Origin of the sequence: Rhodoferax ferrireducens (genome assembly GCF_049302455.1) — a bacterium.
In the GTDB taxonomy this organism is placed as follows: Bacteria; Pseudomonadota; Gammaproteobacteria; order Burkholderiales; family Burkholderiaceae_C; genus Rhodoferax; species Rhodoferax ferrireducens_B.
Genome location: NZ_JBAQMD010000059.1, coordinates 1 through 50,609 on the forward strand (window position 1 = coordinate 1; position 50,609 = coordinate 50,609).

The 50,609-nt window shown below is 61.1% G+C and carries 58 protein-coding genes; 17 read left to right on the plus strand and 41 right to left on the minus strand.

Annotated features, from left to right (window positions below):
• Nucleotides 1–37: 37 nt before the first annotated feature.
• From WA157_RS10385 to argS, 3 genes are all read right to left on the minus strand, one after another.
• A complete protein-coding gene (locus WA157_RS10385; RefSeq protein WP_422620878.1) occupies nucleotides 38–712 on the minus strand; it encodes a thiol:disulfide interchange protein DsbA/DsbL in 675 nt (224 codons plus the stop codon).
• Between the two features lie 73 nt (nucleotides 713–785).
• On the minus strand, nucleotides 786–1,427 hold the full coding sequence (locus tag WA157_RS10390; protein ID WP_422620879.1) for an SPOR domain-containing protein: 642 nt from the start codon (nucleotides 1,425–1,427) through the stop codon (nucleotides 786–788).
• A gap of 67 nt (nucleotides 1,428–1,494) precedes the next feature.
• Nucleotides 1,495–3,192, minus strand: a complete 1,698-nt coding sequence (gene argS, locus WA157_RS10395) for an arginine--tRNA ligase (protein ID WP_422620880.1) — start codon at nucleotides 3,190–3,192, stop codon at nucleotides 1,495–1,497.
• A gap of 134 nt (nucleotides 3,193–3,326) precedes the next feature.
• Here argS and WA157_RS10400 point away from each other — a divergent pair, with 134 nt between their 5' ends.
• Both WA157_RS10400 and WA157_RS10405 read left to right on the plus strand, forming a co-directional pair.
• On the plus strand, nucleotides 3,327–4,343 hold the full coding sequence (locus WA157_RS10400; protein WP_422620881.1) for a glycosyltransferase family 2 protein: 1,017 nt from the start codon (nucleotides 3,327–3,329) through the stop codon (nucleotides 4,341–4,343).
• Nucleotides 4,340–4,708, plus strand: coding sequence for a GtrA family protein (locus WA157_RS10405; RefSeq protein ID WP_422620882.1), 369 nt, complete (start codon nucleotides 4,340–4,342; stop codon nucleotides 4,706–4,708). The genes WA157_RS10400 and WA157_RS10405 overlap by 4 nt, the downstream gene beginning before the upstream one ends.
• Here WA157_RS10405 and WA157_RS10410 read toward each other — a convergent pair.
• Genes WA157_RS10410 through WA157_RS10425 form a run of 4 tightly spaced genes read right to left on the minus strand, consistent with a single transcriptional unit; the run spans nucleotide 4,649 to nucleotide 9,092 of the window.
• Entirely contained in the window at nucleotides 4,649–4,960 is a 312-nt protein-coding gene (locus tag WA157_RS10410) for a hypothetical protein (RefSeq protein ID WP_422620883.1), read from the minus strand. The two genes, WA157_RS10405 and WA157_RS10410, sit on opposite strands and share 60 nt — an antisense overlap.
• On the minus strand, nucleotides 4,947–6,215 hold the full coding sequence (locus WA157_RS10415; protein WP_422620884.1) for an ArnT family glycosyltransferase: 1,269 nt from the start codon (nucleotides 6,213–6,215) through the stop codon (nucleotides 4,947–4,949). Before WA157_RS10415 ends, WA157_RS10410 begins: the two co-directional genes overlap by 14 nt.
• Before the next feature lie 28 nt (nucleotides 6,216–6,243).
• Nucleotides 6,244–7,143: a ChbG/HpnK family deacetylase gene (locus WA157_RS10420; RefSeq protein WP_422620885.1), complete on the minus strand. Its 900-nt coding sequence runs from the start codon at nucleotides 7,141–7,143 to the stop codon at nucleotides 6,244–6,246.
• Nucleotides 7,140–9,092, minus strand: a complete 1,953-nt coding sequence (locus WA157_RS10425; RefSeq protein ID WP_422620886.1) for an acyl CoA:acetate/3-ketoacid CoA transferase — start codon at nucleotides 9,090–9,092, stop codon at nucleotides 7,140–7,142. The genes WA157_RS10420 and WA157_RS10425 overlap by 4 nt, the downstream gene beginning before the upstream one ends.
• Nucleotides 9,093–9,155: 63 nt before the next feature.
• On the opposite strand from WA157_RS10425, the gene WA157_RS10430 reads away from it, so the two are divergent.
• Nucleotides 9,156–10,043 (plus strand): class II glutamine amidotransferase, encoded by an 888-nt coding sequence (locus WA157_RS10430; RefSeq protein ID WP_422620887.1) that lies wholly within the window; start codon nucleotides 9,156–9,158, stop codon nucleotides 10,041–10,043.
• Here WA157_RS10430 and gshB read toward each other — a convergent pair.
• The 14 genes from gshB to WA157_RS10500 all read right to left on the minus strand — a co-directional run bounded on the left by gshB (nucleotide 9,965) and on the right by WA157_RS10500 (nucleotide 23,564).
• On the minus strand, nucleotides 9,965–10,912 hold the full coding sequence (gene gshB, locus WA157_RS10435; RefSeq protein WP_422620888.1) for a glutathione synthase: 948 nt from the start codon (nucleotides 10,910–10,912) through the stop codon (nucleotides 9,965–9,967). The genes WA157_RS10430 and gshB overlap by 79 nt on opposite strands.
• A gap of 107 nt (nucleotides 10,913–11,019) precedes the next feature.
• Entirely contained in the window at nucleotides 11,020–12,888 is a 1,869-nt protein-coding gene (locus WA157_RS10440) for a potassium transporter Kup (protein WP_422620889.1), read from the minus strand.
• Between the two features lie 9 nt (nucleotides 12,889–12,897).
• Complete coding sequence (gene gshA / locus WA157_RS10445) at nucleotides 12,898–14,193, minus strand: glutamate--cysteine ligase (protein ID WP_422620890.1); 1,296 nt, start codon at nucleotides 14,191–14,193, stop codon at nucleotides 12,898–12,900.
• Between the two features lie 50 nt (nucleotides 14,194–14,243).
• Nucleotides 14,244–14,570 (minus strand): c-type cytochrome, encoded by a 327-nt coding sequence (locus WA157_RS10450; protein WP_422620891.1) that lies wholly within the window; start codon nucleotides 14,568–14,570, stop codon nucleotides 14,244–14,246.
• Nucleotides 14,571–14,632: 62 nt separating this feature from the next.
• Nucleotides 14,633–15,967, minus strand: coding sequence for a glutamate-5-semialdehyde dehydrogenase (locus WA157_RS10455; RefSeq protein WP_422620892.1), 1,335 nt, complete (start codon nucleotides 15,965–15,967; stop codon nucleotides 14,633–14,635).
• A gap of 192 nt (nucleotides 15,968–16,159) precedes the next feature.
• Nucleotides 16,160–16,375, minus strand: a complete 216-nt coding sequence (locus tag WA157_RS10460) for a hypothetical protein (RefSeq protein WP_422620893.1) — start codon at nucleotides 16,373–16,375, stop codon at nucleotides 16,160–16,162.
• Nucleotides 16,376–16,386: 11 nt separating this feature from the next.
• Complete coding sequence (locus tag WA157_RS10465) at nucleotides 16,387–16,569, minus strand: DUF3563 family protein (RefSeq protein ID WP_422620894.1); 183 nt, start codon at nucleotides 16,567–16,569, stop codon at nucleotides 16,387–16,389.
• Between the two features lie 93 nt (nucleotides 16,570–16,662).
• Nucleotides 16,663–17,727: a DNA polymerase III subunit delta gene (gene holA, locus WA157_RS10470; RefSeq protein WP_422620895.1), complete on the minus strand. Its 1,065-nt coding sequence runs from the start codon at nucleotides 17,725–17,727 to the stop codon at nucleotides 16,663–16,665.
• Between the two features lie 113 nt (nucleotides 17,728–17,840).
• On the minus strand, nucleotides 17,841–18,332 hold the full coding sequence (lptE, locus tag WA157_RS10475; RefSeq protein WP_422620896.1) for an LPS assembly lipoprotein LptE: 492 nt from the start codon (nucleotides 18,330–18,332) through the stop codon (nucleotides 17,841–17,843).
• A 10-nt stretch (nucleotides 18,333–18,342) separates the two neighbouring features.
• A complete protein-coding gene (leuS, locus tag WA157_RS10480; RefSeq protein ID WP_422620897.1) occupies nucleotides 18,343–21,021 on the minus strand; it encodes a leucine--tRNA ligase in 2,679 nt (892 codons plus the stop codon).
• Nucleotides 21,022–21,063: 42 nt separating this feature from the next.
• A complete protein-coding gene (locus WA157_RS10485) occupies nucleotides 21,064–21,492 on the minus strand; it encodes an ExbD/TolR family protein (RefSeq protein ID WP_422620898.1) in 429 nt (142 codons plus the stop codon).
• Between the two features lie 20 nt (nucleotides 21,493–21,512).
• Nucleotides 21,513–22,166: a MotA/TolQ/ExbB proton channel family protein gene (locus tag WA157_RS10490; RefSeq protein ID WP_422620899.1), complete on the minus strand. Its 654-nt coding sequence runs from the start codon at nucleotides 22,164–22,166 to the stop codon at nucleotides 21,513–21,515.
• A complete protein-coding gene (gene dapB, locus WA157_RS10495; protein WP_422620900.1) occupies nucleotides 22,163–22,978 on the minus strand; it encodes a 4-hydroxy-tetrahydrodipicolinate reductase in 816 nt (271 codons plus the stop codon). The genes WA157_RS10490 and dapB overlap by 4 nt, the downstream gene beginning before the upstream one ends.
• A 43-nt stretch (nucleotides 22,979–23,021) precedes the next feature.
• Nucleotides 23,022–23,564, minus strand: a complete 543-nt coding sequence (locus WA157_RS10500; RefSeq protein WP_422620901.1) for an outer membrane protein assembly factor BamE — start codon at nucleotides 23,562–23,564, stop codon at nucleotides 23,022–23,024.
• Between the two features lie 91 nt (nucleotides 23,565–23,655).
• Here WA157_RS10500 and fur point away from each other — a divergent pair, with 91 nt between their 5' ends.
• On the plus strand, nucleotides 23,656–24,102 hold the full coding sequence (fur, locus tag WA157_RS10505; RefSeq protein WP_422620902.1) for a ferric iron uptake transcriptional regulator: 447 nt from the start codon (nucleotides 23,656–23,658) through the stop codon (nucleotides 24,100–24,102).
• A gap of 42 nt (nucleotides 24,103–24,144) precedes the next feature.
• On the opposite strand, the gene hprK is transcribed toward fur, so the two are convergent.
• The 3 genes from hprK to hpf form a co-directional block, all read right to left on the minus strand.
• Nucleotides 24,145–25,095, minus strand: coding sequence for an HPr(Ser) kinase/phosphatase (gene hprK, locus WA157_RS10510; RefSeq protein WP_422620903.1), 951 nt, complete (start codon nucleotides 25,093–25,095; stop codon nucleotides 24,145–24,147).
• A gap of 40 nt (nucleotides 25,096–25,135) precedes the next feature.
• Nucleotides 25,136–25,603 (minus strand): PTS sugar transporter subunit IIA, encoded by a 468-nt coding sequence (locus WA157_RS10515; RefSeq protein ID WP_422620904.1) that lies wholly within the window; start codon nucleotides 25,601–25,603, stop codon nucleotides 25,136–25,138.
• Between the two features lie 93 nt (nucleotides 25,604–25,696).
• Complete coding sequence (gene hpf, locus WA157_RS10520) at nucleotides 25,697–26,026, minus strand: ribosome hibernation-promoting factor, HPF/YfiA family (RefSeq protein WP_011463073.1); 330 nt, start codon at nucleotides 26,024–26,026, stop codon at nucleotides 25,697–25,699.
• Nucleotides 26,027–26,248: 222 nt separating this feature from the next.
• On the opposite strand from hpf, the gene WA157_RS10525 reads away from it, so the two are divergent.
• From WA157_RS10525 to WA157_RS10555, 7 genes are all read left to right on the plus strand, one after another.
• Nucleotides 26,249–26,593: a DUF167 domain-containing protein gene (locus WA157_RS10525; RefSeq protein WP_422620905.1), complete on the plus strand. Its 345-nt coding sequence runs from the start codon at nucleotides 26,249–26,251 to the stop codon at nucleotides 26,591–26,593.
• A 93-nt stretch (nucleotides 26,594–26,686) separates the two neighbouring features.
• Nucleotides 26,687–28,882: a protein-disulfide reductase DsbD family protein gene (locus tag WA157_RS10530; protein WP_422620906.1), complete on the plus strand. Its 2,196-nt coding sequence runs from the start codon at nucleotides 26,687–26,689 to the stop codon at nucleotides 28,880–28,882.
• A 7-nt stretch (nucleotides 28,883–28,889) separates the two neighbouring features.
• Nucleotides 28,890–29,309: a CoA-binding protein gene (locus WA157_RS10535; protein ID WP_422620907.1), complete on the plus strand. Its 420-nt coding sequence runs from the start codon at nucleotides 28,890–28,892 to the stop codon at nucleotides 29,307–29,309.
• Nucleotides 29,310–29,411: 102 nt separating this feature from the next.
• A complete protein-coding gene (locus WA157_RS10540) occupies nucleotides 29,412–29,816 on the plus strand; it encodes a DUF1924 domain-containing protein (RefSeq protein WP_422620908.1) in 405 nt (134 codons plus the stop codon).
• Nucleotides 29,817–29,826: 10 nt separating this feature from the next.
• Complete coding sequence (locus tag WA157_RS10545) at nucleotides 29,827–30,309, plus strand: diheme cytochrome c (protein ID WP_422620909.1); 483 nt, start codon at nucleotides 29,827–29,829, stop codon at nucleotides 30,307–30,309.
• 75 nt (nucleotides 30,310–30,384) lie between these two features.
• Nucleotides 30,385–31,548 (plus strand): cytochrome b/b6 domain-containing protein, encoded by a 1,164-nt coding sequence (locus tag WA157_RS10550; protein WP_422620910.1) that lies wholly within the window; start codon nucleotides 30,385–30,387, stop codon nucleotides 31,546–31,548.
• Nucleotides 31,549–31,639: 91 nt separating this feature from the next.
• Complete coding sequence (locus tag WA157_RS10555) at nucleotides 31,640–32,110, plus strand: methyltransferase family protein (RefSeq protein ID WP_422620911.1); 471 nt, start codon at nucleotides 31,640–31,642, stop codon at nucleotides 32,108–32,110.
• Nucleotides 32,111–32,123: 13 nt separating this feature from the next.
• Here WA157_RS10555 and WA157_RS10560 read toward each other — a convergent pair whose 3' ends face one another.
• From WA157_RS10560 to ruvA, 4 genes are read right to left on the minus strand one after another with little or no spacing between them, the layout of a single operon-like run.
• On the minus strand, nucleotides 32,124–32,564 hold the full coding sequence (locus tag WA157_RS10560) for a DUF1810 domain-containing protein (RefSeq protein WP_422620912.1): 441 nt from the start codon (nucleotides 32,562–32,564) through the stop codon (nucleotides 32,124–32,126).
• Between the two features lie 58 nt (nucleotides 32,565–32,622).
• The gene (locus WA157_RS10565) at nucleotides 32,623–33,126 is read right to left on the minus strand and encodes a C40 family peptidase (protein WP_422620913.1); all 504 of its coding nucleotides are present in this window, start codon (nucleotides 33,124–33,126) and stop codon (nucleotides 32,623–32,625) included.
• Nucleotides 33,127–33,178: 52 nt separating this feature from the next.
• The gene (locus tag WA157_RS10570) at nucleotides 33,179–33,424 is read right to left on the minus strand and encodes a hypothetical protein (RefSeq protein ID WP_422620914.1); all 246 of its coding nucleotides are present in this window, start codon (nucleotides 33,422–33,424) and stop codon (nucleotides 33,179–33,181) included.
• Between the two features lie 27 nt (nucleotides 33,425–33,451).
• Nucleotides 33,452–34,024: a Holliday junction branch migration protein RuvA gene (ruvA, locus tag WA157_RS10575; RefSeq protein WP_422620915.1), complete on the minus strand. Its 573-nt coding sequence runs from the start codon at nucleotides 34,022–34,024 to the stop codon at nucleotides 33,452–33,454.
• 42 nt (nucleotides 34,025–34,066) lie between these two features.
• Here ruvA and WA157_RS10580 point away from each other — a divergent pair, with 42 nt between their 5' ends.
• The 3 genes from WA157_RS10580 to queC all read left to right on the plus strand — a co-directional run bounded on the left by WA157_RS10580 (nucleotide 34,067) and on the right by queC (nucleotide 36,372).
• Nucleotides 34,067–35,083 (plus strand): PhoH family protein, encoded by a 1,017-nt coding sequence (locus WA157_RS10580; RefSeq protein ID WP_422620916.1) that lies wholly within the window; start codon nucleotides 34,067–34,069, stop codon nucleotides 35,081–35,083.
• A gap of 71 nt (nucleotides 35,084–35,154) precedes the next feature.
• On the plus strand, nucleotides 35,155–35,604 hold the full coding sequence (gene ybeY, locus WA157_RS10585) for an rRNA maturation RNase YbeY (protein ID WP_422620934.1): 450 nt from the start codon (nucleotides 35,155–35,157) through the stop codon (nucleotides 35,602–35,604).
• 36 nt (nucleotides 35,605–35,640) lie between these two features.
• A complete protein-coding gene (gene queC / locus WA157_RS10590; protein ID WP_422620917.1) occupies nucleotides 35,641–36,372 on the plus strand; it encodes a 7-cyano-7-deazaguanine synthase QueC in 732 nt (243 codons plus the stop codon).
• On the opposite strand, the gene WA157_RS10595 is transcribed toward queC, so the two are convergent.
• From WA157_RS10595 to ilvA, 3 genes are read right to left on the minus strand one after another with little or no spacing between them, the layout of a single operon-like run.
• Nucleotides 36,345–38,144, minus strand: a complete 1,800-nt coding sequence (locus tag WA157_RS10595; RefSeq protein ID WP_422620918.1) for an ABC transporter ATP-binding protein/permease — start codon at nucleotides 38,142–38,144, stop codon at nucleotides 36,345–36,347. The two genes, queC and WA157_RS10595, sit on opposite strands and share 28 nt — an antisense overlap.
• Before the next feature lie 34 nt (nucleotides 38,145–38,178).
• On the minus strand, nucleotides 38,179–39,084 hold the full coding sequence (locus tag WA157_RS10600; protein ID WP_422620919.1) for a 5'-nucleotidase: 906 nt from the start codon (nucleotides 39,082–39,084) through the stop codon (nucleotides 38,179–38,181).
• Nucleotides 39,081–40,628, minus strand: a complete 1,548-nt coding sequence (gene ilvA, locus WA157_RS10605; protein WP_422620920.1) for a threonine ammonia-lyase, biosynthetic — start codon at nucleotides 40,626–40,628, stop codon at nucleotides 39,081–39,083. The genes WA157_RS10600 and ilvA overlap by 4 nt, the downstream gene beginning before the upstream one ends.
• Nucleotides 40,629–40,711: 83 nt before the next feature.
• Here ilvA and WA157_RS10610 point away from each other — a divergent pair, with 83 nt between their 5' ends.
• Nucleotides 40,712–41,161 carry an OsmC family protein gene (locus WA157_RS10610; RefSeq protein WP_422620921.1) on the plus strand — a complete coding sequence of 150 codons (450 nt, stop codon included), beginning with the start codon at nucleotides 40,712–40,714 and terminating at the stop codon, nucleotides 41,159–41,161.
• Nucleotide 41,162: 1 nt separating this feature from the next.
• Here WA157_RS10610 and coq7 read toward each other — a convergent pair whose 3' ends face one another.
• From coq7 to tyrS, 4 genes are all read right to left on the minus strand, one after another.
• A complete protein-coding gene (gene coq7, locus WA157_RS10615; RefSeq protein ID WP_422620922.1) occupies nucleotides 41,163–41,795 on the minus strand; it encodes a 2-polyprenyl-3-methyl-6-methoxy-1,4-benzoquinone monooxygenase in 633 nt (210 codons plus the stop codon).
• 81 nt (nucleotides 41,796–41,876) lie between these two features.
• Nucleotides 41,877–42,356 (minus strand): D-aminoacyl-tRNA deacylase, encoded by a 480-nt coding sequence (dtd, locus tag WA157_RS10620; RefSeq protein WP_422620923.1) that lies wholly within the window; start codon nucleotides 42,354–42,356, stop codon nucleotides 41,877–41,879.
• A gap of 19 nt (nucleotides 42,357–42,375) precedes the next feature.
• On the minus strand, nucleotides 42,376–43,290 hold the full coding sequence (locus WA157_RS10625) for a cation diffusion facilitator family transporter (protein ID WP_422620924.1): 915 nt from the start codon (nucleotides 43,288–43,290) through the stop codon (nucleotides 42,376–42,378).
• 7 nt (nucleotides 43,291–43,297) lie between these two features.
• The gene (gene tyrS, locus WA157_RS10630) at nucleotides 43,298–44,542 is read right to left on the minus strand and encodes a tyrosine--tRNA ligase (protein WP_422620925.1); all 1,245 of its coding nucleotides are present in this window, start codon (nucleotides 44,540–44,542) and stop codon (nucleotides 43,298–43,300) included.
• Nucleotides 44,543–44,679: 137 nt separating this feature from the next.
• Between tyrS and WA157_RS10635 the strand changes: the two genes are divergently transcribed.
• Together WA157_RS10635 and WA157_RS10640 are read left to right on the plus strand one after the other, a co-directional pair.
• Nucleotides 44,680–46,077, plus strand: a complete 1,398-nt coding sequence (locus WA157_RS10635; protein WP_422620926.1) for a peptidoglycan DD-metalloendopeptidase family protein — start codon at nucleotides 44,680–44,682, stop codon at nucleotides 46,075–46,077.
• Between the two features lie 37 nt (nucleotides 46,078–46,114).
• Nucleotides 46,115–47,284, plus strand: a complete 1,170-nt coding sequence (locus WA157_RS10640) for an anhydro-N-acetylmuramic acid kinase (RefSeq protein WP_422620927.1) — start codon at nucleotides 46,115–46,117, stop codon at nucleotides 47,282–47,284.
• A gap of 21 nt (nucleotides 47,285–47,305) precedes the next feature.
• On the opposite strand, the gene erpA is transcribed toward WA157_RS10640, so the two are convergent.
• The 6 genes from erpA to WA157_RS10670 form a co-directional block, all read right to left on the minus strand.
• Entirely contained in the window at nucleotides 47,306–47,668 is a 363-nt protein-coding gene (gene erpA, locus WA157_RS10645; protein ID WP_422620928.1) for an iron-sulfur cluster insertion protein ErpA, read from the minus strand.
• A 57-nt stretch (nucleotides 47,669–47,725) separates the two neighbouring features.
• On the minus strand, nucleotides 47,726–48,127 hold the full coding sequence (locus WA157_RS10650) for a bactofilin family protein (RefSeq protein ID WP_422620929.1): 402 nt from the start codon (nucleotides 48,125–48,127) through the stop codon (nucleotides 47,726–47,728).
• A gap of 36 nt (nucleotides 48,128–48,163) precedes the next feature.
• Nucleotides 48,164–48,892: a DUF6776 family protein gene (locus tag WA157_RS10655; protein ID WP_422620930.1), complete on the minus strand. Its 729-nt coding sequence runs from the start codon at nucleotides 48,890–48,892 to the stop codon at nucleotides 48,164–48,166.
• 99 nt (nucleotides 48,893–48,991) lie between these two features.
• The gene (rpsI, locus tag WA157_RS10660; protein WP_422620931.1) at nucleotides 48,992–49,384 is read right to left on the minus strand and encodes a 30S ribosomal protein S9; all 393 of its coding nucleotides are present in this window, start codon (nucleotides 49,382–49,384) and stop codon (nucleotides 48,992–48,994) included.
• A 10-nt stretch (nucleotides 49,385–49,394) separates the two neighbouring features.
• Entirely contained in the window at nucleotides 49,395–49,826 is a 432-nt protein-coding gene (gene rplM / locus WA157_RS10665; RefSeq protein WP_422620932.1) for a 50S ribosomal protein L13, read from the minus strand.
• A gap of 331 nt (nucleotides 49,827–50,157) precedes the next feature.
• The gene (locus WA157_RS10670; RefSeq protein ID WP_422620933.1) at nucleotides 50,158–50,406 is read right to left on the minus strand and encodes a hypothetical protein; all 249 of its coding nucleotides are present in this window, start codon (nucleotides 50,404–50,406) and stop codon (nucleotides 50,158–50,160) included.
• Nucleotides 50,407–50,609 lie beyond the last annotated feature (203 nt).

A 50,609-nucleotide genomic window follows, 5' to 3' on the forward strand; every position in this document is an offset into this window, starting at 1 on the left:
GATCAGGGCGCCCGGCCTTTGCGTTAAAACGATTGATTTATCGACCGCTGCGAACTTGCGCGATCAGGAACTCGACGACCTGCAGCGAGCGCTCCATGCTCTTGGCCAGCGAACCATCGGTGTAGAAACGCCCGCCCACACCCAGCGCAGGCACACCCTCGACCTTGTAGGCGTTTTGCAGCTGGGTGGCGCGGCTGGTCTTGGTCGAGACCGAAAACGAGTTGAAATTCTCCAGGAACTTGGCTTTGTCCACACCCTGTTTGGCGACCCACTCGACAATCGCGTCGCCCGTGGCCAGGCCCTGCTTTTCACTGTGGATGGCGGCAAACACCTTGCGGTGCAGTTGATCAAGCAAGCCCATCGCCTCCAACGCATAGAACAGGCGCTGCTGCGGTGCAAAGTCGGCTCGAAAAGCAATCGGCACCCGCCGCACCACCACATCCTTGGGCACACGCTTGCTCCAGGCATCAAAGGTCGGTTCGAATACGCTGCAATGCGGGCAGCTGTACCAGAAAAATTCGACGACTTCAATTTTCCCCGCCGGGGCTTCCACCGCCGCGCGCTTGTCCAACTGCAGATAGTCCGTGCCCAATTCAGGCTTCTTGCCCTGAACTTGGGCCGGGGCGGTGGTCTGAGCCCGTGCTGCCGGCAGCACCAATGCACTGGCAGTCAGCGCTGCGCCACAGGTCAAGGAAAAATCACGACGTTTCATCTTTAAACACTCCAAAAAAAGTAGTGGGACCGGGCAGGCCGGCAATAGTTCAACGCCTCGACTGCACAGAGCACTAGCGCGCTACCCGCACCAGCGCGGTTTCGTAACCGGCAGCATCCAGTCTTTCCTTGGCCTGATCGGCCTCTTCCTTTTTACCGAAGGGCCCAACGCGGACCCGAAACACGACCCGGCCTGACTGTTCACGTTCGGTCACTTTGGCTTGTACACCGCCAAGAGACAACCTGGCGCGCTGGCTTTCAGCGTCTTCAGCGGTACGGAAGGCCCCAATTTGGACAAAGTAAGAGAACGGTTCGGCCACCGCGGCGCCAGCGCGCGCCTGGGCCAGGTCACCCAGGGGATCGGCAGACACGGCTGGTTTAGTCTCCTTGCCCTTGGCAGCTGGCACTGGCGCGGCACCGGTGTCGGTGCCGGTGTCGGTGCCGGTGTCGGTGCCGGTGTCGGCGCCCGTCTGTGTTTCTGCCTTGGCGGGCTCCACCGGTTTGGCCGGGTTCTTGCCATACAAGGGTGCGTTGGGGTCCCAGTTCTTGTTTCTTTGGGACTCGGCCACATCCTGATCCGCCGAGCGACTTTGGCCCTTGTTGATGAACGGAATGGGAACCTTGGTGACGTAAACCGCAACGGCCAGCGCTGCCCCGAGACCCACCACCACTCCAATGATGAACCCCAAAATGGTTCCACCGCGTTGTTGTTTCATGCGTTGCTCTTTCTGCTTTCTAATCAGTTGGGGACAGAGCTGAAGGTCTGTCCCCAAGGCTATTGAATTACATTTTTTGCGGGGCACTCACACCCAGCACAGCCAAGCCATTGTGCAACACCTGTGCGGTGGCCGCGACCAGTGCCAACCGGGCGCGCTTGATGAGATCATCGTCCACCAGAATACGTTCCGCATCGTAATAGCTGTGGTAGCAGGCGGCGAGCTCGCGCAGATAGAACGTGACGTCATGCGGTGCAAAACCGGCCGCCGCCGCCGTCAGCATCTCGGGGTATTTGGCCAGCAACAGCAGCAGCGCCAGTGCTTGCGGGCTCTGCAGCGGTGAGAGATCGGCTTGGCCCAGACTCGCCACATCGCCACCCTCCTTCTCGCGCCAGGCCGCCAGCACCGAGCAAATCCGGGCGTGCGCGTACTGCACGTAGTACACCGGGTTGTCATTGTTTTTGGCCACCGCGAGATCGACATCAAAGGTGTATTCGGTGTCGGGCTTGCGGCTGAGCAGGAAGAAGCGTACCGCATCCTTGCTGGTCCACTCGATCAGGTCGCGCAGCGTCACATAGCTGCCGGCGCGCTTGGAGATTTTGACCTCCTCGCCACCGCGCACCACGCGCACCATGGTGTGCAGCACATAGTCGGGGTAGCCTTTGGGGATGCCCACGTTGGCGGCTTGCAGGCCGGCGCGCACGCGGGCGATGGTGCCGTGGTGGTCGGTGCCCTGAATGTTGACCACTTTCTCGAAGCCGCGCTCCCACTTGCTGATGTGATAGGCCACATCCGGCACAAAGTAGGTGTAGCTGCCATCGCCCTTGCGCATGACGCGGTCCTTGTCGTCGCCATACTCGGTGGACTTGAGCCAGAGGGCGCCGTCATGCTCGTAGGTCTTGCCGGCGTCATGCAGTCTTTTCACCACGTCATCGACCTTGCCACTCAGGTACAGGCTCGATTCCAGGTAGTAGTTGTCAAAGTGGACGGCGAACGCTTTCAGGTCCAGATCCTGCTCATGGCGCAGATAGGCCACCGCGAACAGCCGGATGTCGTCCAGCGCCTCAACATCGCCGGAGGCGGTGAACTCACGGTCGTCTGAATGAACCATCTTTTTGGCCAGATAGTCAGCGGCAATGTCGGCGATGTAATCGCCGTTGTAGGCAGCGGCGTTCTCGCCACTGGGCCACTCGGGGTCGCCCGGCTTGAAGCCGCGGGCGCGCAACTGGGTGCTGCTGGCCAATGTGCCGATCTGTACGCCGGCGTCGTTGTAATAAAACTCACGGTACACCGCCCAGCCCTGGGTCTGGTACAGGTTGCAAATGGCGTCGCCCAAGGCGGCCTGACGGCCGTGGCCGACATGCAGGGGGCCGGTCGGATTGGCCGAGACAAACTCCACCAGCATGCGTTTACCCGTGCCGGGCTGGCTGCCAAACTGCTGGCCCTGCGACAACACCTCGCGCACGGTTTGCTGCTTGGCCTCGGGCTTGAGTTTGATGTTGATGAAACCGGGGCCGGCAATATCAATCGCCTCGACCCAGCGCTCAAACGGTGCGCGCACCAATAGTTCAGCGCGCAGGTTTTCCGCCAGCTGGCGCGGGTTGAGCTTGAGCGGCTTGGCCAACTGCATGGCAGCCGTCGTGGCCAAGTCGCCATGGGCGGCGACTTTGGGTGACTCAAAAACGGCTTTGGACCCCGCGCCGGGGGATAGTTTTTCAAGCGCTTGGTGCAGCGCTTCGAGCAATTCAATTTTTACAGACAACATGGTTTGATTTTACGGGGGACGGCGGCCCCAACCTGTGCAAATGCTCCGGCCCAGACATGGATGGCAACCCGAGCACAAAAAAACCCCGCCGGTTTTACTCAAGCGGGGGTTTCTTTTGGCATGATGCGGTCATGATGTCCCGCTCCCACCTATCCCCCTCGATCTCCTGTGTCATCCCCGCCTTCAACGAGGCGCGCAACCTGGGCACGGTGCTGCCCCAGATTCTGGCCACCCTCTCAATCCTGAGCGCGCGCGTTGAGCTGGTCGTGGTCGACGATGGCAGTCGGGACGACACCACGCAGGTCATGCAAGCCCTGTGCGCGGCCCACCCTGAAATCGTTTACATCAAGCTGTCACGCAACTTTGGCAAGGAGCCCGCGCTGACCGCTGGCATTGATGCCGCGCGGGGCGAGGTGGTGGTCTTGATGGATGCCGATGGCCAACACCCGGTGTCACTGCTGCCCGAGATGTTCAAGAAATGGCAGCAAGGCTCGGACGTGGTCTATGCGGTGCGAAAAACGCGTGACGATCAGTCCGGTCTGCAGTCGAGTCTGACCGGCCTGTTTTACAAAATGGTCAATTTTGGTAACCGGGTCAAGATTCCGGCCAACGCGGGCGACTTTCGGCTGATGGACCGCATGGTGGTCGATGCCCTGAAAAGCCTGCCGGAGCGCAACCGCTTCATGAAAGGGCTGTACGCCTGGGTTGGTTTTAACAGCACGGCCATTGACTACCAGCCGCTGCCGCGCGCTGACGGCAAGAGCAACTTTGGCCTGCGCGGCTCGCTGTCGCTGGCGCTGACCGGCATTCTGGCTTTTTCCATTGCCCCCTTGCGCGCCTTGACCGCGACCGGCCTGGTGCTGTCGGCGCTTGCCTTGGGCTACGGCGCCTGGGTGGTGGGGGATTACTTTATCTCGGGCATCGCCGTTCCGGGCTACGCCACGATTGTGGTCGGCATGATGTTTTTCAGCGGCATCCAGCTGCTCTCCATCGGCATACTGGCGGAGTACGTGGGACGCATCTACGAAGAGGTCAAACAGCGCCCGCCGTATCTCATCAGTCAGCGCACGGGCAGCGGCTTGGTTGAGCCTCTGTATGCGCCGGAGGCCGGCAATCCGCCTTTGATACTGCAACAGTCTTCCTTGCTTTGAGAGCGTCCACCTTCTGGTTTCTGGCGGTCGGTGCGACCGCCGCGCTCACGCACATGGCGGTGTTTGCGCTGGCTCAAGGCCACATGTGGCCCGAGCTGGCCAATGCGCTGGGGTTTTGCGTCGCCTTTTTTGTCAGCTTTGCCGGGCACCGGCTGTTGAGCTTCAAGGATGCGGCCACCAGCGTGGCAACCAGCCTGGGCCGTTTCGCGGTGACAGCGCTGGCGGGCTTTGCCAGCAATGAAGTTGTTTTCATGCTGCTGCTTCGCACGCTCGATTGGCCCGCCTTTCTGGCCCTGTTCGCAGCGCTAGTGTTTGCAGCCGGGCAGACCTTTGTGCTCAGCCGCTTTTGGGCTTTCCGGCGCTAGGGCACTGCCCGACTGGTACAGCACCCAGCCAGCGCCCTGGTAAAAAAGTTTCCAGCCCGCCAGGCCCTCGGCCATTTTGTTGTCCGCTGGCGCCACAAACCAGTTGCCCGCCGCGGCACCGGCGGGCGCCAGCACTTGGGGCGACTGCAAGACCTTGGCCGCCTGCGCATCAAAGTCAGCGCCTTCAAACAGCTCGCGCTGCCAGTTGTCCCCGGCGCGCTGTCGCAACGCTGGCCAGTCATCCAGTACCACGAGGGGTCGGCTGGTCTGCACATAAAACGGCAGGTCGTAAGGGTACTTGCCCGACACATAAACGGTGTCTGTCGGCCGGGCGGCGCAGGCCAGCGCCAACGCCACATCCTGCGCGCGGCCGGTGCGGGTGACGTCGCCCACTTTGACCATCAAGACCAGCGCGATGCCAATGTTGAGCAGGCACAGGCCGACAAAAACCTGGCCAGCGCGCGCGGTGCGCCATGGCCCGCTCCCAGCCCAGCGCCGCCAGCAGCGCCAGCGGCGGCATCACGGGCAGCACATAACCGACGATCTTGGAGTGCGGTATGGAAAAGAAGGCGATGATGGCCACGACCCAGACCCAGCACAGGCTTCGCCACGCTTGGGCCACGGGCACGGCCGCCGGCACCGGTGCGGGGACTGGCCGACGAAGCTGGTTCAGGGCGAAAAACACCCAGGGAAAGAACAGCAGCACCAGCGCCAGCAGGTAAAACCACCAGGGCTGCGGGTTGTTGTAGGTCGTGGCGGTGTAGCGGTTGAGTTGCTGGCCAACAAACATGTAGTCAAAAAATGACGGGTATTTCTGCTGCGCCAGCACAAACCACGGCAAGGCAATCAGGGCAAACAGGGCCAGGCCACTGAGCCAGGGTAGGTACAGCACTTTTTTGAATTGGCGCGTCCAGAGCAGCCAGATGACCAGCACCATACCCGGCAGCGCAATACCGATCAAGCCTTTGCTGAGCATCCCCAGGGCACAGGCGGCAAAGCCCAGCCGGGCCAGCAGCGCATTGGGCTTGTCCCCGGCCATGAAGGCAAAGGCAAAGCACCAGATCGCCACACCGATCCAGGTCGCCACCAGCATGTCGTGGTTCACGTACTGGCCCCCGACCAGAAAGGTCAGGCTGGTGCCCAACATCAGAACCGCGCGCCGGGCCATTTGCTCGGTGCTGATAAGCCGGGCCGACAGGTACAGCGCCACCAGCATCAAACCCGCATGGAGTGCGGGCACCAGACGCAACGCCACCTCGTTGATGCCGAAGGTGGCGAGCGACATCGCCTGCAACCAATACAGCAACGGCGGCTTGTGGAAGAAAGGCAGGCCATTGAGGCGCGGTGTCAGCCAGTCGCCACTTTGCAGCATCCAGCGACCGACCTCGCCGTAGCGGCCCTCATCGGGCACCGCCAGCGGCCGCAGCGCGGCCATCAGCAGCAGCAGCAGCCATAGGGCGCCCAGGGTCAGCCAGGATTTTTGTCGTTCGGAAAGGGAAGTAATCACCGCCAGATTCTAGCGGTCAGGGCTGCGATCACAGCCCGGCAAGGGCAACTCCGCGCACCAGTTGCACACCGGCGTGCGCCAGTGCTTCTGAAAAGTCCGGGCCGCTGAGGTAGGCGAACTCCTCTGCCCGGGCCACGCCGATGACATCGTCGGGCTCGGCGGCTTGCGCCGGGTGGCACATGATGATGCTGCCCGCCGGGGCATCGCGCAGCCAGCCCTGCATGAGCCGGCCATACCGGGACTGGTCACCGGCGAAATCATATATGCCTAACAAGGCTGTAGCCCCCGTCAAATAGGCGTCATCCGCTATCTTTTCAAGAGCATTTGCCCCCATCGCGGCAATCACCCGGCTTTTGAGATCGGCAGCGCTCGCGGGTGCGCGCGAAATGCGCAGATAGGGCATGGAGGGTTTGAGGCCGTCTTGACCTTCATCACTGCGGTTCTGGCGACGGTGTCCGCTGCCGCTGCCATAACGGCTGCTCAAAACCTGCACCAGCGCCTGGCGAATGCCGGCAAATTGCTGCACATGCTGGTGGCCATCCACATAGTCGGGCGGCGCCTGCCACTGGGCTTCAAACGCGTCGAGCTGGCGCTCGATGACGACGCGCGCCGCGCTGGGGTCAAAACCGCCGAGCAGCGCTTTGCGCATGGCCGCGCCCAGTGACAGGCCGTGCCCGGCCGCCAACGCAAAGTCACTGGTCCAGTCCAGGTGCAAACCGACGTCAATGCGCCCGCGCAAGCCTTGCAGCAAGGCCACGTCCTGCGGCCAGCGCGGTGACAGCACCATGACACTGGTGGCGCTGATGCGACCCATGGCGGCCAGCGTGGCAATGCCTGCCGAGGCGCTGGCATTCACCGCAAAATCATCAGCGCACAGGATCAGGCCCTTCATCACACCGGTCGGCGCGGCATCATTTTTTGTTTTCACTGGTTCCGATCAAGTCGTGCTTTCAGAAATCCACCGGTGCCGTAACGCGTCACCCGGCTGTAAAAACGCGCGGTCAGGCGCTTGACCATGGCAGAGTACGCGTCCACCAGAGTGGGCAGAATGGTAAAGCTGTCGTAATTGACGATCACCGCCACCCGCTCGGCGGGGCTGGTCACCACCGGGGCGAGCAAGTCTTCCACCATGCGCTCCACCTCGGCAATATCGGACAGGGCGTCGATAGCCAGTCCTTCACAATTGATGAACAGCACGCGGTGCGCCCGGTCCAGCTCAAAGCGTTGTGCCAGCGGCGTGGCGAGCAGGCGCTCGCGCAGACCGATGTGGCCCTCGACAAACAAGGCGGCATCCATCAGCTTGAGCTGGGCACTGATGATGGGCATGAAATCCATCTGCGCTAGGACGTCGCGCTCCAGGTCAATCCCGGGCGCAATCTCGATCAATTCCAGCGCCCCACCGTGGGCATCGCCCGTCAATTGAAAAACGCAACGCTCGGTCACATACAACACCCGCTGCCCGCGTCGAAGCGCTTCGCGCCCACTGAAGGTGCGATGTTCGACCGCACCCACAAACTTGTGCGTCGTGCCTTCGCGAAGCACCCGCAGTCGCCCGCCCTGCACGCGCCCGTCCGGATCACCGGCGGTGAAAGTGCCGACAAATACCACCGTCTTGGCGTTCTGGCTGATGTTGATGAAGCCGCCCGCCCCGGCCAGACGGGGCCCGAACTTGCTGACGTTCAAATTGCCCTGCGCGTCGGCCTGCGCCAGGCCGAGCACCGCGATATCGAGCCCGCCCCCGTCGTAAAAGTCGAACTGGTTGGGTTGATCAATCACCGCCTGGGTATTGACGGCTGCGCCAAAGCTCATGCCGCTGGCCGGAATGCCGCCGATGACACCGGGCTCGGCGGTGAGCGTCATCAGGTCGATCACCTTTTCTTCGGCCGCCACGTCGGCCACGCCTTCGGGCATGCCGATGCCCAGGTTCACCACATTGTTGGGACGCAGTTCCAGCGCCGCGCGACGGGCAATCACCTTGCGCTCACTCATGGGCGAAATGGGAAGCGTATCGATCGGCACCCGGATCTCGCCCGAATAGGCCGGGTTGTATTGTTCGGAGAAGGTTTGCATGTGGTGCGCCGGGTCGGTCGCCACCACCACCGCATCCACCAGCACGCCCGGCACCCGCACCTGACGCGGATGCAGGGTGCCGCGCTCGGCCAGACGTTCCACCTGCGCAATGACGATGCCGCCTGAATTGCGCGCCGCCATGGCAATCGCCAACGATTCGAGCGTGAGCGCCTCGCGCTCCATGCTGAGGTTGCCGTCGGGGTCGGCGGTGGTGGCGCGGATGATGCCGACCGAGATCGGAAACGCCTTGTAAAAAAGATACTCGCGGCCATCGATCTCCATCAAGCGCACCAGCTCCTCGGTGGTGCAGGCGTTGATCTTGCCGCCGCCAAAACGCGGATCGACAAAGGTGTCAAGCCCGACATGCGTCAGCGTGCCGGGCTTGCCCGCGGCAATGTCCCGAAACAGATGGGAAATAACGCCTTGAGGCAGGTTGTAGGCCTCAATGGCGTTGTCCACCGCTAATCTTTGCAGCGCCGGCACCAGGCCCCAGTGCCCGCCCACCACGCGGCGCACCATGCCGGCATGGCCAAAGTGGTTCAGGCCACGCGACTGGCCGTCGCCCTGACCGGCGGCATAGACCAGCGTCAACTGGCCCGGCACACCGACACCTGTTTCACGCTGATTCTCCAGAAAACGCGCTTCCAGCGCCACCGCAATTTCCTCGGCAAAACCGATGCCGACGAAGCCACTGGTGGCCACGGTGTCGCCGTCATGAATCAGCCGCACGGCCTCCTGCGCCGTCACCACTTTGTTGCGCCGCGTGCCCGGCCCCACGTGTTCGTCGAGATTGAAATTGGTATGCAAAATGTCTCCTCGTTTGTGGCGGATTCAGGCTTGACCCTGCTGGCCGCGCAGTAAACTTGGCGCATGTGTCAATTGCTTGGAATGAACAGCCACTTGCCCGCCAGTCTAACGCTGAGCTTCACCGGGTTTTCGCAGCGTGGCGGTTGTACCGGCCATCATGCCGATGGTTGGGGCATTGCTTTCTTTGAAAGCGATAACACCACACTGGGCAAGGGCGTGCGCTATTTCGTCGACAAGGAGGGCGCCGCGACCTCGCCGATTGCGAAAATGCTGCGCACTTATCCGATCAAGAGCCACAACGTCATCGCCCATGTGCGCAAGGCCACCGTGGGCGCCGTCACGCTGGAGAACTGCCACCCGTTTGTGCGCGAGTTGTGGGGCCGCTACTGGGTCTTTGCCCACAATGGCGATCTGAAAAACTATGCGCCAAGCCTGCATGGCAGTTTCCGCCCGGTGGGCAACACCGACAGTGAACTGGCGTTTTGCTGGCTCTTACAGGAGCTGGACAAGTCGCACGCCGGCGTACCCAGCGTTGAAGAACTGAGCCGAACCCTGGCTGAGTTGGTGCCGCGGATCGCCAAACACGGCACCTTCAATTTCTTGTTGAGCAACGGTCAGGCCTTGTGGACGCATGCCAGCACTCAGCTGTATTACGTGCTGCGGCAGCACCCGTTCAAACACGTGCACCTGAAAGACGACGATGTGAGCGTGGACCTGGCCAGCCTCAACAGCGCGCAGGACCGGCTGGCCATTGTGGTGACCGAGCCCCTCACGACCGATGAGGATTGGGTGGCCATGGCGCCCGGCGAATTGCTGGTCTTCGTCGATGGGGCCATCGCCCAGTGCAGTGGCTCAACATGCAGCCCGGCTTGTCAGCTCCTGGCGGCTTGCTCCAGTGCATCCAGGAACGTGGCCGCCACGTCAAACCCGGTCTGGTCAAAGATCTCCTGAAAACAGGTCGGGCTGGTGACGTTGATCTCGGTGAGGCTGTCGCCAATCACGTCCAGTCCAATGAGCAGCAGGCCGCGGGCGGCCAACACCGGGCCAATCGCCTGGGCGATCTCAAGGTCACGCGCGCTCAAGGCTTGCGCCACGCCTTTGCCGCCAGCGGCCAGGTTGCCACGCACTTCCCCGCCTTGCGGAATGCGCGCCAGGCAGTAAGGCACCGGTTTGCCGCCAATGACCAGCACGCGCTTGTCGCCGGCCACGATCTCAGGCAGGAACTTCTGCACCATCAGGCTCTGCGCGCCATGGCGGTTCAGCGTCTCGGTGATGGAGCCCAGGTTCAGGCCGTCCGGCCCGACGCGGAAGATGCCCATGCCGCCCATGCCGTCGAGCGGCTTGAGGATGATGTCCCGGTGCTCGGCGTGGAAACGCTTGATGTCGGCCTCGTCGCGCGTGACCAGCGTGGGGCCGATGAACTGCGGGAACTCCATGATGGCAAGCTTTTCCGGGTGGTCGCGCAACGCGCCCGGCTTGTTGAACACCCGGGCTCCTTCGCGCTCGGCCTGCGCCAGCAGGTGCGTGGCGTAGAAAAACTCGGAATCAAAGGGCGGGTCCTTGCGCATGAGGATGGCATCAAAATCCCTCAAAGCCACGGCGCGCGTCTGCTTGAGCTCGAACCACGCATCCGCTTGCCCGGTCAGCGCAATATCCCGGACATGCGCCGTGACCCATCCCCCGCGCTGCCACATCACATCTTGCGGTTCGCAGGCGGCCACGCTGTGGCCACGCTTTTGCGCCTCGCGCATCATGGCGAAGGTGGTGTCCTTGTAAATCTTGAAGGATTCGAGCGGATCGGTGATGAAAAGAAGGTTCATGATTTACTTGTTCGATTGAGGAGGTAGTCACAGACGTCCAACATCTGTCGATCAGTTGGGGACAGAGCTTGTTCACTTCGTGTAACGGCGGTCTGTCCCGCAATGTTTCAGATTTCGATCTTGGAGCCCAGCTCTACCACCGCGTTGTTGGGCAGGCGCAAGAAATCGGCTGCGCCGCTGGCATTGTGATGCATCTGGGAAAACAGCTTCTCACGCCACTGCGCCATGCCACTGCCAATGGTCGGAACAATGGTGTCGCGAGACAGGAAATAGCTGGTGGTCATGTCGTTCAGGTCACAACCCCGCCCCTTGATGTGCTGCAAGGCCTTCGGAATATTCGGGTCGTTCTTGAACCCATAGTTGATGATGACCTGCCAGCAATCGTGTCCCAGGGATTCAATCTCCAGGCGTTTTTCCATGCCGATCCAGGGCACCTCATGGTTATGCACGGTCACAAACAGGTTGTTGGCGTGCAACACCTTGTTGTGTTTGAGGTTGTGCAGCATGGCATTGGGTACCGTGCCGGCTTCAACCGTGAGGAACACGGCCGTGCCTTCCACCCGCACCGGCGGACTGACAAATACCGCTTCCAGAAAACTGTTCAGGTCAATCGCGTCGGCCCGCAATTTGTCATTGAGCAGGCGCCGGCCATCCTTCCAGGTGATCATGAGGATGAAGATGGCGCCCCCAATCAACAGCGGGAACCAGCCGCCGTCAAACAATTTGAGCAGGTTGGAAGCCCAGAATGCAAAGTCCACCACGAAGAAGAAGCTGGTCGTAGCGATGCACAGCCACAAGGGGTACTTCCAGCTGTAGCGGATGACAAAAAACGTCAGAATGGTCGTGATGAGCATGTCGGTGCACACGGCGATGCCGTACGCTGAGGCCAGGTTGCTCGACGACTTGAAGATCATCACGGCCAGCACGATGGTGACAAAAAGACCCCAGTTGACAAACGGCAGGTAGATCTGGCCTGCCTCCTTGACGTTGGTGTGCATGATCTTCAGGCGCGGCAGGTAACCCAGCAGGATCACCTGCTTGGTGACCGAGAAGGCGCCGGAGATCAGTGCCTGCGACGCAATCACCGTGGCCAGCGTGGCCAGGCCGACCAGTGGCAGCAGCGCCCAGTCCGGCGCCATCAGAAAAAACGGGTTTTTCACCGCCGCCGGGTTGTTCAACAACAAGGCGCCCTGGCCAAAATAATTGAGTGTCAGCGCAGGCATCACCACGGCAAACCAGGCGACCCGGATCGGTTTCTTGCCGAAATGACCCAGGTCGGCGTAGAGCGCCTCGGCGCCGGTGACGCACAACACCACCGCGCCCAGAATGATGAACGAGGTGCCGGGCTGGCGCCAGATGAAGCCCAGCGCGTGATGCGGGCTGATCGCCCACAAAACCGTCGGATGCGTGACAATCTGTGCCACCCCCAGCACCGCAATGCAGGCGAACCAGACCACAGTGATCGGTCCAAAGAACTTGCCAATGCCCGCCGTGCCCCGTTTTTGCACCCAAAACAGACCAAACAGGACCAGCAGCGTCAACGGGATCACGAATTTGGTGAAGGCGGGCGACACCACCTCCAGACCTTCCACCGCCGACAGCACCGAAATGGCCGGCGTGATCACGCCATCGCCATAAAACAGGCAGGTGCCGAAGATACCCACCAGCAGCAGCACCTTGCGCAATGCGGGCTTATCCTTGACCGATTGCGAGGCCAGCGCCAGCATCGCGATCAGGCCGCCTTCGCCATTGTTGTCGGCACGCAGCACCAGCGTCACATACTTGAGCGACACGATGACGGTCAAGGTCCAGAAAAAGATCGACAAGATGCCGTAGACATTGTCGGAAGTGAAAGGCACATGGCCGGAGCCAAACACTTCTTTGACGGCATACAGCACGCTGGTGCCGATGTCGCCGTAGACAACACCGATGGCGCCCAGCGTCAGCGCCGAGAGGGACGATTTGGAGACTGTCACTGGCGGCGCTTAGTCATAGACCTCGGCTTCGGGGTCGGTGGCTTCGAGTTCGTAGCTGGCGGCCAGCATCGCCAGGCGGCCGACCACGCCATACATGTAAAAGCGGTTCGGCGCACTGGCGCCAGGGCGAACACCGGGCTGCGGCAAGTGGGTGCTGTGTTCAAACGCCAGGGGAACAAAGTCTGCGCCCGGTGCGCTCAAGTCTTCATCAATGCCACGACCGGCATGGATGCGGTAAAAGCCGCCCACCACGTAACGATCCATCATGTAGACCACGGGCTCGGCGACCGCGTCGTTCATGCGCTCCTTGGTCAGCACGCCTTCCTGGATCAGGATGTCGTGCGGTGCTTGCGCACTGCGCGCGCCGCTGGCCTGTTCTTTGGCGTTCAAACTCAGTGCGGGCAGCTCTTTGGCATCGCGCACGGTCAGGATGCCCATGCCGTGGGTGCCGTTGTCAGTCTTGACCACCACAAACGGCTTTTCCTTGATGCCGTATTCCTTGTACTTGCGGCGAATCTTGCCCAGCAGGACGTCAACCTGGGAGCTCAGGCATTCCATGCCAACACCCTGGGCCAGATTGACTTCGCCGCATTTTTCAAACAAGGGGTTGATCAGCCACGGATCAATCCCCAACAACTTGCCCATGCGCTTGGCCACTTCTTCATAACACTTGAAATGGGTGCTCTTGCGCCGGGTGGTCCACCCGGCATGCAAGGGCGGCAGCACATACTGCTCGTAAATCTCTTCCAGAATGCCGGGCACGCCCGCACTCAGGTCCGTGTTGAGCAAAATGGTGCACGGGTCAAAGTCTTTCACGCCCAGGCGGCGCTTGCCACGGATGACGGGCTCCAGGGTGATGGATTCGCCGTCGGGCAAGGTCATGACCGTGCTTGTCTTGATGGCCGGGTCGATCGAGCCGATACGCACGTTCAGGCCGGCCATGTGAAAAATACGCTGCAACTGCGCCAGACTGGCCAGGTAGCCGGTGTTCGCGACGTTGTTCTCGGGGATCACCAGCAGGTTGCGGGCTTCCGGGCATATTTTCTCGATCGCGGCCATGGCAGCCTGCACCGCCAGTGGCAGCATCTCGGGCGTCAGGTGGTTCCAGCCGTTGGGGAACAAATTGGTGTCCACCGGCGCGAGCTTGAAGCCGGCATTGCGCACATCCACCGAGCTGTAGAACGGCGGCGTGTGCTCCATCCACTCCAGCCGGAACCAGCGCTCGATAGCGGGCATGGAGTCAAGCACGCGCTGCTCCAGTTCATTGATGGGGCCGGTGAGCGCGGTAACGAGATGTGGAACCATAGGGTCCTCAGTTGGTGCTTGGAGCGTGCAATTCTAGAGGCACGGTTTTTTTACTTGCCACCCTCGGCCAGCCAACGCACCAGTGCCGTGGCGGATTCGAGGCTCAAGCGCTCGTGGGCGTCGATGTGGCCGAACATTTCACCGGCGCGGTATTTGTCGACAAATTTCTGTTGCGCCGCCGGGTCACCCTTGTACTTGCCCAGCTTCTCTGCCAGGCGTTCGATACTGGGCGCTTCATCACGCAAATGGGCCCCATGGCAGTTGTAGCAACCATGATCGACGGCAAGTTGGGCGCTGGCGTTCGCCGCCACGGGCCACGCCACGGCCAGCAGCAGGGCGCTGGCGCAAAATGTTCTGGTGTACAAGGCGTGACGCATGAGTTGTCCTTTGGATTTGAAACCCGCGCAATGGCATCCCGAAACGGAACGCGCAGGCAAGTTTAAGCGCGTATTTCGCCGTCGCCCAGCACCACGTACTTGAGTGAGGTCAGGCCTTCAATGCCGACCGGGCCGCGGGCGTGAAATTTATCGGTGCTGATGCCAATCTCGGCCCCCAGGCCGTACTCGAAGCCGTCGGCAAAGCGCGTGCTGGTGTTGACCATGACGCTGGCGGAGTCCACCTCGCGCAAAAACTGTTGGGCGTGCATGTGGTCGCGCGTCAGGATGGCATCGGTGTGGTGGCTCGAATAGCGGTTGATATGGGCAATGGCCTCGTCGACACCGGCCACCACCTTGATGCTGATGATCGGCGCCAGGTATTCCTCGAACCAGTCCGACTCTTGCGCCAACACCAGCACCGGCTTGAGTTCTGCTACTGAATCGATAGCGTCATACCCAATATTCACGGGGGCTACAGGCTGATTTGCCTCAAATATTGCGAGCGCCTGCGGGTCGCAGCGCATCTCCACCCCCTTGGCGGCGTAGACCCGGCCAATCAGGGGCAAAAACTCAGCCGCCACAGAGCGCGCCACCAGCAGGCTCTCGGTCGCGTTGCAGGGGCTGTATTTGTTGGTCTTGGCGTTGTCGGCCACCTTGACCGCCATGGCGATGTCGCACGGGTCGTCCACGTAGGTGTGGCAATTGCCATCCAGGTGTTTGATCACCGGCACCTTGGCGTCGCGGCTGATGCGCTCGATCAGGCCCTTGCCGCCGCGCGGAATGATCACATCGACATACTGCGGCATGGTGATGAGCTGGCCCACCACGGCGCGGTCGGTGGTTTGCACCAGTTGCACCGCCTCCGCAGGCAAGCCGCTCTCAGTCAAAGCCTGCTGCACCAGCCGGGCCAGCGCCTTGTTCGACTCGATCGCCTCCGAGCCGCCCCGCAAGATGCAGGCGTTGCCGCTCTTGATCGACAGACTGGCGGCCTCAATCGTCACGTTGGGGCGGCTCTCAAAAATCATGCCAAACACACCAATCGGCACCCGCATCTGCCCGACGCGGATGCCGCTGGGCTGCTGTTTCATGCCGATGATCTCGCCAATCACATCGGCCATGCCGGCCAGTTGCTCGCAGCCCTGGGCGCAGGTCTCGATGACTTGAGGGCTCAGTTTCAGCCGGTCCACCAGGGGCGCGGCCAGCCCGGATTGAGCAGCACGCTCAATGTCCCTGGCGTTGTCGATCTGCAGCGCGTCCACATTGGCGCGCAGCAGCCCGGCGAGCTTGCGAAGCGCTGCGTTTTTGGTCGCTGTTGGCGCCTGCGCCATCAGGGCTGAAGCCTGTTTTGCCTTCAAACCAAGGGCGTTGGCGTAGTCGGTCGTGTTGAGTGGAATCATGTACTTTTTTAGCGGCTCAAATTCGGCTTTTGATCGGGCGAGCCATACAAACACAGGCGCGGGTCGCAGGGGTGCATTTTGGCAGAGTTGCAAACCACTCGGTTCGAACCGGTCGGCCCATGCCTTCACCGACACCCAGGCGATCCGGCGGATCGATCCATCAGGCGGGCCCCGCCATGGGATAAAAGCCCGTCAGACGCTGCGCGCCCAAGGCCCCAGCGTTAATTTTTCCAACAAGTGGATTTGACGTTCGAATTTGGCCCAGCCCAGCAAAGACTGCTCGATGAGCCCGACTCGCACCCCGGCGGCGTACTGCGCGCGGGCCAGGTCAAATGGCAAGCCCTGGAGAAGTGTCAGTGTGCGACCCCAACTGGCCGCTGTTTCGCCTGGCTTTGGAAGGCAGTTCATGGCAAGCCTCCTCACGGCATCACGGTGCCAAAAATCAGACTGCGCGCGTTGGCGCGGGATGCAGCGTCAAGCAGACGCATACGACGCTCGAGGTCATACACGTCGGCCGATCGGGCAAGGTACGCATCGTCAAGGTCTTTTTGGCCCTTGATGATGGGAATCAGAGCTTTGATACGCTCTATCAGTTTGGACATGGTAAGTCCTCTTGAAGTTGACAGGTTCGTATTATAAGGGTTTACCCTTAGTTGTGCGACTGTCTGGGTTTTCGGGACGCTGTGCCCGACGCTTTAGCGCTTGCCCGGCACGCGGGCGCATTCGCGGCACAAATCAAACGCCAGCTGTTGCAACGCAGCCCAGGGCTCCGTGGGCCAGTCGGGGGACTTGAGGCCTTTGACCACGCCGTCGACCTGGTGCGCCGCCCGCAGCAAGCTTGCCAGCGCAGCATCACCCAGGCGCGGCAGCACGCGTTCAAACAAACGCTCGCGCGTGCCCCACACGCGCTGCTCGCGCAAGGCCATCGGCAGGGGGCTTCCACGGTTCATCGCATCTTTGACACGTTTCAAGGCGCGTATGTCCTCGGCCAGGGTGTAATGCACCAGCACCGCCGCCTCACCCTCGGCTTGCAAGCCGTCCAGCATGCGCTGCACGCGAATGACCTGGCCCGCCAGCACGGCGTCCGACAGTTTGAACACGTCGTAGCGCGCCACGTTGAGCACGGCGTTCTCAATCTGGTCAAACGTCAGCTCGCCGGGCGGATACAACAGGGCCAGTTTCTGGATTTCCTGATGCGCTGCCAGCAAATTGCCTTCCACCCGGTCGGCAAAAAACTGCAAGCTGTGCTGACCAGCTTCACCGGCGGCCACACGCTGGCCTTGAACGGCCAGGCGCTGCGCAATCCACGCCGGCAAGGCATTGCGCTCAACCGGCTCCACCGCCAGCGTGATGCCAAAACTCTCCAGCGCGCCAAACCAGGCGCTACCTTTGCCCAGCTTGTCGAGCCGCGGCAGCATGACAAGGGTCAGGGTCGACTCGTTGCCGCGCGCTTGTTCGGCCAGTTGCTGCAGCGCCGCGCCGCCCTCCTTGCCGGGTTTGCCGGAGGGAATACGCAACTCGATGATCTGCTTGTCAGCGAACAAGCTCAGGGAGCCGCCGGCCGCCAGCACTTCGCTCCAGTCAAAGTGCGCCCCGGCCACCGTGTGCGAACTGCGCTCGGTAAAGCCCTGGGTGCGGGCGAACGCGCGAATAGCGTCCGCCGCCTCCTGGACCAGCAGCGGCTCGTCGCCATGCACGGTGTACAGGCTTTTCAGGCCTTTCTGCAAGTGGTTGGCGAGTTGGTGAGGGGCGAGCTGCATGAAGGTTCAAATATCCTGGGTGGGTTGTCTCATCGGGCCAGTTTCTCGTCTCTCCCATCGCTTGAGAACAGAAACCCAAGCTCGCTTCGCCTGGCGGCGGGCGGCGCCCCCCACTACTTGATGGCTGCCAGACGGCGCATCAATTGTTGCACCATGTCGGACTGCATGTCACGGTACAACAGAACTTCCTCGGCTTCTTTGGCCAGCACGGCTGATTCACTGAAACTCATATCGCGTTGCTGCACAATTTCGGCCGGCGGCGTCAGCTCATCGCCGTCGCGGTTGCGGACTCGAAACTTCACCCGGATGCGCAACTGAAACTCACGCACCTGGCCCGAGCTGCTGACCCCGACCACCGTTTTTTCACGCTGCTCCTGCAGGATATCGAGTACCACCTGCGCCTGGCTGATCGGCTCATGGGGCGCCAGCACCCGCACCGAATCGCCAAATGAACGGCGCAACTCGATGGCCAGCGGGCCACCCGGATTGGGCATGATCGCCAGGGTCTGAAAGGTGTAGGTTTGCGCCCCGCGCAGCTTGAACCCGCAGCCTCCCATCAACAAACCGGCCAACCCCAGCAGCGCGACAGCAGAACGACGTTTCATAGAAATTGACTCATACCACCAGATTCACCAGCCGCCCCGGCACCACGATGACCTTCTTGGGCGTCGCCCCGTTGGCCAGCTTGCGGAAGACCTCGCTGTCGATGGCCGCCAGTTCGATCTCGACCTTGGAGGCGCCCGCCGACACCACAATGGCACCTCTGAGCTTGCCGTTGATCTGCAACATCAGTTCAACCTCATCCTGCAACAACGCCAGTTCGTCCACCTGGGGCCAGGGTGCATCGAGCAGGTCGCCCAGGGTGCCGGCATAGCCCAAACCCTGCCACAGGCTGTGCGCGATGTGTGGCGTGGCCGGGTACAGGCAGCGCAGCAGGATGCCAAAGCCCTCTATCAGCGCCACTTGCGCACCGCCTGAGTCGGTGGCTTTGAAGTTCTCCAGCGCATTGATCATCTTCATCGCACCGGAGACCACGGTGTTGTACTGCATACGCTGGTAGTCGTAATCCACCTGTTTCAGCACGGTGTGGATTTCCAGCCGCAGGACTTTTGCTTCCTTGCTGAAATTTATATCGTTTAGAGCTGTAGCCCCCGTCGTACTTGCATCAACTGCTATCATATCAATAGTAGACAGTTTAATGCCGAAGTTCCAGACCCGGCGCAGGAAGCGGTAGCTGCCTTCGACCGCCGCGTCGTTCCACTCCAGCGTGGCCTCGGGCGGCGCGGTGAACATGGTGTACAGACGGGCGGTGTCGGCGCCATACCTTTCGATCAGGTCTTGCGGGTCCACGCCGTTGTTTTTCGACTTGGACATGGTGCCGATGCCCTCGTAGTCGACCAGCGTGCCAGCGGGCAAGTTGCCCACGGCGATTTTCAGCTTGGCAGCCACCACCTTGCCGGTCTCATCGGACACGTTTTCAACATCGTTCGGCCAGAAATAATCTTTGGCCCCGTTCTCACCTTTGCGTGAGTAAATATGGTTGAGCACCATGCCTTGCGTGAGCAGTTTGGTGAACGGTTCATCGACCTTGACCAGCCCCAGGTCGCGCATGACCTTGGTCCAGAAGCGCGCATACAGCAGATGCAGGATGGCGTGCTCGATGCCGCCGATGTACTGGTCCATCGGCATCCAGTAAGTCGCACCCTCGCCGACCATCGCCTGCTCATTCTTCGGGTCGCAGTAACGCATGAAGTACCACGAGCTGTCCACAAAGGTGTCCATGGTGTCGGTCTCACGCCGCGCACTGGCGCCGCAAATGGGGCAGACCACACCCGCGTGGAAGCCTTCGTGCTTGTGCAAGGGGTTGCCGGAGCCATCGGGCACGCAGTCCTGCGGCAACACCACCGGCAGATCTTTTTCGGGCACCGGCACGGCGCCGTGTTCGGGGCAGTGAATGATGGGGATCGGTGTGCCCCAGTAGCGCTGGCGGCTCACACCCCAGTCGCGCAGGCGCCAGGTGGTTTTTTTCTCACCCAGACCCAGCGCCGCCAGCTTGTGCGCCACCGCCTCCACCGCTTGCTTGAACGACATGCCACTGAAACTGCCGGAGTTGATGGCCACGCCACGCTGCTTGTCGGCGTACCAGTCCTGCCAGTGGTCGTAATCAAACTGCTCGCCGTCCACCTGCACCACCTGCTTGATCGGCAGCCCGTACTTTTTGGCAAAGGCGAAGTCACGCTCGTCATGCGCGGGCACGCCCATGACAGCGCCGTCGCCATAACTCATCAACACGTAGTTGCCAACCCACACCGCCACCGGCAATCGGGTCAGCGGATGGGTGACGACCAGCCCGGTGTCCAGGCCTTTTTTCTCCTGCGTGGCGAGCTCGGCCTCGGTGGTGCCGCCGGTCTTGCATTCCTCGATGAAGGCGGCCAGCGCCGGGTTGCCCCTGGCGGCGTGCACCGCCAGCGGATGCTCGGGCGCCACGGCGCAAAACGTCACACCCTTGATGGTGTCGGGCCGGGTGGTGAAGACATACATGCGGCCGTCGTCAATCAGCGCGCCGGACGCGTCGCGGATGTCATGGGTGAAGGCAAAGCGCACGCCCTCACTCTTGCCGATCCAGTTTTCCTGCATCAGCTTGACGCGCTCGGGCCATCCCGGCAAACCGGTCTGCACCTGCCCCAGCAACCCCTCGGCGTAGTCGGTGATCTTGAGGTAGTAGCCCGGAATCTCGCGCTTTTCAACCGTCGCCCCGGTGCGCCAGCCCTTGCCGTCGATCACCTGCTCGTTGGCCAGCACGGTCTGGTCGACCGGGTCCCAGTTGACGACCTGGGTCTTGCGGTAGGCAATGCCTTTGTCCAGCATCTTCAAAAACAGCCACTGATTCCATTTGTAATAACTGGGATCGCAGGTGGCAACCTCGCGGCTCCAGTCGATCGCCAGCCCCATGGCCTGCATCTGCTGCTTCATGTAGGCAATGTTCTCGTACGTCCATTGGGCCGGTGGCACACCGTTTTTCAGCGCGGCGTTCTCGGCCGGCAGGCCAAAGGCGTCCCAGCCCATGGGCATCAACACGTTGTAGCCGTTCATGCGCAGGTAGCGCGTGAGCATGTCGTTGATGGTGTAGTTGCGCACATGGCCCATGTGTAACTTGCCACTGGGGTAAGGCAGCATGGAGCAGGCGTAAAACTTCTTTTTCAACGAGTCTTCGGTGACGCGGTAGGCATCCATCGCCGTCCAATGACCTTGGGCGGCTTGTTCGATGTCGAGAGGGGTGTATTTTTCTTGCATTGGGTTTCACTCTGGCGATCACGGGATCGCAAGCCATCGATTTTAGGGCGCCACCGGCGGCTTGGGATCGGTCACAAAACCAATCCGGTTCAATCCTGCTTTTTGGGCAATGCCCATGACGTCAACGATACGGCCGTAGGGTACCGCGGTATCGGCACGCAACTGCACTTCAAGGTCGGGGTTGAGCCTGGCGGTTTGCGCCAGCTGGGTCGCCAACTCGGTCAGCGTTAGCGCCTGGTCATCCAAAAAGGTTTGCCCGGATCTGTCCACCACCACGGTCACGAACTTCGGTGCCACGCCGACCGGGCTGGCCTGGGCTTTGGGCAGGTCCAGTTGGATGGAACTCGCCAGCAGCGGCGCGGTGATGATGAAAATCACCACCAGCACCAGCATCACGTCGACCAGCGGCGTCATGTTGATCTCGCTCATCGGCTTGGAGCCGGGTGTGCGCTCTAGACGGCCAAACGACATCGCCGTATCCAGGCCACGGCCTAAACCTGCCAAACCGGCTGGGAGCCCGCCAGTTCCCGCAGATCACGCGCAAAGCCTTCAAGCTGCGCCTCAATGCGCCCGATCACGCGGCCCAGCACGTTGTAACCCAGCACCGCCGGAATCGCCACCGCCAGACCCGCGGCGGTCATGATCAGCGCTTCGCCGACGGGGCCGGAGATTTTGCCGATCGTCACCTGCCCGGCGTTTGCAATGCCAATGAGGGCGTGGTAGATACCCCAGACCGTGCCCAGCAGGCCCACAAACGGCGCCGTGGCGCCCACCGTGGCGAGCAACACCTGACCGTAATGAAGCTTGGTCAGGGCCGCGTGCAGCGCATCGCGCAGCACCCGGGTCAGTTGCGGGGACTTGTCCCCGGCGCTAGAGAGCGTCCCGTTTGCTTCCAATTTTGTGGCAACAACAAGAGGAATGACGAGGGCTTCACGGTCAAACGCCTGCAACTTGTGCAGCGCCTCTGCGACCGATATGGAGCTCCAGAAGGCGGCAAGGCTGCGCGCCACGTCACCGCTGGCGCGGCGCAACAACCACGATTTCCACACAATAACAACCCAACTGCCCACCGACATGACCAAGAGCAGCAGCGCCACACCCCGGGTGAGGGCGTCGCCCTGCCAAAACAACTGGGCCGCGTTCATTTCAGGTTCAGTACGTCAGCCATGTCGTACAAACCTGCTTTTTGTTGACTTAGAAAACGCAGCGCGCGCAAGCTGCCCTGCGCATAGGTGACACGGCTGGACGATTTGTGGCTGATCTCAATACGCTCGCCAATACCGGCAAACAGCACGGTGTGGTCCCCCACAATGTCGCCGCCGCGAATGGTGGCAAAACCAATCGAGGACGGGTCACGTTCACCGGTGACGCCCTGGCGCGCATAGACGGCGCAACTTTGCAGGTCGCGCCCGAGTGCGCCGGCCACCACCTCGCCCATTTTGAGCGCCGTGCCGGACGGGGCATCGACCTTGTGGCGGTGATGCGCCTCGATGATTTCAATGTCATAACCCGTGGCCAGCGCCTTGGCTGCCATTTCCAGCAGCTTGAGCGTGACGTTGACCCCCACGCTCATATTGGGCGCCATCACAATGGCAATATCGCGCGCGGCCGCGGCGATCTCGGCCTTTTGCGCGTCGCTGAAGCCGGTGGTGCCAATCACCACGTTGACACCCAACTCACGGCACATACGCACATGGGTCAGCGTGCCTTCAGGCCGGGTGAAATCAATCAGGGTCTGGGCCTCTTTGAGACCGACGGTCAAATCAGCGGTGATCGCAACGCCGCTGGTCTGGCCCAAAAATGCCATCGCATCCGTACCCAGGGCGGGGCTGGCCAGCACGTCCAGCGCGCCGGTCAGTTCACAGTCAGGGGCACTCTTGACGGCTTCGATCAGCATCTGGCCCATGCGGCCAGAGGCACCCGCGATGGCCACACGATGGGTCAGGTTTTGAGTCATGGTCGCGAACGCTGAAAAGGCGGGAAAGATTGGAAAGACTGGCTTAGCGGGCCACCGGTTCCAGCGGCGGATAGCTCGCGGGCAGCGGCGGCAGCGGCTTTGGCTCGACCGCTTTTATCGGGGCCGGCGCCGCCGTCAAACTCTCTGGCGGCATTTCCAGCACCGGCACTTTGCCGGCTTGCCGTCCTGAATCGAGCGAGGCCACGAACTCGGCTTCGGTCGGCAAGGCATCAGCCTCGATGCGCTCCAGCGCATCATCCTTGAAAAACACGGTGACTTTGCGCTCCTGTGGCGCTACGCCCTGGCGTTTGAAAGTGAAGACATAGTCCCAGCGGTCAGCGTGGAAGACGCTGGTCAACAAGGGCGTGCCCAGAATATCGCGGACCTGCACCCGGCTCATGCCCGGTGTGACCGCAGCGGCCTGCTCCTGGGACACAAAATTACCTTGAACGATGTCAATTTTGTAGGGCGTCACGATACTGGCGATGCGGGTGCTGGCGCCATTCAGACTGCCACAAGCCACCAGGCTGGCGCTGGCGGCAAAAATCAGACCCAAACGGGTAGCAAGACGTTGAAGATCAGTCATGAGGTGGTGTGGGGTGTGGCGATATGATCGGGCCATTGTACCGGCTGTGCCTGCAGGATCGACCTGGCAGCCGGCAAGACTGAGACCCGCCATGACCAAGATCGATGAACTCAAAAGTACCGGCCTGAAGGCCACGCTACCCCGGTTGAAAATACTGGAAATATTCCACAAGGGCGGGCAACGGCACATGACGGCCGAGGACGTGTTTCGCGTCTTGCTGGAGGAGCGCTCGGATGTCGGCTTGGCCACGGTGTACCGTGTGCTGGCCCAGTTCGAGCAAGCCGACATCCTGATCCGGAGCCATTTTGAGAGCGGCCGCGCGGTCTATGAGCTCAACGAGGGGCAGCACCATGACCATCTGGTGTGCCTGGATTGCGGCAAAGTGGAAGAGTTTTATGACCCGGAAATCGAAAAACGCCAGCGCGCGGTCGCCAAGGCCAAAGGATTTGCCATTGCCGACCATGCCTTGAGTCTTTATGCCCATTGCACCCGGGAGCAGTGTCCCAATCGTCCCGCGTCGACCGACGCCCAGGATTAACCAACGACGACAGCGCCGCACCGGCCCATCAGCGGGCCCGCTTCATTCGCTCAGTTTCATGGCCTTGCGGTGACGCTCGACGAATTCCTGGTAAGTGTCGATGCCGCGCAATTGCAGAATGGTGTTGCGCACGGCAGCTTCTACCAGCACCGCAATATTGCGACCCGCCACCACCTGGATCACCACTTTGCGCACCGGCACATCAAGCACATCCTGGGTCAGCGGCTCATAGGGAATGCGTTCATAGTCGCGCTCCATCGTTTCCCGGCGCACCAGATGCACGATGAGCTTGAGCCGCATGCGCCGTCGCACGGCGGTTTCGCCAAAGATGCCCCGGATATCGAGCAGCCCAATGCCCCGCACTTCCAGCAGGTTCATCAGCAACTCGGGGCAGCGGCCCTCGATCGTGTCCTGATTGATGCGGTACAGGTCGACCGCATCGTCGGCCACCAGACCATTGCCGCGCGAGATCAGCTCCAGGCCCAGCTCACTTTTGCCAAGCCCCGATTCCCCGGTGATCAGCACGCCCAAGCCCAGAATATCCATGAACACGCCGTGCATCGTGATGCGGTCGGCAAAATATTTGGACAAGTAGGCGCGCAGCACATCAATCACGAACGCCGATGAGCTCTCGGTGGCGAACATCGGAATCTGGGCCCGTTCACACATCGACAACAGGGCTTGCGGCGCATCCTGCCCGTCGGCCAGAATCAGTACCGGCGGCTCCAGCGTGACAATGCGGGAAATCCGGCGTGCGCAGTCGTCCGGCGTCGAGTTGGTGAGATAGGCAATCTCGCGCTGGCCCAAGATCTGGATGCGATAGGGATGGATGTAATTGAGGTGACCCACCAGATCAGCGCCGGAGCGCGCGGCACGCACCGCCACCTCGTCGAAGCGGCGCTCCGAGGCACCCAGTCCCGCCAGCCACTCCCATTTCAGGGTGGCACGAAACTCGTCAAAAAGCACATCGGCACTGACAACGTTAGGCTTCACACGGCATCCAGTGGATCAGGTCGACACCCTGGCCAGGGCATCAGGCCACCTGGGCCGATTGCCATTTGACAATGAACTCATGCAGTTCCGCCGCGCTGCTACTCACAGCCATTTTTTCCCGCAAGGTCGCGTCGCTGAGCATTTCGGCTATTTCCGAGAGGATTTCCAGATGCTTTTGCGTCGCCGACTCGGGCACCAGCAGAAAAATCAGCAAATTGACCGGTTGCTCGTCAGGCGCATCAAAGCCAATCGGATGGGCCAATTGCAGCACGGCGGCCATGGGCGTCTTCAGGCCCTTGATGCGGCCATGCGGAATGGCAACGCCGTGCCCCAGGCCGGTGGAGCCCAGCCGCTCGCGCGAGAACAGGCTGTCGGTGACCAGTGAACGGCTGAGGCCATGCAGGTTTTCGAACAGCAAACCCGCTTCTTCAAAAGCTCTTTTTTTGCTGGTGGCATCAACCTGCACAAGCACCTGTGCAAGGGGGAGGATGGCTGCGAGTCGATTCATAATTTAGGGGGGAATTATGCCCACATCCGGATTGAACCCAAAAAAAACCGCCCGGCAGAGCAGGCGGCTGGGACTGATCTCAGGCCGGTGGCCTCACATCAGTCGTTTCGGCGCTTCGTGATGGTGATCCTGCAAACGCCCTTTGTGGCGGACAACCTGACGATCGAGTTTGTCCACCAGCTCATCCACGGCAGCGTACAAATCGGCATGTGAGCTCTCGGCAAACATGTCTGTCCCCTTGACATGAATATTGCACTCGGCGCGCTGCCTTAAATCTTTTTCGGTTTGCTTTTCCACGGTGAGCAGAACTTTGACATCGACCACCTGGTCAAAATGCCGCTTGATCCGGTCCAGCTTGCTGGTAACGTAACTGCGCAAGGCCGGTGTGACCTCGAGGTGATGACCGCTGATCGTCAAATTCATAAATAATCTCCTGTTACTCTCAGGGTTGAAACGGTTGCCGGCGCCATGCAAACAACACAAAAAATCAAGAAAAAAATAGACGCCGACGGATTCACTATGCCCCCGCCTTGGCGGAAAAGCAAATCCTTTTTATTTACTTTTTTTGTATCAAGCCGCAAAAAATGATCTATGTCCCATTGAAATGAACAAGCAACGACACACGGCACCGGCGGGATTGGCACCATGAGCCGCGCCAGCAAAAACGCCACCGGCGATTCTTTTTTTGCCTGGGATGGCGATGTTCTGGTGATCAATATTCTGGGCAAGCCCAGCGCCAGCAAGGACGCCGTCGGCAAACCCTTTGGCAAGCAACTCAAGGTCAGCGTCGCGGCGGCACCGGTGGCGGGCCGGGCGACCGATCACATGGTGCGCTTCCTGGCCGTCCAGTTTGGCGTCAGCGCCTCTGACATTGAAGTGGTGTTTGGCCGCATGAATGTCAACAAGCAGGTGCGCATCAAAGCACCCACAAGGTTGCCGGCGGTATTTGCGCAGGGCTCCTTGCTGATGGACGACGATGAGGGAAAATAGCGGCGGTGGGTTCAGAGGCAGCGTCAGCAGGCGCTGACCATGACCGCACCCGCGCGCTGGAACTTTGCCGATTAGCCTGACTCACATGTTGTAATGAATTGCCTGAAATTACCCCATCGTCTTATTTTTGCTACTTTATTTGTAGCATTCTGTACAATAACGACGGGGGCTAGAGGCCAAAATACCTCTCAATCCGTGGTCAACACCGAACAGGTGCGGGCCGAGTTGATGGTGCAGGCCCCGGATGGCGCCGACGCGGGAAAATCGGTCTGGCTGGGTCTGCAATTGACGCACCTGCCGGAGTGGCACACCTACTGGAAAAACCCGGGTGACTCCGGCTTGCCCACCACGCTGCAATGGACGCTGCCCGCAGGCGTGACAGCGGGCGAGATCGCCTGGCCCTTGCCCAAAAAGATCCCGCTTGGCAACCTGGCCAATTACGGCTATGACGGCACGGTGCTGCTGCCGGTTCCACTGACCATCACGCCCGCGTTCAAGCCGTCGCTGCTGAGCAGCGGCCTCGAAATCAAACTCAAGGCCACTTGGCTGGTCTGCCGGCTCGAATGCGTGCCGCAAGACGGCGAATTTGTCCTGAACGTGCCGGTGCGCGGCTCCACCGCGCTCAATAGCGCGGCTTTTGCCGCCAGCCTCAAGGCCCAGCCTGCCGCGCTCGAAGGCGACAGCCGGGTGGCGGTGGATGGCAAGCAGCTCAAGCTGACCGTGGTCGGCTTGTCGCCGACGCTGCGTGGCAAACAGTTGGAGTTCTTCCCGGAAACACCCGAGCTGATCGACCCTGCGGCGACCTGGTCGCAGCAATGGACAAAGAACGGGCAGAGCGACGTCTGGACCGCCAGCGTGCCTTTGTCAGGACTGCGCAGCGAGAGCCCGACGCTGATGCCTTTGGTGTTGGTGGCTGACGTCAACGGCCAGCGGCAAGGTTTTCGGGCCCAGGCCCAGGTGCTGGGCAATTGGCCACCCGTAGCGGGCGCGACCGGCAGCAGCCCGCCTGGCCCGTCTGGCCTGGCCCCGGTGCGGGTCGGCAACAGCGGCGCGACCACGGCCCCGGCTGGTCCCCAGGTTTCGTTCGGCCTGTGGGCGGCGCTGCTGGGCGCACTGCTGGGGGGCATGATCCTCAACCTGATGCCGTGTGTGTTTCCGGTGCTGGCGATCAAGGTAATGAGTTTTACCCGTCATGCCCATGACCGGCGCGGCCATCGCGTCAGCGGCCTGGCCTACAGCGCCGGTGTGGTGCTGTCGTTTCTGGCGCTGGGCGCGCTGCTGATCGGCTTGCGCAGCGCGGGCGAGCAGCTGGGCTGGGGCTTTCAGTTGCAGTCCCCGGCGGTAGTGGCGGCGCTGGCGGTGTTGTTCACCGTGATCGGGCTGAATCTGGCGGGCCTGTTTGAGTTTGGCCGCTTTTTGCCCAATGCAGTGCTGACGCTGGAAGCCAAAAACCCGGCGGTCAACGCCTTTTTGTCGGGCATGCTCGCCGTCGCCATTGCTTCGCCCTGCACCGCGCCCTTCATGGGCGCCTCGCTCGGGCTGGCGCTGGGCCTGCCGCCGCTGCAGGCCTTGCTGATTTTCATGACGCTGGGCATCGGCATGGCGCTGCCGTATCTGGCCGCCAGCCTGACCCCGGCCGTGGCGCGCTGGCTGCCGCGCCCCGGCGCTTGGATGGACACCTTCCGCCGGGCCATGGCGTTCCCGATGTTTGCCACCGTGGTCTGGCTGGTGTGGGTGCTGGGTCAACAAAGCGGCATTGACGGCGCCGCCGCCTTGCTGGCGCTGCTGGTGAGTTTGAGTCTGGTGCTTTGGTCGCTGACACTCAAGGGTCGCAGCCGGGTCGTGATAGCTACTATTTCAATAGCAACTCTCGCCCTGTTGACGGGGGCTATCGGCCAAAATGTCATCAAGATGGCAGGAGCCTCCCGGGTTGTCAGCAACAGCCGCTGGCAACTCTGGGCACCCGGGCGGGTGGAGCAAGTGCTGGCCACCGGTGCCCCGGTGTTTGTCGACTTCACAGCCGCCTGGTGCGTCACCTGTCAGTACAACGAAAAAACGACGCTGGTCAACCCCGAGGTGCTGGCCGACTTTGCGGCCAACAAGGTGACCTTGTTGCGTGCCGACTGGACCCAGCGCGACCCCGCCATCAGCGCCGCGCTGGCGCAACTCGGCCGCAGCGGGGTGCCGGTCTATGTGCTGTACCAAGATGGCCGTGCGCCCGTGGTGCTGTCTGAAATTCTGAGTGTGCAGGAGGTCCGCTCGATGCTGGCCAAGTTGAAGAGTTCATGAAGCCATGATGAGTCAAACCGAAACCATCCGCCAGATTCTGGCGACCTGCCGCACCGTCGCGGTCGTGGGCCTGTCGCCCAAGCCTGAGCGCGCCAGTTTTGAGGTGGCGCACTACATGCAGGCGCATGGCTGGCGCATCATTCCGGTCAACCCGGTCGCTGCGGCCAGCGGCTTGACCATTTTGGGCGAGCCGGTCTACGCCAGCTTGCAGGAAGCGGCGCAACACGCGTCCATTGACCTGGTCGACGTGTTTCGCAACAGTGCCGATGTGCCACCGGTTGCGCAAGAGGCCATCGCCATTGGCGCGCGGGCTTTGTGGCTGCAACTGGGCATTGAAAACGCCCAGGCCGCCGCAGCGGCCCAGGCTGCGGGCTTGTGGGTGGTGCAGAACCATTGCCTGAAGGTCGAACACGCCGCCAGCGCTTGAGAAGTCGCGCTCTGCCCGCCCCCCTCCCCGAGGCGGGCTCAGCTAAGCAAATCTTAAGCTGGCAGGGTTATCGTTTGGGCTCCTTACCCAAGAGAACGCAGCATGACAACAAAACGCCACACCCCCCATCTGCTGGCCTGCCTGGCGCTGGCATTGCCCCTGGCCGCAGCCGCCAACCCGATTCTTGAGACCTACCGGGCACAAGCCAAACAGGAAAACGCGGCTTTCAAGGACTTCACGGCGGTCGCCGGTCAAAAGCTCTACAGCACCAAAGGCGCCGAGCTGTCGTGCGCCTCGTGCCATACCGATTCGCCCAAAGCCGAGGGCAAACACGTCAAGACCAACAAGCTGATTGCACCGATGGCACCGTCGGTCAACCCCAAGCGCTTCAGTGACGCCGCCAACGTTGAAAAGTGGTTCAAGCGCAACTGCAACGACGTGCTGAGCCGCGCCTGCACGACGCAGGAAAAAGGCGACTTCATGACCTATGTGCTGTCAGTCAAGTAAAGGGCACACCATGAAACTCATCAAACCCTTACTGCTGGCCGTGCTGGCCGCCACCTCGCTCGGTGTCAGTGCCAAGTACAACGGTGAAGACCGTGGCCGCCCCAACCTGCCGTCACAGGTCAACGCCAAATGGCAGGCTGAATGCTCAGGCTGCCACATGGCTTTCCCGCCCGGCCTGCTGCCAGCCGCCTCCTGGAAAAAAATCATGAGCGGCCTGGACAAGCACTTTGGCACTGATGCGTCGCTGTCGCCTGCCGACAGCGCCGAGATCACCGACTTTCTGGTCAAGAACCCGTCCAACCGCTGGACCTCCAACGCAGCACCCCTGCGCATCACCGATGCGCAATGGTTCAAGGCCAAACACATGAGCGGCGAAATCAACCCGGCGGTCTGGAAGCGTGAGTCGGTCAAGAGCCCGGCCAACTGCGTGGCCTGCCACAGCGGTGCCGGCAAGGGTGTGTTTGACGAACACGGCATCAAGATTCCGAAGTAATTCGGCAAGCGCCGGCCTTCGTCGAAGGCTGGCGCGCCTTTTCCTCCTCCCGCCTTGCCCTCAAAGCCAGCCGCCATGCAACGGACCCTGATCTGGGACCTGCCGACCCGCCTGTTTCACTGGACCCTGGCGCTGAGCTTTGCCGGCGCCTGGCTCACCAGCGACGGCGATCAGTGGCGCGCCATCCACGTTTTTTTGGGCTACCTGATGCTCGCTCTGGTGGGCTTTCGGCTGCTGTGGGGCTTCGCGGGCTCGCATTTTTCGCGCTTTGCCAGCTTCTGGTTCGGCCCGAAAGAGGCCTTGATTTATCTGCAACAGGTCGCATCCGGCCGCGCGAAGCGCCACGTCGGGCACAACCCCACCGGCAGTCTGGCCATCTATATTCTGCTGGCCCTGGCGATGGTGGTCGGTGTCACCGGCGTCCTGACCCTGGGTGGCGATGAACAGCAAGGCATCGCGGCCGGCTGGGCCAGCTTCGCCCAAATTCAGACCATCAAGAAGCTGCATGACCTGTGTGCCACGCTGATGCTGTTGGTGGTCATGGGGCACATCACCGGCGTGGTGGTGGAAAGCGTGCTGCACAAGGAAAACCTGGCGCGGTCCATGGTCACGGGCACCAAGCTGGCTGACGCCGACACACCGGTGGCCAAACCGCACACCGGGGTGGCGTTCCTGATGCTGCTGCTGATCACCGGGTTTGCGCTCTGGTGGTTTGATTACGCGATTGACCGGCAGCTGGACAGCCAGCCAGGGCAGGTCGAATCAGTCGCTGACACCAATGAGCCTCGGGTGAAATTTGTCGGCCGCCAGTTGCCCGACAACGCCCAGTGGCGCGACGAATGCGGCAGTTGCCACGCCGTGTTCTACCCGGCCCTGCTGTCCGCGCGCTCGTGGCAAAAAATCATGGCCGAGCAAAGCCAGCACTTCGGCACCGACCTGGGGCTCGATGCCAGCACCACCGCCGCGGTGCTGGCCTTCATGACGGCGAACTCGGCCGACCAGCACAACACTGAAGCGGCGTTCAAGATCGAGCAATCGATCCCCCGGGACGCCACCCCGCTGCGCATCACCGAGACGCCTTACTGGCTGCATAAGCACCAGGAGATTGCCGCCGCCGACTGGGCTTCGGCGCTGGTGAAAAGCAAAAGCAACTGCGCCGCCTGCCACAGCGATGCCGACAAGGGTACTTTTGAAGACGCGGCCATGCAGATCCCCGGGCCGCCGCTGACCAAGCCCTGAGGGCTTTTGCGCCCCGATCCGCCGGCGATCGGGGCCGGTCCAGTGCACTGCTGTTAAGCTGCCAACCGTCTTCTCGTCCAAAATTGCGACCATGCCACCTTTCTCAGTCCAAAACAGAAAACGGGTCGGCACCTTGCTGGTGGTGCTGCAATTGGGCCTGCTGCTCGTACTGGCAGCGTTGGCGGCGCCGAATGTGATGCACGGCGCCATTCCCGCCGGCGCCTTCCTGCTGGCGGGGGCCTCCGTCGCACTCGCCGCATGGACGCTGCTTCACAACCGGCTGGGGAATTTCAACATTCACCCGACGCCCAAAGTTCACGGCATATTGGTCACGACCGGGCCGTATCGGTGGATTCGCCACCCCATGTACACGTCCGTTCTATTGGGTGGCGCCGCGCTGGCGTGGCCATCCGGTCTTCTCGTCGCCTGGGTCGCGTGGTCCGCGCTGGCCATGGTCCTGCTCCAGAAATCAAGGCTCGAAGAGCGGTGGATGTGCGAGAGACATCCCGGCTATGCCGCTTACATGTCGCGGAGCAAACGCTTCCTGCCTTGGTTGTTTTAAAAGGCCCGGGCACTCAGCACGCCAGCTCAAGCAGCGCGAGCGTTCTTTCGTCAGGCGCCCCAGCAAAAAACCGCGCCAGCGCCTGACTGAAAACCGGCTCATCCGGGGCGACCTGGGCGAAAAGCGTCATGCATGACCTGAATTTGAGGTCATCGGGTGAGCCAAAAATAGCGTGAATAGACTTGTTGCCGACCGCCAGAACGAGCTTCGTGCAGTCCTTCAGGCGCGGTCCAAGGACGGGGTGCATCCAATAAGCAAGCGCCTCGTCCCTTGACTCGATGCCAAAGTGTTTGGCAATCGGACTTCGGCCAAGCGCCTTGAGCTGAGGAAAGATGAACCACATCCAGTGGCTGGTCTTTTCCCCCGCTGCAAGCTCCTCAGAGACCGAGCGATAGACAGGGTCTTGCGCCTCTACAAAGCGCTCCAGACCGTTATGGGTCAAGTCGAATGGCATGACGGCTTACCTCCGAATAATGCGCACCGGCCAAGCTCCGCTGCTGGCTCGACCGACTTCAAGGCCGGCGAAAAGTCACTTGCTGGGACGACCAGTATCTTGAGTTCAATTGATCAAGCCTGACTTCCCCGCCCGTGGACGGCGCGTGGACAAAACGGCCAGCGCCAACATAAATGCCAGCGTGGGTGACGACGTCGCTTTGGGCAAAAAGGACCAGGTCGCCCGAGCGAATGTTGTCGCTCAATACCGGCTGACCCCAATGCTGCATCCTGGCGACGGTTCGAGGTGGCGCCAACCCTGCCCTCTTCTGGTAGATGTAGCCAATCAGTCCACTGCAGTCAAAACCCGAGTCCGGTGTGTTGCCGCCATAGCGATACGGCGTGCCGACAAGGCCGACAGCGTAAATCGTGATGTCATCGGCTTGCCCTTGCGAGATTCGCGATGGCACGTCCGGGGCCTCGCTGGAACCCAAGCCACGATGGGCCGTTGGCGAGCTCCCACAGCCCCCAAGGATTGACAGGAGCGTCAGGAAAACAGCTAAGAGGCCGAGTCTGTTGAACATAGTCACGCCGGTTGATTAAATCCAGAAACAGATGAAGACAACACCCATCGAGTCAATTCCACCGGGTGTAAAGCCATCCGCACAAGCCAGCACCCACAAGCCACAGCAGCCACGTTTGCGGCACGGCATACGGATACACCATCAAGACCACGCCGGTCCAGGTCAGTGTCGGCGACATTGTTTTGCGGCCACGCCTGAACGCCACATAGCCAATGATGCCAAACAAAATGGCGCCAACGATGTAGGCGGGACTGGGCAGGACCAGGCCGAGGGATTCGAGATTTTTGATTTCATCCATAGGGCATCGTCAATCAGGCCCGCTGGCCTACTTCCCCAAGGCCCGCAGCGCCAGCCTGATGCCCTCGCTCACGCCCACGTCACTCGGCAGCGCCTTCAAGGCGGCGGCGGCCTCCTTGTCGCTGTAACCCAGCGCCAGCAGCGCCTGCAAAATGTCGGCCTGACTGTCATTGGCCACACTGGCGACGACACCGATGTCGGGACCGAGTTTGCCTTTGAGTTCCAGCAGCAGCCGCTCGGCGGTTTTCTTGCCGATACCAGGCACCTTGACCAGCCGCCCGCCTTCTTGCAGCGTGACCGCCTGCGCCAGCTCAGCCACGCTCATGCCCGACAACACCGAAAGTGCCGTGCGCGGCCCGACGCCCGATATTTTGATCAGTTCGCGAAAGGCCGCGCGCTCCTGGCTGGTGGCAAAGCCATACAGAATCTGCGCGTCTTCACGCACCACAAAATGCGTCAGCAGGCTTATCCGGGCGCCCAGCTCGGGCAGGTTGTAAAAAGTGCTCATCGGCACCAAAACCTCATAGCCCACGCCGTGACAGTCCACGATCACTTGCGGTGGATTCTTATCGTCGAGCGTGCCGCTTAATTTGCCGATCATTTATTGCCTATCATTGGGAGAATTTATTTTGGAATTATCAACTTGATTCTCCGACACCTGTTTTCTCCGCCGAACAACACCCGCTTAGGCCACCTGTGCGGCCCGATGGACGAGCACCTGCGCACCATCGAGGTCGCGCTGCAAGTCAAAATTGCCCATCGGCACGAGCAGTTCAAGGTCGACGGCACCAAGGCCAATGCCAAGCGCGGCATGGAAATGCTGCAAGCCTTGTACGAGATGGCGGCGCGCCCGATCGAGCCCGCCACCGTGCAACTCATGCTGGCGGGCGACGCCGACATGAATGACACCGACGGCCCGGGCCTGAAGACCAGGCGCAGCGACCTCAAGCCCCGCACCCTCAACCAAGCGCTCTACCTGGATCAGATTGCCAGCCACGACATTACCTTTGGCATCGGCCCGGCCGGCACTGGCAAAACCTACCTGGCGGTGGCGATGGCCGTGGACGCCTTGGCGCGCAGCGCCGTGCAGCGCATCGTGCTGACGCGCCCGGCGGTGGAAGCGGGCGAGCGCCTGGGCTATTTGCCCGGTGACCTGGCGCAAAAAATAGACCCCTACCTGCGCCCCTTGTACGACGCGCTGTATGAGCTGATGGGTTTTGAGCAGGTGCAAAAAGCCTTTGAGCGCCAGACCATCGAGGTCGCGCCGCTGGCCTTCATGCGCGGGCGCACGCTCAACACCGCTTTTGTGATTCTGGACGAGGCGCAAAACACCACGCCCGAGCAGATGAAGATGTTCTTGACCCGCATCGGCTTTGGCTCCAAAGCAGTGGTGACCGGTGACGTGAGCCAGATCGACCTGCCCAAGACCCAGCTCAGCGGCCTGATTGACGCCGAGCGCGTCTTGAAGCGCGTGCCCGGTATTGCCATCTGCCGCCTGACCAGCGCGGATGTGGTGCGCCACCCGCTGGTGGCGCGCATTGTGGATGCCTACGATGCGCCCGGACGCGCCGGCGCAGCGCAGCGACGCCAGGACGACGACCTCGACGATGAGGTGACAGGACCAAAGCCGCGGGTGCGTGCGCGCAAAAAAACGGTCTGATCCGGCTAACTACTGAAACAATAGCTACTCACGCTTATTCCACGGGGGCTAGCGGCCTATTTCACTTAAACATCATGTTAAACCAACTGACTCTTTCGCTGCAATTTGGCAAACTTGAAAATGCCGCCCTGCACCGCGGCGCCCTGCCCCGCCACAAGGTGGCACGCTGGCTTCGCCATGCGCTCCAAAGCGACGCCGAAATCACCGTGCGCATCGTCGATACCGAGGAAGGCCAGGCGCTGAACCGCGACTACCGGCACAAGGACTACGCCACCAACGTGCTGACTTTCGACTACACGCAGGAGCCCGTGGTAACGGCCGACCTGGTGCTGTGCGCACCGGTAGTGGCCAAAGAAGCCAAGGAACAAGGCAAGACGCTGCAAGAGCACTACGCCCACCTGCTGGTGCACGGCGCCTTGCACGCGCAGGGCTGGGACCACGAAGCAGAAGAAGACGCCCAGGTCATGGAATTGCGCGAAAGCGAGATCATGGCCCGGCTGGGTTTTGAGAATCCTTACTGATACCGGCGCACCCCACTTTTCCCCAAGCGCTCCTTTATGCACACCACAGCCCTTGTTCTTTTTTCCGGCGGCCAGGACTCCACCACCTGCCTGGCGTTGGCGCTCTCCAAGTACCAGCGGGTGGAAACCATCGCCTTTGATTACCGCCAGCGCCACCTGGTCGAGCTCGATGCGCGCCTGATCGTGCTCAACGAGATCCGCGCCAGATTCCCGCAGTGGGCGACCAAACTGGGCGAGGACCATCTGCTGGACCTGGCGGTGCTGGGCGAGGTCAGCGACACCTCGCTCACGCGCGACACCGCTTTCAAGATGGAACAAAGCGGCCTGCCCAACACCTTTGTGCCGGGGCGCAACCTGCTGTTTTTAACGCTCGCTGCGGCCGTGGCCTACCGGCGCGATCTGCAGGTGATGGTCACGGGGGTTTGTGAAACCGACTTTTCCGGCTACCCCGATTGCCGCGACGACACCATCAAGGCCATGCAACTGGCGCTCTCGCTCGGCATGGATAAGCGCTTTCTGATTGAAACCCCGCTGATGTGGATCGACAAGGCCGCCACCTGGGCGCTGGCTTACGAGTTGGGCGAAAAGTCCGCAACGCCGGGCGGCGGCCAGGCTTTGGTGGACCTGATCATTGAGCACACCCATACCTGCTACCTCGGTGACCGCCAGCACCGCCATGCTTGGGGTTACGGTTGCGGCAGCTGTCCGGCCTGCGAGTTGCGCGCACGCGGTTATGAGCGTTATTGTGCTGCGCAAACGGCGGGCTGATCGGCACTCTGCGCTTTCAACCGATACAGTGCCGATGCGCCTTCCGGCAATTTTTCCAGCATCCAGTGCTGGTTATGAAAAGTCGCCACGGTGGGTCGATGAGCTATTGAAATAATAGCACCTTGCGCAGACTGGACGAGGGCCAGGAGCCGTTTATATACTTTATTCTCAGAATCTTCGTCGAGCGCGCTGGTGGCCTCATCGGCAAACACCCATTTTGGTTTTTTCAGCAGCACGCGGGCAATGGCCAGCCGTTGCTGTTCCCCACCGGACAGTTTTTGGCTCCAGGCGTCAGCCTGATCCAGTTGCTCCGCCATTTGGGGCAGCAGGGCGTCGGTCAGGGCCTGGCGCAATTCGGCATCGCTGTAGCGGGCCGGCGTTTCGGGATAGGCCAGCGCATCGCGCAGCGCTCCGTTAGGGAAATACGGCCGCTGCGGAATGAACATGGCCTGCGCCGGGCGGGTAACGGTGCCGCTGGCAAACGGCCAGATGCCTGCAATGGTGCGAAACAAGGTTGACTTGCCGCTGCCCGACGGCCCCTGCAGCAGCACGCTGTCGCCCGGCTTGGCGTGCAGCGCGGCCCCCGCCAGCAGCACCGAGCCATCCGGCAAGGCCACGGTCAGGTCATGCGCATCAAGTGCTACAGAGTTGGTAGCTGACAACGCAGTATCGACGGGGGCTAGAGCCCTGAAAGACGCTTCAAAACTGGTCAGGCGGTCGGTCGTGGCACGCCAGCTGGCCAGACTGCTGTAGCTGTCCACGAACCAGCTGAGCGAGCCCTGCACCTGGCCAAAGGCTGAGGAAATCTGCATCAATTCGCCCAGCTGGATGGCGCCGCTGAAAAAGCGCGGCGCCGCCACCACGAACGGGAACACCACCGCCGCCTGGCCAAAAAAGCTGGTGAACCAGATCAAGTTTTTCTGCGCCTTGATCAGCGCCAGGTAATTGCCGAGGACGTGCGAGAAGCGGGCATCGAGCTGCACGCGCTCCACCGCTTCGCCCCGGTCCAGCGCAATCGATTCGCTGTATTCGCGCACCCGCACCATGTGGTGCCGGAAATCCGCTTCGACCCGTTGTTGCTGGAAATTCAGCTTGATCTGGGGCCGCCCGATGTAGTGCGTCAGGATGCTGCCCGCCGCGCAATACAGCACCGCCATCCAGACCATGAAGCCGGGAATGTTGTATTCGCCGCCGTTGAAGGAAAACGCAAAGCCGCCCGACAGGCCCCATAAAATGCCGACAAAGCTGGCCAGCGTCACCACTGCATTGAGCAGGCCCATGGTCAGGGAGATGGTGTAACTGGTGAAGAGGTTGATGTCTTCCTGAATCCGCTGGTCCGGGTTATCGGGGTTGCGGGCATCGCCATTGGCTTGCAGTGCGAAGCGGTTCAGTTCCAGCTTGTAAAACGCATGATTCGCCAGCCAGCGCTGCAGGTAGTGGCCGGTCATCCAGGCGCGCCAGCGCAGCTCCAGCAATTGCGTCAGGTAGAACTTGTAAACCGCCATGACAATGAAGGCAAACGCGAGGTAGGTGAAGCGCCCCAGTTGGGTCCAGAACACGGCCGCATTTTTGTCCTGCAGGGCGTCGTAAAACAGCTTGTTCCACTCGTTGAACAGTACCGCCATGTACACCAGGCCCAGATTCAGGGCGATGATGGCGACGAGCAGGCCGCGCGCTTTCCACTTCTCGTCAGACTGGAAGTAGGGCTTGGTCAAGGCCCAAGCCTGAGTCGTGAAGGCCTTGAATGAGGTGAGTTTTTGGGACAGATTCATAAGTGGATTCTTATGCGCGCGCCATGACGGCGCTTCAAGCATTCGAGATGCCACTCGCCACATGGCCCGAGGGCACATGGCGGGAGGCCGAGTCAACATGCCCGGTCTGGTCGTCAAAAAAGAAATCGGGCTCAAATTCGCGTAGAAACTCGCCCTTGGGCAGGCCGCCCAGGAACATCGCCTCATCCACCTCGATGTTCCAGTCCATCAACGTGCGAATGGCGCGTTCGTGCGCCGGGGCGCTGCGGGCGGTGAACAGCGCGGTGCGGATGCGCATGTGGGGCGTGCCGGCCTGTTGCAGGCGATGCAGGGCAGCCAGCAGCGGCTTGAACGGCCCCGCCAGCAGCGGTTGCTGCGCTTTATCGGCCTCGTGCTTTTGAAAGGCGAGCAAGCCTTCGGCCTGGTAGACGCGCTCGGCTTCATCACTGAACAACACGGCGTCACCGTCAAAGGCAATACGCACTTCATGCGGATAGGCGTCGCCAGCGTGGACCGATTGCGGATAGACCTGCGCGGCGGGTACACCGGCTTGCAGCGCGGCGCGCACGTCGCTTAAATGGGTGCTGAGAAACAGGTTGGCGTGCAGGGGTTTCAGGTAGCGCCACGGCGGCTCGCCGCGCGTGAAACTGCAGCGGATGATGGGCAGGCCGTAGTGCGCAGCCGACTTCATCACGCGCAGGCCGCTGACCGGATCGTTGCGCGACAGGATCACGACCTCCACCGGTTGGTTGTTGCCGGCATCCAGCGCGTTAAAAGCCAGCATTTTTTGCACCAAGGAAAACGCCACGCCCGGCTTGGCGGGCAGGTCCAGGCGCTGCAACTGCAGCGCCATGTAGGCGCGGTCATCGCCCTGCTCAAAGAGCTCGTTTTCTTCCTCAAAGTCAAACAAGGCACGGCTGGAGATCGCCACCACCAGCTTGCCGTCGAGCGAGGCGCTCATGACTGCAAAAACATCCGGTAGACCGGGTTGGCGGTTTCTTCCACATACGGGTAGGCCAGCGTATTGAGAAACTCGTCAAAGACGGCGTTGTCGGCCTGCGGCACCTGCAACCCGACCAGAATACGGCCGTAGTCCGCGCCCTGGTTGCGGTAGTGAAACAGGCTGATGTTCCAGCCCGGGCGCATCAGGCTCAAGAACTTCAGCAGCGCACCGGGCCGCTCGGGAAAGACAAAGCGCAGCAGGCGCTCGTCCTGCGCCAATTTTGAATGGCCACCAACCATGTGGCGGATGTGCTCCTTGGCCAGTTCATCGTGCGTCAAATCCAGCGCGGCAAAGCCATGCCTGGAAAAGTTGGCGGCAATCTTGATCGATTCGCCTTTGCCGTGTGTCGTCAGGCCAACGAACACATGGGCTTGCGCCGCTTCACTGATGCGGTAGTTGAATTCGGTCACATTGCGCGGGCCACCCGGCAGGTTGCCGATCAACTCGCAAAAATGCCTGAAGCTGCCGCGCTCCTCGGGAATCGTGACGGCAAACAAGGCTTCCCGCTCTTCGCCCACCTCGGCGCGCTCGGCGACAAAGCGCAGGCGATCGAAGTTCATGTTGGCGCCGCACAGAATGGCGGCATAGGTTTCGCCTTTGGTCTTGTGCGTCGCGACATACTGCTTGATCGCCGCCACCGCCAGCGCGCCAGCGGGCTCCACAATGCTGCGGGTATCGACAAACACATCCTTGATGGCAGCGCACACCGCGTCGGTGTCCACCGTGATGAACCCGTCAACCAGCTTGCGGCTGATGCGAAAGGTCTCCTCGCCCACCAGTTTCACCGCCGTGCCGTCCGAGAACAGGCCGACGTCGGGCAGTGTCACGCGCTTTTTCGCCGCCACCGATTGCGTCATGGCGTCGGAGTCGTTCATTTGCACGCCGATCACCTTGACCTCCGGGCGCACCGCCTTGATGTAGTTGGCCACACCCGAGATCAGGCCGCCGCCACCGATGGCCACAAACACGGCGTCGAGCCGCCCCTGGTGCTGGCGCAAGATTTCCATCGCGATCGTGCCCTGGCCGGCAATCACGTCCGGGTCGTCAAACGGATGCACAAAAGTCAGCCCCTGCTGCTGCTCCAGTTCCAGCGAATGGGTGTAGGCGTCCGAGTAACTGTCGCCAAACAACACCACCTCGCCGCCAAAGCCACGCACCGCATCGACCTTGAGCCGCGGCGTCGTGGTGGGCATGACGATGACAGCGCGCGCGCCCAGGCGCTTGGCACTGAGCGCCACACCTTGGGCGTGGTTGCCGGCCGAAGCGCAAATCACACCCTTCTTCAACTGCTCCGGCGTCAGGTGCGCCATCTTGTTATAGGCACCACGCAGCTTGAAGCTGTGTACCGGCTGCTGGTCCTCGCGCTTGAGCAGCACGGTGTTGTGCAGGCGCTGGCTCAAGGCGTGGGCCGGCTCCAGCGCGGACTCGACGGCGACGTCATAGACGCGGGCGGTCAGGATTTTTTTCAGGTAGTCGGCGGGTTTGAGGTGTTCGGTCGTCATAGGGGGCTTTAAGTAGCTGTCAATGATAAACGCCCGCCTCAGGCGACAATTCACACCTTTTAAAAGCACAAGGTGGGCAAATCATGGAATGCACAGTCAGCTGGACAGGCGCCCTGGGTACGCGCTCGGGCATGGGGTTTGTGGCCGAGACCGGCAGCGGTCATACGCTGGTCATGGACGGCGGGCCGGACGCAGCCAAGCCTGAAAACGGTGGCCTGAATCTGGCTCCGCGCCCGCTGGAGACGGTGCTGGCCGGCACCGGCGGCTGCACCGCTTACGACGTGGTACTGATCCTCAAACGCGGTCGCCACGAGGTGCGCGGCTGCACGGTCAAGCTCACCGCCGAACGAGCCGAGGTCGATCCCAAGGTATTCACCCGCATCAACATGCACTTCACCGTGTCAGGCAAAGGCATCCCGGCCGCCGCCGTCGAGCGCGCCATCGCCATGAGCCACGACAAATATTGCTCGGCCAGCGTCATGCTGGCCAAGACCGCTGACATAACGACCAGTTTTGAGGTGTTCGAGGTCTAAGTCAGATCCGATGCGCCACCGTCGTCATCACCTTGGCGGCAGCCGTCATCAGGCTTTTCACCGGCGGCGGCAGAGGCACCGCCCCCGCCTTTTGCGCATCCACCGCGTGGCGGACCTCGTCGTCCTTCATCTGTGCCACGATGGCGCGCGAGGCGTGGTCATTGGCGGGCAGCAGGCTCAAGTGGCTCTCCAGATGCGCCTCCACCTGGTTTTCAGTCTCCACCACAAAGCCCAGGCTGATCGGGTCGCCGAGCCGCCCGGCCAGCAGGCCCAGGCCAAAAGCGGCGCCGTACCACAGGGGATTGAGCAAGGACGGGCGCGCGCCCAGCTCATCCAGGCGCTGCTGGGTCCAGGCCAGATGGTTGGTCTCATCGGCACTGGCTTTGATGTAATGCGCGCGCAGCACCTCGTTTTTTGTCGCAAAGGCCTGCGCCGTGTAAAGCGCCTGCGCACAGACCTCGCCGACGTGGTTGACGCGCATCAGCGCACCGGACTGGACTTTTTCAGCGTCCGTGAGCGCCGTGGCCTCACCGGGCAAGGTCGGGCACGCCCGCTCGGCATGGGGGGTGACAAACAGCGTGCGCAGGGCGGCATCACAGGTGGTAAAAAATCGGTCTTGCAGTGTGTTTGGCATCATGTGTCCTTCACAAAAAAATAATGACTAAATTGGCTTCAAGCCCCCGTCATCATTGGGCTTATAGCTATTAAAAACATATCATTCTGACGCAAGGCCAGCGGGTGGCGCCATGCGCAGCGGGATCGTCACCGGCCCGTCGTTCACCAGATGAACCTGCATGTCGGCGCCAAACTGGCCGGTCCGCACCACCGGATGCACCCGCCTGGCCCGCGCCACAAAGTAATCGTAAAGGCGACGGCCTTGCGCAGGCGCTGCAGCAAGTGTAAAACCGGGCCGGTTGCCACCGCTCACATCGGCCGCCAGCGTGAACTGGCTCACCACCAGCAGACCACCCGCCGTTCCCCGACCGTCCATGTCCTGCAGGCTGTGGTTCATCTTGCCAGCCGCGTCGCTGAAGATGCGCAGCTTGAGCACCTTGCCAAGCAATTTATCACTCTCGGCCTCGCTGTCGCCGCGCTCGGCGCACAACAGCAACAGCAGCCCGGCGCCAATTTCGCCGACGATCTGGCCCTCTATCAGCACCCGGGCCTCGCTGACACGTTGCAGGACGGCGATCATAGGCCCATCTGGCGCTGTGTCATATCAAATCCCGCACGTCGTCAAAATGAGCTTCCACATCGCTGGGCAGCAATTGGATGGTGGCGCGCAGCCCCGGCACGGCACTCATCAGCGCCTGCTCGACGCTGCTGCGCACCGTAGCAGCGCGCCCCAGCGACCAACTCGCGGGCATGTGCATGTGCATATCGACAAAACGGCGCTGGCCCGAGCGGCGCGTCGTGACATGGTCAAAGCGGATGGTGGGATGGGCAAACTCGGCCAGCGTCTTCTGGATCTGGCGCAGCACATCGGGTTCCACCGCCTCATCCATCAGCCCTTGCGACGCGCGCCACATCAGGTGAGCGCCTTCCCACAAGATGTTGAGCGCGACACCGATCGCCACCACCGGATCCAGCCAGAGCCAGCCGGTCAGGGCCACGGCGCCAATGCCGACCACCACGCCGACGGAGGTCCAGACATCGGTCACCAGATGACGGGCATCGGCATCCAGCGCGACCGAGCGGTGCACTTTCGCGGCGCGAAACATGAACCAGGCCATCAAGCCGTTCAAGGCTGAGCTGACAACCGACAAGGCCAGGCCCCAGCCGACTTGCTCGATCGGTTGCGGCTCCAGCAAGCGGTGACCCGCGGCCCAGACAATGCCCATCGCCGCCGCAATGATCAAAACCCCCTCAAAACCGCTGGAGAAATACTCCGCCTTGTGGTGGCCGTAGGGGTGATCGTCGTCCGCCGGGCGCCGTGCGATGGTCACCATCAACAAACCAAAAATCGCGCTGGCCAGATTGACCAGTGACTCCATCGCGTCTGAGAGCAAACCGACCGAATCGGTGATGTACCAGGCCAGCGTCTTGAGTGTGATGGTGATGACGGCCACCAGCACCGAAGCCAGCAGCAGGCGCTGCGGCGTCAAAAAACGCTCTGGAATCAAGGCCATGGCGGGCCTAGCCGAGTGTGACCCGGGCAAACTTGCGCTTGCCAACCTGCACCACGTAGGTGCCCGCACCCAGCTTCAGGCCTTTGTCATTGACCACGCTGGCGTCGATGCGCACGCCGCCGCCGTCAATCAGGCGGTTACCCTCACCACTGGACGCAGCTAGGCCGGCAAGCTTGAGCAAGGCGCCGATACCCAGGGGGGCGCCGCCGTCGCCCAGCGACAAGGCCACTTCGGCAATCTCGTCGGGCACGCCACCGCGCGAACGGTTGATGAAATCCTGCTCGGCGGCTTCGGCCGCAGCGGCTGAGTGAAAGCGCGCCGTGATCTCCTTGGCCAGCGCCACTTTGGCATCTTTCGGATTGCGCCCAGCCGCCACCTCCGCCTGGAGTCTGGCAATGTCGGCCTCGCTCCTGAAACTGAGCAAGGTGTACCAGCGCCACATCAGCACGTCGGAAATACTGAGCACCTTGGCAAACATGGTGTTGGCGTCTTCGCTGATGGCGATGTAGTTGCCTTTGCTTTTTGACATTTTCTCGATGCCGTCGAGGCCTTCGAGCAGGGGCATGGTCAGGATGCACTGCGGCTCCTGGCCGTATTCGGCCTGCAAATGGCGCCCCATCAGCAAATTGAATTTCTGATCCGTGCCACCCAGTTCCAGGTCGCTCCTGAGCGCCACCGAGTCGTAGCCCTGCATCAAAGGGTATAAAAACTCATGCACGCTGATCGGCGTGCCGGACTTGAAGCGGTCGTGAAAGTCGTTGCGCTCCATCATGCGCGCCACGGTGTATTTAGCCGCCAGCTCAATCATGCCGCGCGAGCCCAAGGTGTCACCCCACTCGCTGTTGTAGCGAATCTCGGTTTTCGACGGGTCCAGCACCATCGAGGCCTGGCGGTAGTAGGTCTGGGCGTTGACCTCGATTTGTTCACGGGTCAAGGGCGGGCGCGTGGTGTTGCGGCCGGACGGGTCACCGATCAGGGTGGTGAAGTCGCCAATCAAGAAGATCACGGTGTGGCCCAGGTCCTGCAACTGGCGCATCTTGTTGAGCACCACGGTGTGGCCAATGTGAATGTCAGGCGCGGTGGGATCGAGCCCGAGCTTGATGCGCAGCGGCACGCCGGTGGCCTCGGCGCGGGCCAGTTTTTTGATCCAGTCGTCTTGCGGGATCAGCTCTTCACAGCCGCGCAAAGTCACGGCGAGCGCCTCCCGGACACGATCTGTTACAGAAAAAGGGGCGATAGCAGCTTGATTCATAAGGGTTATTCTCGATGCCTGCAGATGGGCCGAAGTTATACTTTGCGTTTTCTCAAGTGCCTGAGTTTAATTCGCCAGGCACGTGCTTCCTGTCTGTTCGGTTGCGCACACAGCAACCTTTACCTGGACTACTTGTTTTGATAAACAGCCTACTTGGCGCCGGAAATGCTTTATTGACTGTTTCCAGCCAGTTCATCCATCAGCATCCTAAACGTATCACTGCCGTCATCGCGGCCTTGCTGCTCAGCGGTGGCGGTGGCGCCTTCGCCGTTGCCTCGTTCGCGCCCGATGCTTCTGAATTACCCGTGCGTGAATTGTTGGAACCGGTACAGGCACTGCCAATTGTCGTTCCGGCTGACCTGGACCTCCAGGCGCTCAGGCTGTTCCGATCAGAAATTACCCGCACCAGCGATACCGCTGACACCTTGCTCAAGCGTCTGGGCGTCGATGACGCCGCCGCCGCCGCTTTCCTGCGCTCGGATGCCACTGCCCGGCAGGTCCTGATCGGACGCGGTGGCCGCAACGTGACCGCCGAGACCAGCGAGCGCAACGGCTTGCTCAAACTCAGCGCCCGCTGGAACAGCGACACCGACGGCAAGTTCAACCGCCTGGTGCTGGAAAAAACAGCGCAGGGCTTTGTGTCGCGCGTGGAGTCGGCAGCGCTTACCGCCACCAGTCACCTCGCCAGCGGCACCATCCAGAGTTCATTGTTCGCCGCCACCGACGACGCCAGGATTCCCGACAATATTGCCACCCAGATGGCTGAAATTTTTGCCGGCGACATCGATTTCCATCGCTCCCTGCGCAAAGGTGACCGCTTTTCCGTGGTCTACGAAACCCTCGAAGGCGACGGTGAACCGCTGCGCACCGGCCGCGTACTGAGCGCCGAATTCGTCAACAACGGCAAGACTTTTCAAGCGATGTGGTTCCAGGACCCTGCGCCGGGTGCGACCGTGACTGCCAGTAGTGCTGGTACTGCAAACGCCGGCAGCAAGGGCGGCTACTACACGCTGGACGGTCAAAGCCTGCGGCGCGCCTTTCTGGCCTCTCCAATGGAATTTTCCCGTGTCACCAGCGGGTTCAAGATGCGTATGCATCCCATTTTGAAGGTCCTGCGCGCGCATCAGGGTGTCGATTACGGTGCACCCACGGGTACTGCCGTGCGTAGCGTAGGCGATGGTGTGGTTGATTTTGCCGGCGTGCAAAACGGCTATGGCAACGTCATCATCCTCCAGCACCGCAACAATTACAAAACGGTGTATGCACACCTGAGTCGCATCAATGTGCGCAAGGGTGAGAGCGTCAGCCAGAGTCAGAACATTGGCGCCGTAGGTGCCACCGGCTGGGCGACCGGTCCGCATTTGCACTTTGAGTACCGTATCAACGGCGTCTACACGGATCCACAGAACATTGCCCGTGAAAACGTGACCACGCCTCTGTCAGACTCCGCGAAGCCTGTTTTTGCCAGACTCGCCGCCGAGAACCGGGTTGCACTTGCATCAGCGGCATCAATGCAAACCGGCAGCACACAGTAATTACGCTGGTCTGAGCTCAACGGCCCCGTGGCACGGCGTGTCTGATCTGTATATTGGCCTGATGTCCGGCACCTCGCTGGACGGTGTGGACGGTGTTCTGGTCGACTTTTCTGGCGCGCACCTGCAAGTCTTGGCGCATGTCAATGCGCCTTTGTCGACGGCCTTGACCGAAGAGTTACTGGCCCTGAACAGCCCTGGCACGAACGAATTACACCGCGCGGCACTGGCCGCCAATGCCTTGGTGCGCGTCTATGCCCACGTGGTGGCCCAGTTACTTGACTTGGCGGACATTGAGCGCAGCGCTGTCGAGGCCATAGGCGCCCACGGCCAGACGGTGCGCCATCAGCCGCAGTCCTTTGACGGCACCGGCTACACCCTGCAACTCAATAACCCCGCCCTGCTGGCCGAGCTAACCGGCCTGGACGTGGTTGCCGATTTCCGTAGCCGCGACGTGGCGGCTGGTGGCCAAGGTGCGCCGCTGGTACCGGCTTTTCACCAATCGGCATTCGGGCAAGCCGACCAAACGCTGGCCGTGCTCAATTTGGGCGGCATGTCCAACCTGACCGTATTGGGCCCTTGCCCCGCCACTGAACCTCCAGCGGGCGCGCTGGACGCTGACCCGCCCTCTCGTTTTCACAGCCATGACGTGCTGGGCTTTGACTGCGGCCCCGGCAACGCCTTGATGGACACGTGGTGCCTGCAGCACATCGGTCAAGCTTTCGACGCCGACGGCGCCTGGGCCGCAGCCGGGCGCGTGCATGGCGAGTTACTCGCGGCCTTGCTGGACGAGCCCTACTTTGCGCAATCCGCGCCGAAAAGCACGGGGCGCGATCTATTCAACTCTGGCTGGCTCACCTGGAAACTAGAAAAATTCTCCTCGGTAGCGCCGGTGGATGTGCAGGCGACACTCACCGAACTGACGGCCAGCGTATGTGCCACCTGCGTCAAGCGATACGGTCCCGAGAGCAGCACCCTGATTGTGTGCGGCGGCGGCGCATTCAACAGCCACCTGATGGCGCGACTGCAAGCACTGCTGCCAAGGCTGGAAGTGATCTCTTCGCAAGCCCGCGGTTTACCGCCCCTGCAAGTGGAAGCCGCCGCTTTTGCCTGGCTGGCACGCAATACGCTGTTACGCAAAACTTCAAGCCTACAAGAAGTAACGGGCGCCAGCGGCGCCCGTATCTTGGGTGCGATCTACCCGGCCTGACCGGGCAAGGCCGCCAACCCCTTAAGAGAAGCTCGATCCGCAGCCACAGGTGGTGGTCGCGTTGGGGTTTTTGATGACAAACTGCGCCCCTTCCAAGTCTTCCTTGTAATCAATCTCGGCCCCCACCAGATACTGGTAGCTCATGGCATCAATCAACAGGGACACACCGTTCTTGGTCATGGTGGTGTCGTCTTCATTGGTGATTTCATCAAACGTGAAACCATACTGGAAGCCGGAACAGCCGCCACCCTGCACGAACACGCGCAGCTTCAGGTCCGGGTTACCCTCTTCAGCAATCAGGTCGGCTACTTTGGCGGCCGCACTGTCGGTGAAAAGAATTGGGCTTGGCATTTCAGTCTGGCTAGTTTCTGCGACGGCGCTCATGGATTTCTCCGTTAAATTAAGTTAAAGAATACTACAGCAATTAGCTCAACAATTCAGTCAGCCATTGTTTGCCGCCAGTTTCAGTATGGGCTTTGCTTCCGCCTCAGCGCCTGCGAGCGGGTACAACTGCCCAGCAATGATGGCACCCTGATGCATCTCCAGTGCCGTGTAGTGCACATCACCTTGAATGCGGGCTTTGGGCTGCAGTTCCAGCATGACCCGTGCATGCACCGGCCCTTTGACCGCGCCGTTGATGATGATGTGATCGGCATGGATTTCGCCGATCACCGTGGCAGCCTCCGAAATGACCAAAATACTGGCCTTGTCGGTTTTGGCAATCAAGTTGCCGACAATCGCGCCATCGATGCGCAAACCATCGGTGAAGCTGATGTTGCCGTCAATCTGACTGCCCTCGGCAATCAGGCTTTTGATGGGCGGTTGCTTTTTCTTGTTGAACACGTTTGTCTCCTGAAATTCTTCGTCCGCTGCGTCGCACTATAGCTTGATGGATTGCACCGATTTCACCACTGACCCCTCCAGCACCCTGGCGCTAAGACCCTTGACGACGACTTGTGCCGGCAGCTCAAAAACGCCTTCCATGCGGCCATACTGTTTCAGCTTGAACGCCTGCACGCCGCCCGGCAAAGTGGCCAGCCACGACTTGCCGTTGAGCACACCGCTGAAGCTCAGTGCCAGTTGGCCGCTGAACTCCGGCGCGTTTTTACTCGCCTGCATCACCAACACTTGCCATTTTATTTCACGCCCATTGCAGACTTCGGCCTGCAAGCCACGGATCGCGATCCCGCCACCACCCGAGGCCGGAATCAGCGTCTCAAAAAAACCAAGGTCGTCGCGCAAACTGCGATTCTCGGCTTGGAGTTGTTTGTTCTGGGCCAGCAGCGTTTCCTGCGCCACCTTTTCCGTGGTCAGCAAAGTGTCAACGGTGTTGGCGATGGACTGGGCTTGATCACGCGCGGTCTTGATAGTCACCAGTTCGGCCTGCAAGGCCGCCAGTTCTGCCCGTGCTTGCTGAAGTTCCTCTGGGCTGCCACTTTCGAGTCCGGCAATGTCTTTGCCAAACTCGAACGCCCATAGACCCAGGGCGGCGCAGAAACCAAAAACAACGGCCAGCCCCAGCCAACGCAAGGGCCAGGGCATGGCGCTGCGCACCGCCATGCGCGGGGCGCTGACCGTCAGGCGGCGAATGAGTAAGCGCAGGCGCATGCTTCGGAAATCGGCGAGTCAGAATGCAAACAGCCGCCGGAATCTGAATTCTGGCGGCTGTTGTTTGGCAACATGTCGTTGGCGAAACTTGAAGTGAAATTAACGCTTGCTGAACTGTTTGCGGCGACGTGCACCGTGGAAGCCAACTTTCTTACGCTCAACTTCACGCGCATCACGCGTGACGAAACCAGCTTTGCTCAACTCAGGCTTGAGCGTGGCATCGTAGTCAATCAGGGCACGGGTAATACCGTGGCGCACCGCGCCGGCTTGACCCGACTCACCGCCACCAGCCACGTTGACCATGATGTCAAACGTTTCAGCGTGGTTGGTCAACAACAGGGGTTGTTTGCAAATCATGATGGACGTTGCACGGCCAAAGAATTTTTCAATCACCTTGCCATTAACCACGATCTGGCCGGAGCCTTTTTTCAGGAAAACACGGGCGACGCTCGATTTGCGACGGCCGGTACCATTGTTCCATTCACCAATCATCAGTGGCTCCTTAAAGTTCCAACACTTTGGGTTGCTGGGCAGTGTGCGGGTGCTCAGCACCACCGTACACCTTGAGCTTTTTGATCATGGCATAGCCAAGCGGTCCCTTGGGCAGCATGCCCTTGACGGCTTTTTCCAGAGCACGGCCAGGGAATTTGGCTTGCATGTCGCGGAAATTGACGCTTGAGATGCCGCCCGGATAGCCAGAATGGCTGTAATAGATTTTGTCGGTCGACTTGGCGCCGGTGACGCGCAGCTGGGCTGCATTGATGATGACAATGACGTCCCCGGTATCGACGTGAGGCGTATAAATGGCCTTGTGTTTGCCGCGCAAACGGAGTGCAACTTCGCTGGCTCCTCGTCCGAGGACCTTGTCGGTCGCGTCAATCACAAACCACTCGTGCACCACGTCAGCTGCTTTAGCGCTGAAAGTTTTGGTCATGAGTTTTCTACTAGAGAGGGTTTGTCGGGCTCTTTTCCACGGTCGGCGTTCCTCTGATGGGAATCTCTTAGGTGGGATCGAAGCTTCGCCGCGGAGCCACAAAAGCGCTGCGAAGCCGAGCATTATAGAAGATTTGGCGAAATGCCTTGTTTTCGTTGTTACCGGCGTCCTCTTTGCCGACGGTGCTTCGCGTTACTGACACAGCCTCGTGTCAGGCTGGCGGCATGGATTGCAGTACCCGGTTCAGATATCAGGTGTTCACCTTGAACTAAAGCCACCACAGTGCGGACCAGCACAAGATGGTGTGGTGCTGGGAGTTTGCGACTCTCGATTAGGCATCACTCGGGCACCAGATCGCGGCGGTGTCATCTCCGTGAGCAATTGCTGTGCCCTGCATGTAGCAAACGCCGACCCACGCGCAAACCAAAGCGTCCAGAGCATCTTCGTAGCGTTTTAGTGCACTAAGCGTCAAAACACTTGCCGCAAGGGGCAACGGCAATCCAATAGAGCCAAACACTTTGACAAGCGCGGCATGGATGGCAGAGAACTCCAAGAGCAGCGCGTCGATACGCTCTTCCAACGTAAGAGTGGGCCAATAGCGGCGTGTCTTCCCCACCTTGTACGGAACGCGATATGCCCGACCAAGGAGCGCCAGCAACGGTAGTGCAACATTCGTTCTGTAGTTTCCCGAACCAATGAAACTGGACTCCGTGAAAGGTGTTTCTGAATTCGGTTTTGGATATTTTTAAATCAGGCCCCTGCCAGGCCGCCGGAGGCCCCCCC

Excerpts from the sequence above, each read along its gene's own strand:
- WA157_RS10385 (WP_422620878.1), bottom strand. The coding sequence starts at position 712 with ATGAAACGTCGTGATTTTTCCTTGACCTGTGGCGCAGCGCTGACTGCC.
- WA157_RS10390 (WP_422620879.1), bottom strand. The coding sequence starts at position 1,427 with ATGAAACAACAACGCGGTGGAACCATTTTGGGGTTCATCATTGGAGTG.
- argS (WP_422620880.1), bottom strand. The coding sequence starts at position 3,192 with ATGTTGTCTGTAAAAATTGAATTGCTCGAAGCGCTGCACCAAGCGCTT.
- WA157_RS10400 (WP_422620881.1), top strand. The coding sequence starts at position 3,327 with ATGTCCCGCTCCCACCTATCCCCCTCGATCTCCTGTGTCATCCCCGCC.
- WA157_RS10430 (WP_422620887.1), top strand. The coding sequence starts at position 9,156 with ATGTGTCAATTGCTTGGAATGAACAGCCACTTGCCCGCCAGTCTAACG.
- gshB (WP_422620888.1), bottom strand. The coding sequence starts at position 10,912 with ATGAACCTTCTTTTCATCACCGATCCGCTCGAATCCTTCAAGATTTAC.
- gshA (WP_422620890.1), bottom strand. The coding sequence starts at position 14,193 with ATGGTTCCACATCTCGTTACCGCGCTCACCGGCCCCATCAATGAACTG.
- WA157_RS10450 (WP_422620891.1), bottom strand. The coding sequence starts at position 14,570 with ATGCGTCACGCCTTGTACACCAGAACATTTTGCGCCAGCGCCCTGCTG.
- WA157_RS10455 (WP_422620892.1), bottom strand. The coding sequence starts at position 15,967 with ATGATTCCACTCAACACGACCGACTACGCCAACGCCCTTGGTTTGAAG.
- WA157_RS10460 (WP_422620893.1), bottom strand. The coding sequence starts at position 16,375 with ATGAACTGCCTTCCAAAGCCAGGCGAAACAGCGGCCAGTTGGGGTCGC.
- WA157_RS10465 (WP_422620894.1), bottom strand. The coding sequence starts at position 16,569 with ATGTCCAAACTGATAGAGCGTATCAAAGCTCTGATTCCCATCATCAAG.
- holA (WP_422620895.1), bottom strand. The coding sequence starts at position 17,727 with ATGCAGCTCGCCCCTCACCAACTCGCCAACCACTTGCAGAAAGGCCTG.
- lptE (WP_422620896.1), bottom strand. The coding sequence starts at position 18,332 with ATGAAACGTCGTTCTGCTGTCGCGCTGCTGGGGTTGGCCGGTTTGTTG.
- leuS (WP_422620897.1), bottom strand. The coding sequence starts at position 21,021 with ATGCAAGAAAAATACACCCCTCTCGACATCGAACAAGCCGCCCAAGGT.
- WA157_RS10485 (WP_422620898.1), bottom strand. The coding sequence starts at position 21,492 with ATGTCGTTTGGCCGTCTAGAGCGCACACCCGGCTCCAAGCCGATGAGC.
- WA157_RS10490 (WP_422620899.1), bottom strand. The coding sequence starts at position 22,166 with ATGAACGCGGCCCAGTTGTTTTGGCAGGGCGACGCCCTCACCCGGGGT.
- dapB (WP_422620900.1), bottom strand. The coding sequence starts at position 22,978 with ATGACTCAAAACCTGACCCATCGTGTGGCCATCGCGGGTGCCTCTGGC.
- WA157_RS10500 (WP_422620901.1), bottom strand. The coding sequence starts at position 23,564 with ATGACTGATCTTCAACGTCTTGCTACCCGTTTGGGTCTGATTTTTGCC.
- fur (WP_422620902.1), top strand. The coding sequence starts at position 23,656 with ATGACCAAGATCGATGAACTCAAAAGTACCGGCCTGAAGGCCACGCTA.
- WA157_RS10515 (WP_422620904.1), bottom strand. The coding sequence starts at position 25,603 with ATGAATCGACTCGCAGCCATCCTCCCCCTTGCACAGGTGCTTGTGCAG.
- hpf (WP_011463073.1), bottom strand. The coding sequence starts at position 26,026 with ATGAATTTGACGATCAGCGGTCATCACCTCGAGGTCACACCGGCCTTG.
- WA157_RS10525 (WP_422620905.1), top strand. The coding sequence starts at position 26,249 with ATGAGCCGCGCCAGCAAAAACGCCACCGGCGATTCTTTTTTTGCCTGG.
- WA157_RS10530 (WP_422620906.1), top strand. The coding sequence starts at position 26,687 with ATGAATTGCCTGAAATTACCCCATCGTCTTATTTTTGCTACTTTATTT.
- WA157_RS10535 (WP_422620907.1), top strand. The coding sequence starts at position 28,890 with ATGAGTCAAACCGAAACCATCCGCCAGATTCTGGCGACCTGCCGCACC.
- WA157_RS10540 (WP_422620908.1), top strand. The coding sequence starts at position 29,412 with ATGACAACAAAACGCCACACCCCCCATCTGCTGGCCTGCCTGGCGCTG.
- WA157_RS10545 (WP_422620909.1), top strand. The coding sequence starts at position 29,827 with ATGAAACTCATCAAACCCTTACTGCTGGCCGTGCTGGCCGCCACCTCG.
- WA157_RS10550 (WP_422620910.1), top strand. The coding sequence starts at position 30,385 with ATGCAACGGACCCTGATCTGGGACCTGCCGACCCGCCTGTTTCACTGG.
- WA157_RS10555 (WP_422620911.1), top strand. The coding sequence starts at position 31,640 with ATGCCACCTTTCTCAGTCCAAAACAGAAAACGGGTCGGCACCTTGCTG.
- WA157_RS10560 (WP_422620912.1), bottom strand. The coding sequence starts at position 32,564 with ATGCCATTCGACTTGACCCATAACGGTCTGGAGCGCTTTGTAGAGGCG.
- WA157_RS10565 (WP_422620913.1), bottom strand. The coding sequence starts at position 33,126 with ATGTTCAACAGACTCGGCCTCTTAGCTGTTTTCCTGACGCTCCTGTCA.
- WA157_RS10570 (WP_422620914.1), bottom strand. The coding sequence starts at position 33,424 with ATGGATGAAATCAAAAATCTCGAATCCCTCGGCCTGGTCCTGCCCAGT.
- ruvA (WP_422620915.1), bottom strand. The coding sequence starts at position 34,024 with ATGATCGGCAAATTAAGCGGCACGCTCGACGATAAGAATCCACCGCAA.
- queC (WP_422620917.1), top strand. The coding sequence starts at position 35,641 with ATGCACACCACAGCCCTTGTTCTTTTTTCCGGCGGCCAGGACTCCACC.
- WA157_RS10595 (WP_422620918.1), bottom strand. The coding sequence starts at position 38,144 with ATGAATCTGTCCCAAAAACTCACCTCATTCAAGGCCTTCACGACTCAG.
- WA157_RS10600 (WP_422620919.1), bottom strand. The coding sequence starts at position 39,084 with ATGAGCGCCTCGCTCGACGGCAAGCTGGTGGTGGCGATCTCCAGCCGT.
- ilvA (WP_422620920.1), bottom strand. The coding sequence starts at position 40,628 with ATGACGACCGAACACCTCAAACCCGCCGACTACCTGAAAAAAATCCTG.
- WA157_RS10610 (WP_422620921.1), top strand. The coding sequence starts at position 40,712 with ATGGAATGCACAGTCAGCTGGACAGGCGCCCTGGGTACGCGCTCGGGC.
- coq7 (WP_422620922.1), bottom strand. The coding sequence starts at position 41,795 with ATGCCAAACACACTGCAAGACCGATTTTTTACCACCTGTGATGCCGCC.
- dtd (WP_422620923.1), bottom strand. The coding sequence starts at position 42,356 with ATGATCGCCGTCCTGCAACGTGTCAGCGAGGCCCGGGTGCTGATAGAG.
- WA157_RS10625 (WP_422620924.1), bottom strand. The coding sequence starts at position 43,290 with ATGGCCTTGATTCCAGAGCGTTTTTTGACGCCGCAGCGCCTGCTGCTG.
- tyrS (WP_422620925.1), bottom strand. The coding sequence starts at position 44,542 with ATGAATCAAGCTGCTATCGCCCCTTTTTCTGTAACAGATCGTGTCCGG.
- erpA (WP_422620928.1), bottom strand. The coding sequence starts at position 47,668 with ATGAGCGCCGTCGCAGAAACTAGCCAGACTGAAATGCCAAGCCCAATT.
- WA157_RS10655 (WP_422620930.1), bottom strand. The coding sequence starts at position 48,892 with ATGCGCCTGCGCTTACTCATTCGCCGCCTGACGGTCAGCGCCCCGCGC.
- rpsI (WP_422620931.1), bottom strand. The coding sequence starts at position 49,384 with ATGATTGGTGAATGGAACAATGGTACCGGCCGTCGCAAATCGAGCGTC.
- rplM (WP_422620932.1), bottom strand. The coding sequence starts at position 49,826 with ATGACCAAAACTTTCAGCGCTAAAGCAGCTGACGTGGTGCACGAGTGG.